Raw genomic sequence first — 57,671 nt, 5'->3', positions numbered from 1 at the left:
AATGAATAATTCGACCTTTAATCCGTTAAGGAAGTTTGATAAAAACAGAATTCCTCCAAGCGAAATAGATACTTATTTCCGTCGTCAAATTTTGCAGGGTTATGTCAATGATTTGTCGGCAGCTTTAGAAGGCGGTGTTTCCGGTCATGCAGGTATTTTTTCGAATGCAATGGACGTTGCCAAAATAATGCAATTGTATTTACAAAAAGGAAATTATGGCAACCACCAATATTTTTCTGAAAAAACATTTAGTGATTTTAATACCTGCTATTTTTGTGCTCAAGGAAATAGGAGAGGCGTTGGTTTCGATAAACCTCAATTAGGAAGTAGCGGGCCAACTTGCGGTTGTGCTTCAATGACTAGTTTTGGACATACTGGTTTTACTGGAACTATGGCTTGGGCTGATCCTGAAACAGAAATAGTATATATTTTTCTATCCAATAGAACTTTTCCAATGGCTACTGAAAATAAATTATCCAAACAAAATATTCGAGAGGATATTCAGGAAATAATTTACGATGCGATTGTGAGGTAATTTAAAATAAATTTACAAAACATAAAAGATAACTTTAAATTTCATAGGGATTTTGTTGGTAGTTCTTATTTCTAATTTTTTAGTAGGAAATGAGTATATTGAAAAATTTCACATTGAATTATAGTATATTTGATTTTAAAATTGGAGATAATGGAAAATAAGAAAGGCTTTTTAAAATATTTTTATTCAATAATATTACTTTTTTTCCTAACCGTTATTAATGCACAAAATCTTGATATTTCTGTTTTAAGGGATATCAATATTAATAGAAATAAAGATTTGGATCCCACTTTTAAAACATTAACGAATAGCGCGATAATTATCAGCAATGCTACTCCTATTTTCATTTATGCTGTAGGACTAATAAAAAAAGATTCTTTGATTAAAAAAAAAGGGCTATTGATTGGCGAAACATTTATAGCTTCTGCTTTCATTACTATAGCACTAAAAAACGCTATTAAGCGCGACAGACCATTTGTAACTTATCCTGAAATTGAACAACAAACTTCAGCAGGACCACTTTCTTTTCCTTCTGGGCACACTTCTTCTGCATTTGCAACTGCAACTTCGCTTAGTCTTGCTTATCCCAAATGGTATGTTATTGCACCATCATTTTTATGGGCTGGTACGGTGGGATATTCACGAATGCATTTAGGGGTTCATTATCCGAGTGATGTGTTAGCCGGTGCGCTTATAGGGATTGGTTCGGCCTATCTTGGTAATGAAATGAATAAATGGATCAATAAGCGAAAAAAAGCCACAAAGATTGTCATTATTAAAGGACTATAAAGTGAAAATATTAAATTACATCTCAAGAACGGTCTGGATCGTATCATTAGTAAGTTTATTTACTGATACGGCAAGTGAGATGCTTTATCCAATAATGCCAATTTATCTAAAAACAATTGGTTTCTCGATTGTTTTAATTGGAGTTTTAGAGGGTTTTGCTGAGGCTTTGGCAGGCTTAAGCAAAGGCTATTTTGGAAAATTATCTGATAATTCCGGAAAACGCGTTCCTTTTGTTCAACTGGGTTATACTTTAAGTGCCATTTCTAAGCCGATGATGGCAGTATTTATTTTTCCAGTTTGGATTTTCTTTGCAAGATCAATTGATCGCTTTGGGAAAGGATTGCGAACAGGTGCGAGAGACGCTATTTTGTCCGATGAGGCAACATCTGAAACCAAAGGGAAAATCTTTGGATTTCATCGCTCAATGGATACTTTTGGTGCCGTTTTAGGGCCTTTGATTGCGTTGATTTATCTTTATTATTACCCACAGCAATATAAAACTCTTTTTTATGTAGCTTTCATTCCAGGATTGTTGGCCGTATTTGCCTCGTTTTTTCTGAAAGACAAAATTAGGACTAAAAGAATTGAGAACAAAGCAACTTCTTTTTTCTCTTTTCTCCATTATTGGAAAACTAGTCCAGCAAAATATAGAAAAATAGTACTAGGATTGTTAGCATTTGCATTATTTAATAGCTCCGATATTTTTTTGCTGTTAAAAGCGAAACAAGCAGGGCTTACTGATACTTCCGTGATAGGAGTTTATATTTTTTACAATTTGGTTTACGCGCTTAGTGCTTTTCCATTAGGTATTTTGGCGGATAAAATCGGTTTAAAGAAAATGTTTATTTTCGGGCTTGCTTTATTTGCAATCGTCTATTTTGGAATGGCTTTCAGTAAAAGTATGTATGTTATTGCTGGACTATTTTTGATTTACGGAGTTTATGCCGCGGCAACTGAAGGGGTTTCAAAAGCTTGGATTAGTAATGTTTCTGATAAAAAAGACACTGCCACCGCTATAGGAACGTATTCTGGATTTCAAAGTATTTGCACTCTTTTAGCAAGTTCTTTGGCTGGACTTCTTTGGTATCAATTTGGAGCCAATGCTACATTTTTAATTACAGGTATAACTACCGTTCTAATTATTATTTACTTTTCTTTTTTCATTAATTATAAATAAATTCAAAATGCTTCATCAACACCAATATGATGCAAACGGTAAACAGCTTTGTTGCACATTAGAACAAAAAATACATAAAAAAACTAATGAACAAACTGGATGTTGTTCAACTCATGATCAGCATGGACACTCAAATGATGAGGGTCACGACCACAATCACGACCATTCGGGAGGCGGCCAAACGACATTTCAACTATTTTTTCCGGCTTTCCTAAGTTTTATCTTATTGGGTATCGCAATCGCATTTGATAATTATTATCCTCAAACTTGGTTTACTGGTTGGAGCCGAATTGTCTGGTATGTTATAGCCTATATTCCTGTGGGTTTTCCAGTATTGAAAGAAGCGGTTGAAAGTATTCGAAAAGGAGGAGTCTTTTCAGAATTTTTTCTAATGTGCATCGCTACAATTGGCGCATTTGCTATTGGTCAATATGCTGAAGGGGTTGCCGTGATGTTATTTTATGCTATTGGTGAAATTTTTCAAACATTGGCAGTACAAAAAGCAAAATCTAACATTAAAACTTTATTAGACCAAAGACCAGATACTGCAACAGTAATTGAGGAGGGAAATGCCATTTCCAAAAAAGCTTCTGAAATTAGCATTGGGGAAATTATTCAATTAAAACCGGGAGAAAAATTAGCATTAGATGGAAAGCTTTTGTCAGAGCATGGTTCTTTTAATACCGCAGCATTAACAGGTGAAAGTAAACCAGATACCAAACAAAAAAATGATAGCGTTCTTGCGGGAATGATTAATCTCAATTCAGTTGTTTTAGTTGAAGTAACCACTGCTTATTCCGATAGTAAATTATCGAAAATTCTCGAGATGGTTCAAGAAGCTACAGCTAAAAAAGCTCCAACTGAATTATTTATTCGGAAATTTGCTAAAATATACACGCCAATTGTTGTTTACTTAGCGATTGGGATTTGTTTGCTCCCAATATTGTTTGTTGATAATTATATTTTTAAAGATTGGTTGTATCGATCTTTAATTTTCTTGGTTATTTCGTGTCCTTGTGCATTAGTAATCTCCATTCCTTTGGGCTATTTTGGTGGAATTGGCGCAGCAAGCAGAAATGGAATTTTAATTAAAGGTTCTGTATTTCTGGATGTATTAGCAGAAGTTAAAATGGTAGTTTTTGATAAAACAGGAACTTTAACGAAAGGAGTTTTTAAGGTTAAAAAAGTAGTTGCAGTTGGCATTTCTGAATCTGATTTAATTAAATATACGTCCGCCATAGAAGCTAAATCTTCACATCCAGTGGGTTCTGCTGTTATTGAATATGCAAATGGAACAGGAAATGGGATTAGTGTTACCAATGTGAAGGAAATAGCTGGTCATGGATTAGAAGGAATTGTAGATGGAAAAGAAATTTTGGTTGGAAGCATTAAATTAATGAAGAAATATAATATTGCGTTTGATGCTGAAATTGAAAAGATTCCATTTACAATAATAGTTGCAGCAATCAATCATAAATATGCGGGTTACTTTATAATTGCCGATGAACTTAAAGTTGATTCAAGTGAAGCAATTCAAAGTTTGCACCAATTGAATATTAAAACGGTTATGTTATCAGGTGATAAGCGAGAAGTCGTTGCAGTAGTTGCCGCGGGATTAAATATAGATCAGGCTTTTGGCGATTTATTACCAGAAAATAAAGTAGAAAAAGTAGAAGTTTTAAAAAAGCAATATGGCAAAATTGCTTTTGTTGGTGATGGTGTAAATGACGCACCAGTGATTGCACTTGCCGATGTAGGAATAGCAATGGGCGGATTAGGCAGTGATGCGGCGATTGATATTGCGGACGTAGTAATTCAAAATGACCAGCCGACCAAAGTTTTTAAGGCAATATTAATTGGAAAGCGAACCAAACAAATTGTTTGGCAAAATATCGGGCTGGCATTCGTGGTCAAACTTGTTGTTCTAATTATGGGAGCAGGAGGATATGCGACAATGTGGGAAGCTGTTTTTGCAGATGTTGGCGTCGCTTTATTGGCGATTTTGAATGCTGTAAGAATTCAACGAATGAAATTTTAAGTAAAAGCGTTTTTAACTTAAAATTCTCTAAAAATCCACTCTATTTTTATTAATTTCGTTTCTTTAAAATAAATACATGAAAATTGCAATAGTTTGTTATCCTACCTTTGGAGGAAGTGGAGTTGTCGCCACAGAATTAGGTCTTGAATTAGCACGACGTGGTCATGAAATTCATTTTATAACCTATAGTCAACCAGTTCGTTTGGCACTTTTAAATCAAAATGTGCACTACCATGAAGTTAATGTACCTGAATATCCGTTGTTTCATTACCAGCCCTATGAATTAGCTTTATCGAGCAAATTAGTAGATATGGTAAAATTGTATAAAATCGAATTGCTTCACGTTCATTATGCCATTCCTCATGCTTATGCAGGTTATATGGCAAAACAAATGCTAAAAGATGAAGGTATTAATATCCCAATGGTGACCACACTTCACGGGACAGATATTACTTTGGTTGGAAATCACCCATTTTATAAACCCGCAGTAACTTTCAGCATCAACAAATCTGATTTTGTGACTTCGGTTTCCCAAAGTTTGAAAGACGATACCCTTAAATTATTTAATATTAAGAATGAAATACAAGTCATTCCTAACTTCATTGAATTAGATAAAAACACTAATGATCCTAATACCAAATGTCATCGATCTGTAATGGCTAAGGAAAGCGAACGTATCATTACACATATCAGTAATTTTAGAAAAGTGAAACGAATTCCAGATATTATTAAAATATTTTATAATATTCAAAAAGAAATTCCTGCTAAACTTATGATGGTAGGGGATGGGCCGGAAAAAGAAAAAGCAGAATACTTGTGCCAAGAATTAGGTATTTCTGACAGAGTAATCTTTTTTGGGAACAGTAATGAAATTGATAAAATATTAAGTTATACTGATTTGTTCTTGTTACCATCGGAAACGGAAAGTTTTGGTCTTGCGGCTTTAGAAGCCATGGCGTGGAGTGTTCCCGTGATTTCGAGTAATTCGGGAGGATTACCAGAAGTTAATTTTGATGGAATTTCAGGTTATTTGAGTGATGTGGGTAATACAGATGAAATGGCTGAGAACGCATTAAAAATATTAAAAGATGATGCAACTTTAAGAAAATTTAAAAAAAATGCATTGTCAGTTGCTAAAAGATTTGACATCAAAAACATTTTACCATTGTACGAAGATTTATATAAAAAAGCAATAAATCAATATGTATAACTCCTCATCTTTACTAAGTTCTTATCGTTAATTAAAAAAAAAATGAAAAAAATAGCTATACTGTCGCTTTCTATATTATTATATTCATGTGGTGCTTCTTCTACGAAAAGCGCAGCAAAAAGACCGTTATATGAAGTCTTAACTCAACAAAATGATGGTGGTGCGAGTATTCATTTTTTTGAGATTCTTTCGGAACCAAACGAGATTAAAATGCTACAAAGCGATGAAAATTTAAAAAATAAAATCAGCGCAAATGATATTCAAACTTCTAATTTTGTAATTTTAAATATGGGAGAAAAAAATACTGCAGGATATAAAATAGGAATTGAAGATGTTGTTGAAACCGATAAAAATATAATTATTACTGTCAAAGAAACTATTCCTAAACCTGGAGGAATGGTTACTCAAGTCTTTACAAATCCTTTTTGCGTAGTGAGAATAAACTCCAAAAAAGACATAATTATTAAATAAAAAAAAACTCCGAAGGTTTTAGACTTTCGGAGTTTTTAAATGAATTTTCTTATCTAATATTGATTTTTCAGGATTAACTTGATCAAAAATTAATGTTTACCATTTCCATGACCCTTGTTTCCTTTTTCTTGCTTTTGACCATTATTACCAGTATTTCCGTTTTCTTTGTAATTGTTTTTACGATTGGACCCTATTGATTTTTGTGGTTTACCATGATAACCTTTGTAATATTTTACTTTATGACTTTTAAAGTTACTATAAGGTGTCTTACCATGATAATCGTTTAATACCACTTTGTATCCGTTATACAAATTATAATTTCTATACGGTCCTTGTAAATATCTAGATCTCGTCCATCTTCCTCCATTTAAGTAGATGAATTGTGAAGCTCTGATGTCATAGTAAGCTTCAACATCAGGTAAATAATAATAATCTACATTAGAATATCCTGAAGGTCCCCAAGCTGGCGGTGTACCAAGATTTACATTTACTGAAACTTGTGCCTGAATTGTGCTTGAGACAAAAAGTATTATTCCTAGGGCAATTAGTTTTAATGTTTTCATATTTCAAATATTTAATTAGTAATAATATAATTATAACTTAACCAGTATGTTTTTAAGACAAGCCAATATTGTGCCAAATGGATGAATTAAAATTAAATCGAGTTTAGTTTACAAAAAAAAAGAGAAGTTTATTAACTTCTCTCTCTTTTCAAATTTTAAAAATTGATTATAATAAAAGAATCAATAAAAGGATAATGATGATAATTGCACCAACTGAAAAATAAACACCATTTCCTGATGCTTTCAACTCAGATTTAATAGCACGAACTTCTTTGCGAAGCTCTTTTTTCTCAGAAGAATTCAAAGAAGATTTGTCCATTGCTTTAATTTCGTCTAAACGAGATAGCATTGCTTTAACTTCTGCAGGCATTTCTTTTGTAGTATTTGTTACTGTTACAGGTGTTTTTTCAGCAGCAAAACTTGTTGTTGGGAATGCACTTAATGAGAATACCATCATCATTAAATAGAATGTAAACTTTTTCATTTTCTTTGGGTTTTAGTTAAATTATTTTTGATACAGTAAATCTATAAAAAAATATCGATATAAACTTATGAAATTTTTTGTAAGAATTATATAATTCACAGTTTGCAAGAAATTAAAAAATATGATTTTAGTGTTCATTTATTTAAACGACACCTTATTTAAAAATTACCGTTCGTGGTTTGGCTAGCTCAAAATCCTGAAAACCAAAATCGGTTGTTTCAAAAGAATTTGTTTTGAATACATTTTCGCCAATATTAGGAATGGAAGGATAATAGGAAAGTGATATTTGGAAAGAGCTAAAGACTAAGTAATCATTATTAATAATAAATCCAACGCTAATTTTTGAATATGCCTTACTATTAGTCAATCCTTTTTCAGCATTTCCAAGCATAGCAATTGAATAGTTAAAATACGGATTTAATCTAAATCCCCAAAGATCCCATGGCGAATAGGCTTGAGTTTGTAAAGTCAGCATTACTTTTTCAGTACCATATTGAGCACTTGTAAAACCATTAATTCCATCTCTATCGTTAATGGTGAGTTGATCACCAATAGAATTTACACGGTTTATTCCTAATATGAATTGTGGCTTAATGAATTGTCTTAATTTCCATCTTCCCATATCAATTAAATTAGTAAAATAATTGGCTTGGAATGAAAAAGCAGTTTGGTTGGTTTTCGATTTGTCAAAAAAACTACCCAATTCAAAATTGGCACTTAAAAACCCCCATTTATAAAAATTTCCAAAGGAAGCTTGACCACCTAAATAATAGCGACCTATTTCATTTTTGTATTGATATCCTCCAGTTATTCCAAATGTTTTTCCAATGGGAACATCCTCAATGACCCCATTTTTAAAAATGTATTTATCCTCAACGAATTTTCGTGAAGTGATTCCAATTCCCGAAAGATAAAACTTTTCTCCAGCGTAGAAATCGATAGGATCATATACGATGGTGGGACTTTCAATATATTTTACATTCAAAAATCGTCCAGATAAAATAAGATTAGTGGTTCGGTCGCTTTCGGTATTTCCTTTGAAAAGTTTAAATGCGTGTCCGATCCAAAGATCTTGTGAATTGTACTTGAAATTTTGTTTTGCATATATCAAATTAGAATCTTGAAGCGTATCTTTTCTAAATTGTTGATCTACATATATTCCACCAGCCCACTTTGCCAAAGGAGAATAAAAAGGCCTTTCAATATTGATGCTTTTCCCATAATAATTGTCTAAATCCACAAAATAGCTTACCGCCGTCTTTATAAAAGTATTTTTAATATTTGGGATGCTATACACAAGACCGTAAGCGGTTTTTCCATCGCTGAAGCGGTTTCTGATTTTATTTTCAAATTGATGACCAGATCCTAAAAAGTTACGTTCATTTACTTCAAAAGTTACTCTGGAGCTTGAAATAGAGCCTCTTGGAATCATACTCCAAGAATCTAAAACGCGAACTGAAACATCTACAGAATCTGAATTATTTTTAATTAATTGTGGAGTGATACTAACTCTGTTAACATATCTTTGAGTACGTATTAAACGCTCGGATTCTTTTAATAGTAGAGAATCTAATGGGTGGTTCCTTTTGATCAATAATAAATTCAGAATAGCAAGTCTGTTGGTTTTAATATGTATTCTGTTTCCTTCTCTTTCAGCCCAATTTTTGGGTCTTCTTGTTGAATCGATTTCTGAATATCCAAAAGGGTCTAGAGTAATGATATTTATTTTTCTAATTATTCTGCCTTCAAAAGCCTGGTACTTTTTTTTGACTACTTTTTTCTTTTCAACTTTTATATTAACGGGTCTGAAAACTAATTTATGAACGAATCTGGTAAATTTATTTTTTTTTGAATAGGTTTGAATGCTTTTATATACTTGAGTAGAATCTTTTTTTGGTTTATCTATTTGTGAAAAAGAAACTTGCGAGTAACAAAGCATCAACAGTAATAAAATCAGTTTTTTTATTTTATACATCAAAAAAAATTTCTTTAAAAGTAGGTTTAAAATTAAAATAAAAGCAATCCTTAAATCAAATTTAAATTTGAGTGACTTGATTATTTAACTTAAAATTTTAGAATTTATACGTTCGTTTTATTTACCTCATCTTCGGTAGTTGTTTCGGTAGTTGTTTCGGTAGCTTGTACGGTGGTCGTTTCGGTAAACATCGGAACAATAATGTCCGTTTTAATTATCACTTTTTTTGTTGATGCTTCTGAATCAAAAAGTGGTAATTTAATATTGCGCCAAGTATATGTTTTTGGTAAATCATCTCCCATTAAATACCCCCAAGGTTCTAAATATTCTATTCTGTCAAAAATCACTTTAAGAATGGCAATTATTGGAATAGCCAAAAACATGCCGGAAATTCCTGAAATTGCTCCGCCTATAATGATCCCAACAATGGAAACAAATGCATTTATTTGGACTTTTGAACTCACAACCAATGGGACTAAAACATTGTTGTCAATTAATTGCACTACTATGTTGACTACAATTACACCAACAATTATGGATAAGTCGGGAGATCCGGTTAGCGATGCTACGATACTTAAAACACCTGCAAACAATATTCCTACATAAGGGATTAGATTTAGAATTCCCGTAATAATTCCCAATAAGATAGCATATTTAACACCTATTATCATAAATCCTACCGTTGTTAATATAGAAACCATAATCATTTCTATGATTAAACCAACAATATAACTTTTTACGGCTACTTTTATTTGAGATAAAATATCTTGCAATTTTGGGTGGTACTCTTTTTTTACCAATTTGGAAAAGAACAACATAAAATGAGTTCTGTACAAAAGGATTAAAAAAGTGTAAATAGGAATTAAAATGAGGTTTAGTAGCGTATCCGTAAAGGACATTAAGGTCGTTCCTATTATTTCTTTTCCTTTTTCCATTGAATCTTCAGTGGCAGTGTCCAAATATTGTTTTTGCTCTCTGGAACTTATATTGAAATGCTCTCGGATATATTGCTGAATATTATGAATATGAATGTTAATGTTTCTTTCGATTTTATTAAAATCATTAGCCATTTCACTAATCTGAATTGATAAAAATGCAAAAATGCTAATGAAGAATAAAATAAATAGCAAAACGGTTATCATAACCGCTATAACATGGGGGAAATGGAGTTTATGTCTTATAAAATGAGCGATTGGTCTTAGTAATATGGCAAAAATAAAGGACAACAGAACTGGGATCAAGATTTCCTGACCGATATAAAAAATATAGCCAAAACTAATCAGGCATACTAAAGTCAGTGCCAGTTTTGCGTAGAATGGAAGTTTTATAATGTCATTCATATTTTTGTTGTATTTATAATGTATTAAAATTCAATTATGAATAATTTAAAATCTAACAAGCAAATATGATGTTATAAAAACTCTAATGGTTATAGATTTTTTTAAAATAGTTATATAATTTCCACATAAACAGTAGAGTGATGTTATAACTTGAATCAAAGTAAATTATATTTTTACAAAATTGCAATTAATCTATAAATTCTTTATCATCAAAATGATTTTTCAATATCGAAATTCCTTTTTGTAAAAGCAAATTGTTAGGATAGATAACCTTTTCTCCATCAAGGGTTTTTAAGTACACATGAAAAGCACCGATATCTTCGATTTCAGCTTCAAAAGGGAAATCCTTGTCATGGATTTTTATTATATCACCAATTTTAAACGGAAAAGAAAAAAACAATATAATGCCAGATGTGATGTTACTCAAAATAGACCATTGCGCAAACATGGCAACGCCCACAACAGTTGTAATAGAGGAAAGTGCAATAAAAATATCTTTGGTCTGAACTCCCCATATTAATACTAAAGAGATGAAAGCCAATATATTAGTGAATAAATGAATGTATTTGATGACTAAATTAGTTCGATGCTCAAGAGTATGACTTGATTTAGCGTAACGTTTTACAAGTTTTGTTGTTATCAATCGCAATGAAATCAATACAATCAAAAGTATTCCTGTACCAATTAGTTCTTTAGTATAATCGAAAATTAGATTCATATCCATGATTAATTATACTAATTTACTTAAATATTCATAAACTTTATCCGTTGGCATTCCCATCACATTAGCGTAAGAACCTTCAATTTTTGAAACCCCAATAAAGCCAATCCATTCCTGGATTCCATAGGCTCCCGCTTTATCATACGGTTTGTAATTGTCTAAATAATACTGAATTGCCTCATCGGTTAATTCGTTGAAAGTCACTTTGGTTATTTCGTATATTACCGAAGTTTTTTCATTGGTTTTAAAACAAACGGAAGTGATTACTTCATGAGTAGCATTCGATAATGATTTTAAAATTGCAAAAGCATCAGCTGCATCTTTTGGTTTACCCAAAGCTTTATGATTATGCCAAACGATGGTGTCGCTTGTAATCAAAATATCATTAGGTTGCAATTCTCCTTCAAATGCGCTTGCTTTTAATTCCGCAAGATAGTTTGTGATTTCGGCAGCTTCTAATTCTGCAGGGTATATTTCTTCGATTTCTTTTACTCTAATTTCAAAATCCAAATCTAAATCTTTAAAGAATTGTTGACGTCTTGGAGAACCTGAAGCAAGTATCAGATTGTATTTTTTTAATTTATTTTTAAGCATTGTATTTCATATTTATAGTAATTACAAGAACGGATATAATTCCGAAAAATAGAATCCATTTAAGAAGCAGGCTCAAAAGGTGAAAGTCGTTTTTTGTTTTTGCATTCCAAATTTTTATAGTAAAATAAAACAATGGTCCCACTACAAAAATCAATAAGTAAAAGGTCGTGTAAGTTAGAAGGAATAAATAATTATAGATATAAAAAAGAAGCGCTATTAAGGGGATAAAACTGAGTACAAAAACGATTTTGGTAGTTCTGTGGATTCCTATAGCTACCGGTAAAGTATTGATTCCGTGATTGTAATCTCCAGTTGTGTCTTCTAAATCTTTAACTATTTCCCTGATGAAATTAACGAAGAAAGTAAAAACGGCATAATCTAAAAGTATCGAGAAAATAACAGCCATTTGTGTCTGATTTCCTTCATAGGTAGCAGGATAGAGATCAAAAATCCCCAATATAATAACGCTGAAAGAAAGCAATAAAGCCACAATTACATTTCCAATCAGAATCATTTGCTTTAAGCTTGTAGCGTAAAGATACAGTGTCGCAGCTATCAAAATAAAAATAGAGGCGAAGCCAGGTTTCAATATTACATTTGACAGATAAAAACCAATTCCAACACCAACACAATTAAGCGCAATATATATGTTGTATGCTTTTGCCTCAGAAATTGTTTTACCTACAATTACATCATTTGGCTTATTATCGTTATCCGTATTTTGGTCAAATATATTATTGATTACGTAGCCACCTGCTGCTAATAAAACGGTGGATAAAACTAATAGTAAGTATTGCCAATCCGCTAAGGACAATGGAATATTTTGAAATTTAAAAAATCCATATCTGAAAACGAGTTGCATAAATGCAAGCATCAGTAAGTTTTGGTAACGGATTAGTTTTAGAAAATTCATTATGGAGTTATGGATTAAAAGTTTTGAGTTTTTTCGAAATTTGAAATCAAAAATCGCATGTCTAATCGTGTTTCCCGTCAAAATGAGCCATCCATTTTCCTTGGACTTTCATCACTTGTTCAATCACGTCGCGAGCGGCTCCTTTTCCGCCGTTTTTATGCGAAATATAAGCGCAAATTTCCTTGATTTCAGGACTTGCATCTTGCGGACAAGTGGCTAAGCCAACTAATTTCATTACATGATAATCGGGAATATCATCTCCCATGTATAAAACCTGTTCCGGATTTATATTGTAAACATCGGTGTATTCGTCAAATGTTTCCACTTTGTTTGGCGTCCCTAAATAGATGTCAGTTATCCCAAGATTTCTAAGTCGAATACGGACACCTTCATTGCTTCCTCCTGAAATAATACATACATTATAACCGCTTTCTACAGCTGCTTTCATTGCATAACCGTCACGAATATTCATGGTACGCAAAATTTCGCCTTCATTGGTTACAAAAACCGAACTATCGGTTAGTACTCCATCGACATCAAAAATAAAAGTGGTGATATCGTTCATTATTTGTTTATAACTTCTTGCCATTGTGCTGTATAGATTGGGTTAATGTTTTATAAATAGTTGCATGATTTTCATTGGATAAAAAAGCTTCATGCGCTTCAATTGTATTGGTGTCATTGCGTTCAGCAGGTCCCGTTTGTGCATCTTCAGGTGAAAGAATCATTACTTTTTGAGCAGTTTCTGAAATTAGCGGTTTCAAAATTTCAAATGGAACCTGATGCTCTTGACAAATTTCCTGACCTATTTGGTACAGATGATTCACAAAATTATTGACAAATACTGCCGCAACATGCAATGCTTTTCGTTGTTCTGAATTGATTACAAAAACTTTATCAGAAATCGTTTTTGCTACTTTTTCCAATAATTGAAAATCGGTAGCATTTTCGCTTTCTAAACAAATTGGGATAATTCTAAAATCAACATCTTTGTTTTTAGTAAATGTTTGCAAGGGATAGAACACACCTTTTCTATTGTTTTCATTTAGAGAATCCAAAGGAATGCTTCCCGAAGTATGAACCACCAAACGATTTTTGAATGGAAGTTGGGAAGAAACATCGGCAATGGCATCATCAGAAACAGCAATGATATACAAATCAGCTTCTAGCAAAGTATCGAAGTCATCTGTGATTTTATCCAAATCGAGTAGGTGAGAGACACTCTCTTTTTGTCTTGAAAAAACTTGAATCAATTCGATTTCTGTTCCCGAATTTTGAGAATTTTGAAAAGCAACAATTAAATGTTGTGCGACATTTCCGGAACCGATAATTATTACTTTAGTCATAGCACAAAATTAGCAAAAAAATATTAAGCTTTTTTTATTGCTTTTCTGGATATTTTGCAAAATAAAATGATGTTCAAATTAACTTTTTTCACCATAAAATTAGAAGACTTAATTTTGGATTAAATTAACAATTGTGCGAATATAGAAGTCAACATTTTTAAGTACTTTTGTGGCACTTTTAAGAAATGAAATCCCTTACAAATGTTAAAAAAAATATTTTCAATTTTGTTCTCCACACGATTAATGGCCATCCTTTTCTTATCTTTTGCAATCGCAATGGCTACTGGAACTTTTATCGAAAGCAAATACAATACTGATACTGCTAAAATTTGGGTTTACAATGCATGGTGGTTTGAAGCCATTATGGTGTTTTTTATGATTAATTTCATAGGCAATATTAAGCGTTATCAATTATTAAAAAAAGAAAAATGGGCGACTTTATTACTCCATTTGTCTTTCATTTTTATTCTTCTTGGTGCTTTCGTAACACGATACATCAGTTACGAAGGAATGATGCCTATTTGCGAAGGTGCTGCAGAAAATCAAGTTTTTTCGGAGAAAACCTTTCTTACTGTTTTTATAGATGGTGAATACAAAGGCGAAATGAAACGTAGAGTTTTTGAAAAATCTTTATTGCTATCTCCTGTTACCAATAATAGTTTTTCGATTTCAGATAAATTTGCTGATACGCCATTTAAAGTAGAATATAAAAATTTTATTTTGGGCGCAAAAGAAGTTATCAAGCCGGATAATAAAGGAGTTGTTTACATGAAAGTGGTAGAAGCCGGTGATGGAAGCCGTCACGAACATATGCTTAAAGCGGGTGAAATACAAAATATACATAATGTATTGTTTTCATTAAACAAATATGCCGAAGGGGCGATAAACATCACGACAACGGGAGCGGCTTATACAATCCAAACTCCTTTTGAAGGTAATTTTATGCGCATGGCAGATAAATTGCAAGGAAAAGTGACTAAAGATAATGTTCAGCCATTAATGATGCGTTCCTTGTACAGCATTGGCGAAATGCGTTTTGTATTTCCTGATCCTGCAGTAAAAGGAGTAATTGCTTATGATTCAAGTAATGACTTTAAGGCAAAGAATCATGAAGATGCTTTAGTTTTAAATGTAAGTGCTGAAGGACAACAAAATGAGGTTACGATTCTGGGTTCCAAAGGTAAAATAGGAGAATCTAAAACTGTGAAAATAGGAAAAATTGATTATACTTTTTTCTACGGAAGCAAAGCCTATGTCTTGCCTTTCAAGATAAAATTGAATGATTTTATTGCTAAAAAATATCCTGGAACCGAGAAAAGTTATTCTTCTTTTGAAAGCCAGGTTACGGTTCAAGATTCCACTAAATCATTTGATGCCAGAATTTTTATGAATAATGTTTTAGATTACAAACAATTTCGCTTTTTTCAATCTTCTTTTGATCCTGACGAAAAAGGAACAGTATTATCTGTAAATCACGATTTTTGGGGAACTTGCATAACATACAGCGGCTATTTTATGTTGTTTTTTGCAATGATGTCAATTATGTTTACTAAGTATTCTCGTTTTGCTGATTTGAAAAGAAAACTGGAAGTGGTAAAAAATAAAAAAGCAAAGTTGACTACGATTTTAGTTTTGATGCTAAGTTTTAATGGATTTGCTCAAAAACAAGACGATCATCAGCACAAGGCGCCCAATGAAAAACAAATGGATTCTTTATTGGTAAAATATAAAGTTCCGGAAGACCATGCAGCTAAATTTGGAAGATTAATAATCCAAGATGCTGGCGGAAGAATGAAGCCTATCAATACTTTTTCGTCTGAATTATTGCGAAAAGTGAGCCATATGGAAACGTATAAAGGCATGAACTCTGATCAGGTTTTGTTGTCTATGACGGAATATGCAAAATTATGGATTGAAGTTCCATTAATTTATATCAAAGCGGGAAATGATAGTATCCGAAAAATTATTGGTATTGACAAAGAAGCAAAATACGCTCCCTTTATTGCTTTTTTTGATGAAAAAGGGAACTATAAATTGTCTCCATATTTAGATGACGCTTTTAAAGCAGGAAATCCAAACCAGTTTGAAAAAGACTTTATTGAAACCGATAAAAAAGTAAATCTGATGGAATCAGCCTTGAGTGGCCGAATATTAAAGATTTTCCCTATTCCAAATAATGAAAATAATAAATGGATTTCCTATTTAGAATTGAATGAATCAGGGATGAAAGGAATGGATTCCACTTATACTAAAAGTGTGTTGCCATTATATTTTGGGACTTTAACTAATGCAGCCGATACTAAAGATTATAAAACAGCAAACGAATTATTAGAAAGCATAAATGGTTTTCAGAAAAAGTTTGGAAGCAAAGTGAGACCAACCGAAGAGAAAATCACATTGGAGATATTGTACAATAAATACGATGTGTTCAAAGTATTGCCCTATTGGTATTTGATAGCCGCTATTTTGATGCTTTTATTTACGATTCTACAAATAGTGAAAGAGCGAAAAGTATTGAATATTTTGGTCAATTCTATGCATGTTATTGTTGGATTGTTATTCGGTTTACATACTATAGGTTTAATCGCCCGTTGGTATATTTCAGGGCATGCGCCTTGGAGTAATGCTTATGAATCGATCATTTATGTAGCTTGGGCTACCATGTTTTTTGGATTGGCTTTCGATATAAAATCGAAACTTACTGTGGCTTCTTCTGCTTTTGTTACAGCAATGATTTTAGCAGCAGCCTACATGAATTGGATTGACCCGGAAATTGCTAATTTACAGCCGGTTCTTAATTCGTATTGGTTAATGATTCACGTAGCAGTGATTGTAGCCAGTTACGGTCCATTTGCATTAGGAATGATATTAGGTTTTGTTTCTCTGTTGTTGATATTTTTTACCAATGAAAAAAACAAAGCCAAAATGGATTTGAATATTCAAGAAATCACCTACATCAATGAAATGGCATTGACAATTGGTTTAATCATGCTTACCATTGGAAACTTCCTTGGAGGACAGTGGGCCAATGAAAGTTGGGGACGTTACTGGGGTTGGGATCCAAAAGAAACTTGGGCATTAATCAGTATAATGGTTTACGCTTTTGTTATTCATGCTCGATTCGTTCCATCCTTACGAGGAAAATGGATTTTTAACCTGATGAGTATGTTTGCTTTTGTATCGATTTTGTTTACGTATTATGGCGTGAATTTCCATTTAGTTGGACTTCATTCGTATGCGAGTGGTGAAGCCCATTCATTAAACTGGATTTGGTATTCATTAGGAGGAATTGCTGCGATAGGAGCTGTTACCTATCCAAAATATAGAAAATATTATAAGAAATAATTCTTGAATTATTTCCATAAAAAAAGGTTCAACTTTTCGGTTGAACCTTTTTTTGTATTTAATATTTTTTACTTTTTAATGAATATTTGATCTTCTTAATTTTGAACATGGAACATGGAATTTTCAATGTTGAAATTCTGAAAAGTGCTGACCAATACTATTTTTTTATTTCAAAATTCAACATTCCAAGTTGGCTATTCAGCTTTTTTAATTGGGAACTAGAAATGTTGAAATATGATATTATTTATACTTTTCCTAAGGTATATAATTGTTCCATTGTAGGACTTAAACTTCCTCCTGCAGGCTCCAAAGTTATACCAAAAGCTTCTGCTTCATTCGCATTATCAACAGCAAACATCTTTTGATCATTAACCTTGAAATTTTCTAGTAGTCCAATGCTTGTAGGTGTCAACGGATTCAATTTTAATGCCCAGACTTGGTATACCATTCCTTCTGGTGGTTCAGGTAATCCTGCCGCATCTACATAAACCACTTTAGTTTCTTTGTTCCAATACACTTTTGCTGAAGATTGTGGCGCAACCGCTTGTCCGCCAAGTGCGACAACGGTATTTTTAGCGTCTCGTACAACGGCTAAACTGGTTTCACTTGCCGAATTTTTCAGTTCCAAAGTTTTAATATCCTTTTCAAGTTTTGATTTTTCGGAAGTAGCATTTACCACTTGGTTATCGGTTTGCTCCATTAGATTGTATTGATAGCCAATGCCAACCAATAAAAGAACCGCAGCGGCCCAACCAATGTATTGAGACCAATTTCTGCTTGGTTCGAATTCAATTACTCTGGCGGGTTTAAGTTCTAATTTTTCTTTTATTTTTTCGAAATTTTCCGCAGAAATAAATGGTGAAAAACTGGAAGATAAAGCTACAATTGCCTTTTCTATCGCAATGATTTCTTCATTGATTTCGGGGTTGTTTTTTGCCATAATAGTAACCTCTTCATTTTCGGTTTCCGTGAGTAAACCATAAACGTAAAGTTCTAAAATACCTGATTCTATATATTCTTTTGTTTCCATTATACTTTCAAATAATTTCTTAAGTCATTAATACAGTTTCGATTATGAGTTTTAACAGTACCCAAAGGAATTTCTAATTCATCAGAAGCTTCTTGTTGGGTATATCCTTTAAAAAACAGTAAATCTATTATTTGAATACATTTCGGTTTTAGTTTTTTTATAAACTCTTGTATACCTATAGTATCAATTTTATTGACGAGTTTATTACTGTCGTCTAACAGATGTACGAAATTATCTGAGGAAAGGTTTTTTTGACTGTTATTAAAATTTTTGGAACGCAATTTATCGATGGAGGTATTTCTGGCGATATTTAAAATCCAAGTATAGAATCGACCTTTACTTTCATGGTAGGAATCAATGTTTTTCCAGATTTTTACAAATACATCTTGAAGAACATCTTCGGCTTCTTCTCTGTTTTTTACCAGAACGGTAATTACTGCAAAAAGGCTTTTGGAATACATATCATATAGATGTGTAAATGCCTTATCGTCTTTCTTATATATCAACACTAATAATTCGTCTTGGGTCATATCCTTTATGTTTTGCAATTGCAAACTTATACATTCTTATCTACAATTGGTAAATTATATCAATTTCTGCTTTAATTTTTTTTAAAAAATAAAAAAATTATGTTTTTATTTTACATTTAAAATATTGATTATCAACTATTTAAAATATTAATTAATTTTTTTTTATGATTTTTAAAACCAAATCGGAAACAATGCCGTAAATGCTTTTATAACCTTTTAAATTATAACAAAATGAAAAAAACAAAAATGTTATTAGGTCTATCGCTAGTGGCGATTTCGGGCTTAATTTTAGTAGCAGCGGATCACGTAGATGCTCCATCAGTAACCGGTAATGCAGCAGATATTACCGATGTGTACACTTTTCAAGGACAAGACACGAACAACTTAGTATTTGCAGTAAATACGCAAGGTTTGTTAAGTCCTAATGCAACAGCTGCAGCGGCATTTAATGAAAATGTAATGATTGAAATTAATATTGATAACACAGGTGATAATGTGGAGGATTTAGTAATTCAAGCGATTAAAAGAGGAGACAAAATGTATTTCTTTGGTCCTTATGCTCCTGGAACAACGGGAACATCCAGTACAATTAAATCTAGCGCTGCTTCAGGAACCGTTGCGATTTCTACTTACGGTGCTGCTCCTATATTAGGAACACAAAACGGAATGAAATTTTTCGCAGGACCAAGAGACGATCCTTTCTTTTTTGACTTAGGACAATTCAAAGCAATCCTTGGCGGAACAGCTTCAGGATTCAAAAACCCAGGTACAGATACTTTTGCAGGAACAAATGTACTTTCAATAGTAGTGGAAGTTCCAAAAGCAATGTTAGGTACTGCGAGTACTTTGAATGTATGGGCAGAAACTAAGAAAAAACAATAATCAATTATTGTTTATTAAACTTTAAAATTATGAAACGTCAAGTTCACGAATTAAGAAAAAATTTAAATAAAAATATCATGAGTAAATCAAATAAATTCAAAATCATAGCTGTAGCAGTGGTTTGCGCAATAGGCGCCGTAAGCTGTAATAATGACGATAATAGTACAGATCCAATGGCAAGTGCCGATTTTTCAGGAACGTTTGTACAACAAGATCAAATGGCAAGACCGGCTATAAATACCGTGTTCATTGCTGCGGGCCAACCTAAAGATGATTTCAATGCTGCAATTCCATCAATGATGGGTGCAAAATACCAATCTATTTTTGAATCTAGATTGCTAGCTTTAAATGCTGGATATACAAAAAATGCTTTAGGTTTAACGTCTTCTCAATTTACAGGGATATTGGCAACTGACGTATTGAATGTGAAAACTTCAGGAAAAACAACGTTTTTTGATGGAACAAATGTCTTAACAGGTAGAGCTTTGGCTGATGATGTTATTGATACGGAGCTAATATTAATCTTTGGTGGCCCAACAGGTGCTTCTAATGCTGGTCTTACTTCTGATCACGTAGATTCAAATGATAAAACATTTACAACTTCATTCCCTTATTTGGCAACAGCCTGGTAATATTTTCAAAAAAAACAGGGTACTTTCATTTTAATTGTGCTCTGTTTTTTTTTTTTCAAAACAAACAAACAAACAAACAAACAACATTTGATTATGAAACCTTCAAAAATAATTCCATTATTGGTTTTTGCAATCATAGCACTTTATAGCTGTAGTAACAAACCAACTCAAATTACAAAAACATCAGATTACAATAAATATTTGCATCTAAAAGATAATAAATCAATGGCTTTTGCTAATAATGAAATTGATTTCTGGCAAAAGAAATTCGATGAAGCTCCTAATCAAATCAGTTACTTAAGTCTAATTGCGTCTAATTATGCAACGCTTTTTGAATATACTGGAAACATCAAATATTTATATAAAACGGAAGCTTTACTAACGCAATCAAATGCAACTTATAAATATTCGAAGGTATCCACTATCCGATCTTTGGCAAGAAATTATATTGCTCAGCATCGATTTAAAGAAGCTTTGGGTTTAGCGAATAAAGCACTGGCAATAGGCGAAGGGAAGAAAGAAACTCAAAAATTATTATTTGATGTTCAAATGGAATTAGGTAATTATCCGGAAGCCGTAAAGAATTTGAACGCACTGCGTGATATGAGAGATTATGATTATCTGATTCGTTTGGCTAAATGGAATGACCATAAAGGTGATTTGAAAACGGCCATTACTTTCATGGAAAAAGCCAGAGATATTGCTGAAAAAGAAGATAATAAAGTCCTTAAAATCTGGTCTTACTCAAATCTTGGAGATTTTTACGGTCATGCCGGCAGAATTCAGGAATCCTATGACAGCTACATAAAAACTTTGACAATCGATCCCAATTATTCGTATGCTTTAAAAGGAATAGCCTGGATTGTATTTTCACATGAAAGAAATACAGAAGAGGCAAAAAGAATTGTTGAAGCCATTGAAGTGACTCACAATACGCCTGATTTTTATTTATTGAAATCTCAAATTGCCCAATTCGAAGGAGATAAAGCAAAAGAATTAGAAAACAGAAATGCTTATTTCGAAATGCTAAAAGCCAACAATTATGGCGCAATGTATAACAAATACAATGTTTTAATTTATGCTGACGCAAAAGAAACGGCTTCGAAAGCACTTGAAATTGCAAAAGTCGAAGTGGATCACCGTCCAACTCCTGATTCTTATGATTTATTGGCGTGGTCTTATTTAAATCTTGGCCAAAATAAAAAAGCATTAGAAATTGCTCAAAAATATGTAGTTGGGAAATCATTCGAACCAAAAGTGCAATATCATTTAGCGATGATTTATAAATCTAATAAAGAAGCCGTAAAAGTACAACCAATTAAGGAAGAATTGCTTTCCAGTATTTATGAATTAGGACCCAATTTAGACAAAAAGGTAAAACAATTATAGCCATTAGATGAAAAATGTTTTTATAATCCTGATTACTTTCTTCGGGATGGCTTCTTATGGTCAAATTCAAAAAGGTAAAGTAGTGGATATGGATGGAAAACCAATAGAAAATGCCTATCTGATTAATACAACTACCGAAACTCATGCACATACGGACGAATTTGGAATGTTTTCGATAGACAAGACTGTTGTAGGAAGTGCGTTAAAAGTAACTGCTTTGGGTTATAAAAAAATGAATTTTTCTGTCACTTCATCCGAAAGTATAATTAATCTGGAAGACGATAGTTTTCGTTTGAATGAAGTCGTTATTCAGGCAAAGCTTTCGGCAATGAATGTGATTTCAAAAATAGATTTGCAGGCGACTCCGGTAAATTCTTCTCAAGAAATTTTGCGAAAAGTACCCGGATTATTCATTGGTCAACATGCCGGTGGAGGTAAAGCGGAGCAAATTTTCTTGAGAGGTTTTGATATCGATCACGGTACTGATATTGCGATTTCAGTGGATGGAATGCCGGTAAATATGGTTTCTCACGCACATGGTCAAGGTTACGCCGATTTGCATTTTGTAATTCCAGAAACGGTAGAGAAAATAGATTTCGGGAAAGGAACCTATTATGCCAATAAAGGGGATTTTGCAACCGCAGGTTATGTTGCTTTCCAAACGAAAGATAAACTAGAAAAAAGTAGTATCGGACTTGAAATTGGACAATTTAATACGTTGAGAACGGTAGGGTTATTTAATCTTTTGGGTAACCAAAAAAAGCAGAGCGCTTATATTGCCACTGAATATATTTTGACAGACGGGCCATTTGATTCGCCTCAAAATTTTAATCGAATCAATTTATTGGGAAAATATTCAGCGATATTGGATGATAATTCCAAATTTTCAATTTCAGCCTCTCGTTTTTCCAGTAAGTGGGATGCTTCTGGACAAATACCACAACGATTGGTTGATAATGGAACGATTTCACGATTTGGATCTGTCGATGATACTGAAGGAGGGAAAACCTCTAGAACTAATTTTAATGCGAGTATGAGTAAACCAATTAACGAAAACACATTCTTGAAAGTCAACGCTTTTTACTCTAAATATGAATTTGAATTGTATTCTAATTTTACTTTTTTTCTAAATGATCCTATCAATGGCGACCAAATTAGACAAAAAGAAAATAGAAATATTTATGGAATGAATGCCGAGTTGAATAAAAAAATGAAGCTGAATGATTTAGATATAACGTTTCAATATGGTGTTGGTTTTCGGGCTGATGCCACTACAGATACAGAGCTTTCGCATACTTTAAACAGAAGAACGGTTCTTGAGCATATAAAATTAGGTGATATTGATCAATCTAATTTGTTCAGTTATATAAATTCCGAAATAAACCTTGGAAAACTAATAATCAATCCTGCCGTTCGCTTGGATTATTTCAAATTCAATTACCAAGATAAATTGACAACTGATTATAAAACACAGTCGGAAAGCAAAGTCAAAATTTCTCCAAAGTTGAATTTTATATATACCGAAAATAACAATTTACAGTTTTTTATAAAATCAGGGATGGGTTTTCATTCTAATGACACTAGAGTTGTAGTTCAAAACAGCGGTAAGCAGGTTTTACCCACGGCAATAGGAACGGATATTGGAACTATTTGGAAGCCATTTCCTAAGTTAATTGTGAATTCCGCTTTATGGTATTTGTATTTGGAACAAGAGTTTGTGTATGTAGGCGATGCCGGAATTATTGAGCCAAGCGGGAAATCAAAACGTATGGGTGTTGATTTAGGGTTGCGTTATCAATTGAATGATTGGTTTTATTTAGATACTGATGCAAATTATACGTATGCCAGAAGCATGGATGCTCCAGAAGGTCAGGATTACATACCACTAGCACCGGATTTTACATCAACAGGCGGTTTAAGTTTCCAGAAATTAAATGGTTTTTCAGGCGGAATTCATTATCGCTATTTAAAAAGTCGTCCGGCTAATGAGGATAATTCTATAGTTGCAAAAGGCTATTTTGTATCAGATTTTAATATCAATTATCAATATAAAAAAATAACGATTGGAATGTCTATCGATAATTTGTTTAATACCAAATGGAACGAAACTCAATTTGCGACTGAATCAAGATTGCAAAATGAAACTTCAAGCGTGGAAGAAATTCATTTTACACCGGGAACTCCATTTTTTATGAAAGGAAAAATTACGTATACGTTTTAATTACAGAATTAGTTTGTTGTTTATTTGTTTGGAAGCTTAGCGTTGATGTTTGTCGCTAAGCTTCCTTTTTTATTTAACTTCTGTTTAACCAAAATAAATTTTAATGAGACAAATAAATGTTTAATTTTATAAAAAATATAATTATGAAAAATGTATTATTGATTGCCAGCTGTGCTTTATTATTGTTCAGCTGTAAAAATCAGGCAAAACTTCAAAAATCTGAAACCAAAATGAGTACACCACTAGTAGCTAAAGAAACTATTTATCAGTTCAAAGTTGAAGATTTATCAGGAAAAAGTTTTGATTTTGCTTCTTTAAAAGGAAAAAAAATCATGATTGTAAATACCGCTTCAAAATGTGGATTGACGCCACAGTACAAAGATCTTGAAGCAGTTTATAAAGAATACAAAGACAAAGGATTGGTGATTGTGGGTTTTCCGGCGAATAATTTTGCGTCACAAGAGCCAGGAACGAATGAAGAAATTGCTAGTTTTTGTCAATTGAATTATGGAGTGACTTTTCCTATGATGGACAAAGTTTCTGTAAACGGAAATGATATGGCTGCCATCTATCAGTTTTTGACTCAAAAATCTAAAAACGGATTGCAAGATTCAACTGTGGAATGGAATTTTCAAAAATACCTGATTAACGAAAAAGGAGAATTGGAAAAAGTGATTGCACCAAGAACATTAGTAACAGATCCTGAAGTGATAAACTGGATTAAAGCATAATTTACTACCGCTAATTTGCTAATTTTTTGAAAGTAAACAATCTAAATGAGATTCTCAGTCAAATGAGACTCTCATTTTTTTTACAGATTAAGTAAGAATTGAATACATTCCAAATTATAACCAATAAGAAATTAAGTATCCTTGGAACTTATTGCTTAATTATTCTTAATTTCTTAATGGTTTATTTTTCTCTTTAGAATTTTTCGTTTTTGAAAATCTCCACAACTGCCGCTTCATAATTCCGAATACTTTGCGCTTTTTTTATTTTTTTCAAAACCTTATGAGGATTTGAAAATGTAGCCGAAAAGTATTCCCATAAATGATACATTTTTAATAAAATATGTGTCGAACCAGAAAGGGATTCACTATAAATAGCATACAAAGTATCGTGAAACGCACTGAATAATTCCATTTTGTCGGTTGGATATTCCGTTGTGTTATTCTTTATCATACTCGGTAAAAATGGATCCGAAATTAATCCTCGGCCAATCATCCAGTGGTCTATAGAAGGAAAACGTGCTTGCATTTCCTGAAACTTAGCCACTGAAGTGATATCTCCATTGTAATACAGTTTGTGCTTGGTATTATCAATGCATAGTTGGAACGCATCTAAGTTTACACCACCTTTATAAAGTTGTTTCCCAATGCGCGCGTGTATGGCAATATTTTTAATTGGATAGGTATCTAAAATAGGCAAAACATCAAGAATTTCTTCACTGTTTTCATATCCCAAACGCATTTTCATAGACACAATAATATCCGATTCTGTGTGGGCTCTATGAAGGATATGGTTGATTTTTTCCGGATTACTGATCAAGCCGGAACCCATACCAGATTTTGTAACCATAGGATAAGGACACCCTAAATTCCAGTTTAATTCCTTGTAACCCAATTCTCGAACATACTTAGCCACAAATAAAAATTCATCAGCATCATTTGTTATTACTTGTGGAATGATCTCTAAATCAAGATTATTTTCAGGAAGTAGATCTCGTTCATAAGAAGGTTTAATAACCATTTTTCCGTTCAACCGAATGTATGGCGAGTAAAAAGTATCAATTCCGCCAAAAAGTTTGTTTTGCGCATTTCTAAAACGAAAGTCAGTAAATCCCTGTAAAGGCGATGAAAGTAAGGTATAGTCCATGAAATTTTTAGTTGTGCAAATATACTATAAAGTCGCAAGTCTTAAAGTTATAAAGTTTTTAAAGTCAAACATATTATAAAAGACGAACCAAATTGTAGTACAAATTCACTTATTCTAAAATCAACTGCATAAAAACCAAATCAAGCCAATGATCAAATTTGTAGCCTACTTCTCGAATAGTGCCCACCACTTTAAAACCAAATTTTTCATGAAAAGTAATACTTCCTGAATTATCAGCATCAACTGCGCCAATCATAACATGATATCCTTGCTCTTTTGCCAATTGAATGAGTTCGGCTAATAGTAGTTTTCCAATACCTTTTCCTATAAATTCTTGTGCAACATAAACGGAATGTTCGATGGTGTATTGATAACCATTTTTTTCTCTAAAAGTACCATAGGTAGCATATCCAATAGTCCCGTTTTCAAATTCAGCGACAATTACTGGCTGATTTTTCTTCATTTTTTCTTCAAACCACGATTTTTGTGTTTCAAAATCGTGCGGCTCATAATCATAATTAGAGGTGCTGTGAAGTATTTGATGATTCACAATTTCCAATATTGTATCTATATCAGCAAAAACGGCCGGTCTTATTTTAATTTCCATTATAAAAGATTTTACTCCAAAATTAAGAAAAATCAACTGAAACTACCGGAAAAAGAGTTACAACTTTGTAACTTTGTAATCAGAAAAACAGACAAATGATTTACCCCAAAATACCTTTAGCACAAAGCATTATTCAGATTTGTTTAGCCAAAGGAATCACCACCATCATAATTTCTCCGGGTTCACGAAATGCTCCCTTGACAATAGGTTTTGTAAACAATCCCGCTTTTCAATGCTACAGTATTGCCGATGAGCGTTGTGCCGCTTTTTTTGCACTCGGAATTGCACAACAAACCAAACAACCCGTGGCTTTGGTTTGTACATCTGGTTCTGCATTACTGAATTATTATCCTGCTTTTGCAGAAGCATTTTACAGCCAAATCCCTTTGATTGTGATTTCTGCAGATAGACCGCAAAGCAAGATAGATATTGGTGATGGGCAAACGATTCGTCAGGAAGATGTATTTGCCAACCATTCGTTGTATAATGCCAATTTAAACGAAGCCGTCTCCAAAGAAAATGATTATAAAATAAACCAAGCGATTGATATTGCTTTGAATAAAAAGGGACCGGTTCACATCAATGCACCTTTTGAAGAGCCTTTATACGAAACGGTTTCAGAACTTTCTATCGATATAATGGTGAATGCTTTTGCAAATTTAAATCCAATGCCTGCAATTGAAGATTTATCTGAATTTGTCAAAATTTGGAATAATTCAACTCGAAAAATGATTTTAGTTGGCGTGAATGAACCCGATGAAATTAGTGATAAAACACTTAATTTTCTAGCGGAAGACGAGTCAGTGTTGGTGATGACAGAAACCACATCCAATTTACATCATCCTTCTTTTATAAATAATATTGATACGATAATTACGCCTTTCACTAATGATGATTTTGAGACTTTTCGTCCGGAAATACTGGTGACTTTTGGTGGAATGATCGTTTCTAAACGTATCAAAGCTTTTTTGCGAAAGTACAAACCCCAACACCATTGGCACATTGATACTTTGAGAGCATATGACACTTTTGGAGCATTGACAAAGCATTTTAATGTTAATCCGAATTCTTTCTTTGAAGCTTTTTTACCTTTGACAAAAGGAATAAAAAGTGATTATTTCAGTAAAATGGATGCCGTAAATAAGTTGCGTAAAGAGAAACATGAAATTTATTTGTCCAAAATTCCTTTTTCAGATTTTGTGGTTTTTGAAAAGGTAATTAAAAGCTTACCTAAAAATAGTCATTTGCAAATTAGTAACAGCTCTGCCATTCGCTATGCCCAATTAATCGATATTGATCCTTCCATTGAAGTGTATTGCAATCGCGGTACCAGCGGAATAGATGGAAGTACCTCGACCGCTATTGGTGCGGCTGTCGCCAATGAAAAACAAACTATTTTCATCACTGGAGATATTGGTTTTTTATATGACAGCAATGCACTTTGGAACCAATACATTCCAAAGAATTTCAAGATTATTTTGATTAATAATGGGGGCGGCGGAATTTTTAGGATTTTGCCTGGGCATGAAGAAACTCCTGTTTTTAATACTTTTTTCGAAACTTCTCATTGCTTGACTGCCGAACATTTGTCAAAAATGTATGGTTTTGATTATTCTATTGCAAGTAATGAAGCAAGTCTGGCAAAGGGTTTAAATGCTTTGTATAGTCATAATGAGAAACCAAATATTTTGGAGATTTTTACGCCTACATTACAAAACGATAGTATTTTGTTGCAGTATTTTAAAGAATTGGTTTAGTTTTTTTTAAATATTTGTTAAAAGATATGATTAATTGTTTAAATTTGAGAGAGTTATAAAAAAAATAATCAAATATTAAACTTTTATTTATGAGTGCAAGAGATGAATTAATTGTGAAGTATGCTGCCGATTTGAAAGACAAATGCGGTGTTAGTCCAAACATGGATTTATTGACTAAAGTAACTATTGGCTGCGGTCCCTCCATTTACAATGCCGATTCAGCGACTGTTGCCGGAAGCCAACAATCAGAACTGGATACAGTTAAAAATAATTTTCTAATCAAGAAGTTAGGACTTGCTGATGGAACTAATTTAGATGCTGGAATTGATGCTGTGATGGAAAAATATGGTCGTTCCAACAAAAATAAATATAGAGCAGTGATTTATTATTTATTGACAGTTCACTTTAAAAAAGAGAGTGTTTATAATTAATCCCACATCATAAAAATAGAAAAGCGTTCGCCTAGGCGAACGCTTTTTTTATGGACTAGTTTTTTTGTTAGCGAATTGGCAAAGGGAAAACCGGTAAACTGGAATGTCCTAATTCATCAGTTGATTGTATGGCGAAGAAATAATTGTCTTTAGAATAAGGGATTTCGGCTTTTATATCTTTAACAAAAATTGTTTTTTCCCAATGTGAGGCTGCTGTTTCTCTGATAAGAATGTTATAACCATAGACTGCTTTCCCCTCTGGAGCTGTCCAAACTAAAACTGAAGAATTAGTAAGTTCTTTCACTTCGATTCCTGCGTTTGCTGGAGCTTTTGGTGACCACGCTAAATTAGTGAAAGTAGCCAAGTTCGAACATGTTATTTTTCTCAAATAATCAAAATCCATGAATTCAGGAAGATCACCGTATTTTATGTTATTTTCTGTTCTCAGATTTTGATGTTGTTGATTGTAATTTTCATTCCTTTCACAAAAACGAATAGCAGTAAATCCATTTTGACTAAAAGGAGTGTGATCGCCTCCACGTAAAAATCGGTCATTTCTGTATACTAAATTTATGTCTAATTGGTCCACGTATTGATTGGTAATTGTTTTGATGTAACGGGCTAGTTGTCTTGAAGGACTGTCGTTATCGCGGTTTGTAGCTTTGCGCATTTTAGCTTCGGATTCCGTTTCCAGATAAGGAATTGTTTCGCTGAAAACGCGAACTTTAGTATTGTCTCTTAAATTGGTACCGCTAGATAAGCTATTGCCAATCATATCGTTGTTGATCATCGCAATAACATTCCACTTGGATTCTTTAGCAATATCGGCTAAATGTTTGGCACCATATAATCCTTGTTCTTCTCCTGTTACTGCCACGAAAATTAAGGTAAAAGGAAATTCTCTTTTGCTCATAATTCTTGTTAGTTCCATCATTGCGGCTACTCCTGAAGCATCGTCATTAGCACCGGGAGCATCAGATTTAGCGTCCATAACATCAGTAGCACGGGAATCCAAATGTCCACTTATGATTAATACTCGATCGTCAGTTGGGTCAGTACCTTTTAATGTTGCCATTACATTGCCAAGTTGGCTGTCGATTGCAATTCGCTTTCCGTCGGCTTTAATCATGAAATAATCGATGGTCGAGGAAAGCCTCCCGCCAGATTCTAAAGCATATTTATCAAATTCAGATTTTACCCAGCGTTGTGCCGCGCCAATACCTCTAGTGTTGCTTTTGGTGTCGCTTAAAGTATGTCGGGTTCCAAAAGAAGCTAATTTGCGAATCGTTGCTTCCAGATTTTCCGCTTTTACTTCGGTAACCATTTTTTTTATTACCGGATCATTTAGTGTGATTTGAGCGTAAGTTGTAGCAGATAATAATAAGAGTAGGAATAAATAGAGAATTGAGGTTGGTTTCATTAATAGGTTTTTAGTTTGTTTCAAAGTTAGTAAAAAAGAAAAGAAATTGTGAGCGAATTTGAATTTTAGGATTTGTTCATTCTTAGAAGATTCAATATTTTCAAAGTTCATCATTCTAAAAAAACAAAACGTTCTAATCTAGCCCCGATGGGAGCGAGTATCCTTTTGTGTTTGCCTTTTTGCAAATGCAAAAGATACTGCGGAGAGCGGGACAACTCGTGAAAAATAACGGGAATTTGTGCTCCTAAGAAAGAATAATTAGGCGGATTTAAGCTTTATTTTTTTGTGGAACGTTTCTTAATTTACTATTTTCAAACTTCGTACCTTTGCACCTTAGAAATTAGAAGAAAATGATTGAAATAGGAAAATACAATACATTAACCATATTACGTGACACTAAAGTTGGATTGTTTTTGGGTACACCAGAAACGGATCCTGAAGGAATTCACGACATACTTTTACCCAATAAATACGTGCCAAACGAATTTGAAATAGGCGAGGAGCTTATTGTTTTTGTGTATTTGGATCACGAAGAAAGACCCGTTGCCACTACTTTGGAACCTTATATATTGTTAAATGAATTTGCACTTTTGCGTGTGAATTATATCAATCAAATTGGTGCTTTTATGGATTGGGGAATGGAAAAAGACATTCTGGTTCCGTTTAAAGAGCAGGCACGTCCTATGGAAAAAGGAAAACGTTACTTGGTTTACTTATATATGGACGAAAAAACCAATCGTTTGGTGGCTTCAAGTAAATTGAATCAGTTTTTAAAAAATGATCACTTAACGGTTGAAAAAGGGGAAGAAGTAGATTTAATCGTTTCCCATATCACTGAATTAGGAATTAACGTTATCATCAACGAGAAGCACAAAGGATTGTTGTATAAAGATGAAGTTTATGATGATGCGATTCGTACCGGTGATAGAATGCGAGGTTATATAAAAACGATTCGTCCTGATAATAAAATTGATGTGGCATTGCAGGTTCAGGGGTATCAAAGTATCGAACCCAACGCAGAGAAAATTCTGGATGAATTGCGAGCCAGTAGAGGTTTCTTGCGTTTAACGGATAATTCACATCCTGAAGACATTAAAACGGTTCTCAAAATGAGTAAGAAAACTTTCAAGAAGGCTATAGGCGCTTTGTACAGGGAGAAATTAATCGAGATTAAGGAAGACGGAATCTACTTAATTAAGGAATAAAAAAAAGAAAGACTAATCGAAAACGGTTAGTCTTTCTCTTTTTACTATTGTTTCAAAAATTTTAAATCAATGGTAAAATAATCTAAATTTCATTATTAAAGTATTTATTCACTTGTACTCTTATATAGTATGTTGAGTACTATTTTTTAAAATATTGAATAAAGTTCCATTTGCTTTAATAAATTAGGGTTTGTCTTTAAATGTCCAAACATTTACTTTGTAGCATATATTCAATTTTACATTAAAGCCGTTGGTTTTGTATCTTTCAAAAGATTATTTCTCGTAACAATTTTGTCGGTGCTCAACTTTAGTGATGAGCGAGAAAGGTAATCTGTGTTTTAACCGTAGGAGTAAATTTCTATTTCTTTGCTATTGGGGAAAATGGTTTTCTAAATTGCTCGTTTGTCGAGGTTTTTAAAATATTTTTATAAGTTATTACCGTAGAAAAAGGAGCGACAAAAATTTTAATTGTGTCCAAAAAGTCGTTTTTTAGGTTAATAATTCAGTGAAAAAAAATGCTAAATCAAACTAAAATAATCCGTACAACATTGATTAGCAATGATTAAAATTAATAATTATTTTAATTAGCGACTAATTTGGCTAGCTATTATTTTGATTTTTTAACATTTTAGTCGCTTTTCATCAGAGAATGAGTACCATGACCTTATCCGAAATAGAATAGATATAATGCAAAAAATAATTTAATTTTACGCTAAATAATTTAAATTGCTTGAAATGGATTGGATCACTGTCAAAGAATACGAAGATATCACCTATAAAAAATGCAATGGCGTTGCTAGAATAGCTTTCAACAGGCCAGATGTGCGCAATGCTTTTCGTCCAAAAACAACCGCGGAACTATATAATGCTTTTTACGATGCTCAGGAAGACACTTCAATTGGAGTCGTTTTACTATCTGCCGAAGGACCTTCGTCTAAAGATGGAGTATATTCTTTTTGTAGCGGTGGCGATCAAAACGCACGCGGGCATCAAGGATATGTGGGTGAAGACGGGCAACATCGTTTGAATATTTTAGAAGTACAACGATTGATTCGTTTTATGCCAAAAGTGGTCATTGCCGTTGTTCCAGGTTGGGCTGTGGGTGGCGGACATAGTTTGCACGTAGTATGCGATTTGACTTTGGCGAGTAAAGAACATGCCATTTTCAAACAAACCGATGCAGATGTTACGAGTTTCGATGGAGGTTACGGATCTGCTTATTTAGCCAAAATGGTGGGACAGAAAAAAGCAAGAGAAATTTTCTTCTTGGGACGCAATTATTCGGCTCAAGAGGCGATGGATATGGGAATGGTAAATGCTGTGATTCCGCACGCTGAATTAGAAGATACCGCTTTCGAATGGGCACAGGAAATTTTGCAAAAATCGCCAATGGCTATTAAAATGCTAAAATTCGCAATGAATCTTACCGATGATGGTATGGTGGGTCAACAGGTTTTTGCCGGCGAAGCTACACGATTGGCGTATATGACCGAAGAAGCAAAAGAGGGTAGAAATGCATTTTTGGAGAAAAGAAAACCGAATTTCGAGAAAAAATGGTTGCCTTAAGTACGTGGTCAGTTTTCAGGTTCAAAAAAATCAAATAAAAACCTTGTCCCTTAGTGCCTACGTGGCATAAAAAAAATTAAATGGAAAATTTTACAAACGAAACCATAGATACGAGTGAGCTACCAAAATTTGAGGAAGTTCAGTTTACGGCTTTACATCCAAATTATTGGAAAGTGACTATGATAAATTGTATCATTTTAATTTTGTTTTTATCTTTCGGAGTAACTTCTGGGTTAATTTTTATCGAAGAATTATCAGGTTTTGAATTGCCATTTATCATTTTGACGATTGTAATAATAGGTTTGATTTTGTTATTTTCCCGTATTGCTTTCCGCAAAAAAGGTTTTGCTTTTAGAAACCACGATGTGCTTTTTAGACATGGTATTATTGCATCAAATACGATTGTAATTCCCTATAATAGAATCCAACACGTGGCTTTGCATGAAGGATTGGTTTCGCGCTATTTTGGCTTAGCCAAAATTGAAATCTTTACCGCCGGAGGAAGTTCCAGTGACATTGAAATCCCAGGAATCGAAAAAGAACAAGCTGAAAAAATCAAACAGTTATTGATGGGTAAAATACAAAAGCAACTTCAATGAGTACCGATTTTAGTCAGCCACAAAGACAATCTGTTGTTGGGATTTTGGTCATGTTTTTTTATACACTTCAGCAATACGCACGAGCGCTATGGCCCATTATTGTAATTTGGCTATTCAAGTTTGATGAAGTTAACAAAGTGTATCTATCGCTAGGTACGATAATCCTTTTTATTAGTATCGCAGTTGTTTCTTATTTGAAATATTTGAATTTCACTTTCTTTTTAGATACCGAAAACGAAGAGTTTGTAATCACCGAAGGTGTGTTCAATAAAACTAAAACGGCAATCCAACTTCATAAAATCCAACAAGTAAATATAAATCAGTCTTTTATCCAACGGTTAATTGGTGTTTACGAGCTCGATGTAGATACAGCCGGAACCAATAAAAAAGAAGGCGCAATTAAAGCGATTTCTCATGAATTGGCTTTGGAGCTAAAATCTCGTTTATTAGAAAATGAAGTAAAAAAGGTTGATAGTGAAACTACAGAATTAGAATTAGAAACATCAAAAGAACAGCCACTCGAAGCGGAACATCCTTTTATAAAAATAAGCTTTTTAAGCTTGTTGAAAGTTGGAATTACTTCTAATTACGGACGAAGTATTTCGTTATTACTGGTATTTTTTATCACAGTTTCGGATTATATTCAAAAAATTACTGGAAGAGATGTTTGGCAAGACGAAAATATTGATAATTATATTGATAAGAATTTTATCATTCAAACGGTTCTAATTCTTATTCTATTGTTGCTTGCGACTGTTTTAATCATAAATTTGGTTCGGATTATTTTTAGATATTTTGATTATAAAATCACCAGACAAAAAGGGTCACTGCTGCTTTCTTTTGGATTATTAAATACAAAAAGTACTATTATAAAACCGGAAAAAGTCCAGATTACTACAGTTACGAGAAATTATTTCCAAAAGAAAATGAATATTTTGGAATTAAAAATCAGGCAGGCTACAAGTGGCGAAAAGGAAGAACGCAAATCAGCAATTGAAATTCCTGGTTGTAGTGAATCCGAAAGTAACGCAATACTAAAGTTGTTGTTTCAAAAAATACCGACAAAAGGAGTGATGTTAAAACCTAATTTTCGTAAGCTTGGCTTTGCTCTTTTTTTGTCAATAGGATTACCTTTGATTGGATTTTATTTTTTGCGGGATTATGTTATTTTGCAGGCGCCTTCAATAGATTATTTGGTACTGGTTTATGTTGTATTGGCAGGATTAGTTCAGTTCTTTAGATTCAAAAATAGCAGACTGTTTATCAATAATCATTTTATAATCAAGCAAAGTGGCGCGTGGGACATTAGTGATGAAATTATAGAACCAAGTAAAATTCAGGCGATTACGACGTCGCAACTTTTTTGGCATAAAAATTTAAACATAGGCTCCCTAACTTTACATACTGCAGGTGGTACAATTGCTTTTCAATTGGGTAATTTTGCAACAATTAAAAAATATGTCAACCTTTGGTTGTACGAAATAGAAACGTCCAATAGCAACTGGATGTAATTTTTTTAAAACAGTTTATAGTCGCAGTTTACAGTCTTGCAGACATCAAAGAGAAACTCTGTGCCTTAGCGCCTTCGTGGCAAAACAAAACGTATAAAAACTTAGCGCCCTCGTGGTAAAAAACATATTTTAAAACAAAATAAAATGAAACACTGGATTCAAGCCGCACGATTGCGAACATTACCATTATCAGTATCCGGAATTATAGTAGGAAGTATGTATGCATTGGCAAACCCAACAGATATTATACTCACTCCGACAGAAGTCTTCAATTGGAGGATCTTTGGTTTTGCCATTTTGACTACTCTAGGACTGCAAATACTGTCTAATTTTGCCAATGATTATGGCGATGGTATGAAAGGAACTGATAATGAAGATCGAGTAGGGCCAAAACGCGCCATACAAAGCGGTGTAATTTCGCCTGAAGCCATGAAACGTGCTATAATAATCACCTCATTATTGACGTTACTCGCTGCCATTTTATTGATTTATTATGCGTTTGCAGACACCAACATCTGGTATTCTTTATTTTTTTTAGCATTAGGAATTTTATCTATTGTTTCGGCAATTAGATATACGGTTGGGAATACGGCTTATGGATATCGTGGGTTTGGAGATCTGTTTGTCTTTGTGTTTTTTGGTTTAGTGAGTACTTTAGGCGTGAATTTTCTATATTCAAAACAACTGGATTTTGTGTTGTTTTTACCCGCAAGCGCCATCGGATTATTGAGTACGGGAGTTTTGAATTTGAACAATATGAGAGATGAAGCTTCGGACAGGAAATCAAATAAAAACACAATCGTCGTAAAAGTTGGCGGAGCCAAAGCTAAAAAATACCATTATTTCCTGATAATAACCGCAATGGTTTTGATAGTTGTTTTCTCATTACTAAGTCATTTTCATTTTGATCAATATATATATTTATTGGCATACATTCCTTTAACTAAGCATTTAATTACGGTTTATAAAAAGCAAGATTCTAGAGCATTAGATCCTGAATTAAAAAAATTAGCGTTAAGCACTTTTGCACTTTCGGTGTTGTTGGCCTTGTGTATGATTTTCTTTTTTTCGGATTTGATTGTTAATAATTCTTAGTCAAAAGTTAATTTCAATTGCAAAAGTCAATTTCAATTTCAAAAATTTATATTCATGAAAATAACATTCTACGGTCATGCCTCTTTGGGAATCGAAGTAAGTGGGAAACACATTTTGGTCGATCCTTATATTTCTGCTAATCCAAAAGCAGCACATATTGATATCAACACCTTAAAAGCCGATTTTATTTTGCTAACGCATGCACACGGCGACCATATTCTGGATGTCCAAGCCATTGCCCGCAGAACAAATGCGGTAATTGTATCCAATGCCGAGATAGCAGGACATTATTCCAAAAAAGGATTTCAATCCCATCCCATGAATCATGGAGGAAGCTGGAATTTCGACTTTGGAAAAGTAAAATATGTAAATGCAATTCATTCCAGTTCATTTCCTGATGGCAGTTATGGCGGAAATCCTGGCGGTTTTGTAATTGAAGGTGAACATAAAAATATCTATATTGCTGGGGATACAGCGCTGACTATGGATATGAAACTCATTCCAATGCGTACCAAACTTGATTTGGCTATTCTGCCTATCGGTGATAATTTTACGATGAATGTTGAAGACGCTATTATTGCTTCTGATTTTGTGATTTGTGACAAGATTTTAGGCTACCATTACGACACTTTTGGTTATATAGAAATCGATCATGAGGCTGCGATTCGTAAATTCTTCGATAAAGGAAAAGATTTAATGTTATTGGAGATAGGAAGTTCCATAGACTTGTAATTTTATTTTCGACAACAATTTAATAATATGGAGCTATTCCAGCTATCCGTTGCAATCTTTTTATTTTTAAAGAAAAAATAAAAAGGATTTCCACTGCTATCTGGGCTATGAAACCACGTTAATCAAGAACATGAATATTAAAAAAGTTTTTTTTCTACTATTTACAACGTTTGTATTTCAATCCGCTTTTTCACAAAAAGACGGCTATTGGGATAAAGATCGTGCCACTACCGAAGAAATTTCCGTTTCGGCAAGAGACAGAATTGTGATTAAAACCCAAGATTTCCCTGTTGGAACTACAGAAGTGGTGTACAGAATCACACTCTTGGATCAGAACCAACAAATGGCGGGTAGTTTGGTTTCGGTATTAAAAGCTATTCCGGATCCAACAGGTATCAGCCAAGGTTCTGCCGGAGCCGTTTTTATACTATCTAAAATTTCAGGAGATGATAAATGTAAATATGCAATTTTTTCAAAAGAAGAATTAGCTTCCAAATATAAAAAAGACGGAAAAACGGATGATGCGTGTTTAGTTCAGGATACACCAGTTAGTAAAGATGCTAAACGACTTTCTACAGAGAAATCGGCCTGTATGACATCGAATTCTGGAAATTTATGGTTTGGTTTCGAAAGCAAGAATTGGATCATGAATCAGAAAATCATTCTTGAAGTAGTGCCGTGGGTTGACCTTAAACTCAGCCGAGGTTGGAGTGCTGAAAACAGAAAGACTATTATTGATCAATGTAAGACATCAAATTTGGCTCAAAAAATGACCAATTCAGATGATTTCTGTGTTTGTATTTTGGATAAAATACAGACAAAATATAAGTTTAAGGAATTTCAAAAATTATTGGCCATCGAGCGTTCCAAAGCTTTTAAAGATTTTGGAAAAAAATGTTTTGATGAAACAGGAGCTTCTAAAATTGTTTACAGCAGTTTGCGTAAACAAGCTACTGATTTGGCAAAACAAGAGTTGTATGGAGCTGCTATAGCGAAATTAAACACAATAATTAATGATGGCAAAGCAACTGCTTTGGATTATAATGCAATAGGAAACAGTTACATTCTAACGAAACAATACGGGAAAGCCATTAAATTCCTCAAAGAAGGTGAGAAACTTGATGATTCGGAATTATTGATAAAACTGAATCTCGCGCATGCTTATTTATTAAACAAAAACTATTCATCTGCCAAAGCGATTTACAAAGAATATCAAGCGCAAAACGTAACGGATAGTTTGAGCTGGGCTGAAAAAGTAAGACAAGACTTTGAGACATTCAAAAAATCAGGAATTCAGAATGATGATTTTAAAAGAGTTTTGAAGTTGATGGAAAAGTAGTTTGACTTTTTTTAAAACTTATAGCTCTTCTATGTTTAAAAGAAGCGGTTAATTTGTTTTACCTTTTAAGTAATTTAAGGGCATTTAATTTTTGAAAAAATTAATTAGATACAAGTTTACCAGATTAAAAGAATTCATAATTTATAATTCATAACTTTTTGAAAGCAACTTATCACAAATACATTCTTAATTTCAAACGACCTTCGGGAACTTCTCGCGGTGTGATGAATGAAAAAGAAACTTGGTTTATTATTTTGGAACAACAGGATAAAAAAGGGATAGGCGAGTGCGGAATTCTTCGTGGATTGAGTATCGATGACCGACCGGATTATGAAGAAAAATTGCAGTGGACTTGCGCTAATATTCACTTAGGAAAAGACGTGCTTTGGGAGTCTTTATTGGAGTTTCCATCGATACAATTTGGCATCGAAATGGCCTTTCAATCTTTGGCAAGTGAAACTCCTTTTTTGTTGTTTCCTTCGGACTTTACGAATGGCATAAAATCAATCCCAATTAATGGTTTGGTTTGGATGGGAACTGAGGCTTTTATGAAGCAACAAATCGAGGAAAAACTAGCGGATGGTTTTCATTGCATTAAACTTAAAATAGGAGCGATAGATTTTGATAAAGAATTACAATTATTACGATTTATTCGGGAACATTTCACTCCCGAACAAGTCGAAATAAGGGTCGATGCGAATGGTGCTTTTGATTTAAATTCAGCTTTAGATAAATTGAATCAATTGTCTGAATTTAAAATGCATAGCATTGAACAACCGATACAAAAAAACCATACTGACAGGATGGCAGAGCTGTGCAAAACCACTCCTTTTCCAATTGCATTGGACGAAGAGCTGATTGGTGTGTTTACAGTGTCAGAAAAAGAGGAATTGCTAGTCAAAATAAAGCCCCAATACATCATTTTAAAGCCTAGTTTTGTGGGCGGTTTTCGTGGTACTCAGGAATGGATTTCATTGGCTGAAAAGCATAAAATCGGTTGGTGGATTACGTCTGCTTTGGAGAGTAATGTTGGTCTTAATGCTATTGCACAGTGGACCTTTTTACAGCACAATTTGATGCCTCAAGGATTAGGGACAGGAGCACTTTATACTAATAATTTTGACTGCCCATTAGCAGTTTCAAAGGGGCAATTGTGGTATGAAAAAGAGGTGAATTGGTCGTTTGATTTCAATTTGTAAAAAGTGTATTAAATTAGATTTTTGTATCTTCTCCATCACCCAGTAGTACCGATAGCGTTTTTAAACTAGGGGTACGATCCGCAATCAATTTTACGATGCTTATGAACGGAATGAAAAGAATCATTCCTGCTGCACCCCATAAAATGCCTCCTACAAGTATCATAATTATAATGACAAGTGTATTTATTTTTAACCGGCTTCCAACGGCAAAAGGGAATATTATGTAGGCTTCGAGTACTTGTGCAATAGAAAATACAAGTATAACTCCTAGAGGATACCAAATAGAATTGTAGGTTATCCAAGAAACTGTGATTGGTAAAAGTGACGATATCATAATCCCTACATAGGGTATAAATGTCAGTATCGAAGCGATAAAACCGAATAGAAAAGGATGTGGGATACCAATGATTGCCAATCCTACACTGTTTAAAATTCCAACTATTAGATACACTACTAACATCCCTTTGATAAAATTATAATAAGCGTGAATAGTTTCAACCAAAATTTCATGTATAACATTTTTTTTCTCCTTTGGGAAAATATGATATAGCGCTTTCGATAGAAGTTTACGGTGATATAGTATAAGAGCTGAAAAAACAGGAATCATTAAAAGATAAAAAAAGGATTCAGATAGGGAATAGGCGGTATTTCTTAGCAATGAAAAAGCTTCGGATCCGGAATTATCGATGGTAGTTTTAAGAAATCCTGCTTGTTTTTCGTCGCTTATACCAAAGCGTTCCGTTATAAAAATACTAATTTGAGTTACCGCATCTATAAGTTTACTTTTTAATAATTGCCATTCATTGAAGAATTCCATCAATTGTGCCACAAGTAGATAAATGATTGCACCAGCAAGAATTGTCACAAAAAACAAGGAAATACTAATAGATAATCCTTTATTTATTCCTTTTGTTTCCATCCATTTGCAAACTGGATAAAGAATAAAGCTAATAAGCAATGAAAAACTTAAAGGGATAAAAAGTGTTTTTCCAAAGTAAAGGAGCATAGACGCAAATACAATTAACTGAAGAATCTCTAAAACAGAAAATGTTTTTTTGGAAGTAATTAGAGTTGGTATATTTGGAAACGGTATCATACTTTTATCGTATATAACTTTTATTTCGTACCTATCAATTAATGCATTGCAGTATAAATGACAATGAGTATTAAAAGTACTAATAATTAATTATATCGACGTATTTATCCTTAGATATATAGTTGGGATATATTAAGACGTCAACAATCGTCGGTGATAATTTATTTGCCCTAAATGATAGGCTAGGTGTGTAGTTAAATGAATCAAAAAGAATTCAGTTGTCATTTTTGTTTCAAAGACTAAAAGCGGATATTCATTTTGTAGCATTTCATCCGTTAAAGAACGTAGTGCGTTGTCAATAATAGTTTTAGTTTCTTCAATTTTATTAAGTAATTCAGCTTTTGGAACATCGTTAAGCGAAAATTCAAGTGCTCTGTTTCTGACATAGTTTGTTTTTCCAAATTCAGCTCCAATATAGGTATTCAGATTTCCTATTAAGTGCAAACACAAATTTCCGGCTGAATTTGAAATTCCTTTTTGGACGCACCAAATGTCAGTTTCATTCTGATACAACTCAATTTCCTTTTTTAACTGATTTAAGTCTCTGTTAAAAAGGGTTCTTACTGTTTCAATGAGCATCTTTAGTTTCTTTATATTTCTTCAAAGACAATAGAGCTCGTTCTTGTATCTTTTTTTGAAAATAACCTGTCCATCCAAATAAATAACCGGTACTTCCTAATGCTTGCTTGGACCATTTCCATATGTCAAAATTATCAGTATGTTTAATAATTAAACCATCTTTAAATTGAAATTCGGACTTAATTAAATTCACAACTTTTCGATTCGTTTTGCTGAAGTTGTAAGTTGCAACCCACTTTGCGGAACCAAGATATTCAGTTGCTTTTACTTCATCAAATTCGATTTTTATTTCTCCTTTATTATTCTTAATTAACATTTTCCACATGTCGCATACATCATTTCCCTTTAATAAACCAAATGCAGGGTCTCGAAACTTTATATCATGATGGTAGCAGGTGCACATCGATTTAGCATCTGCATTTGCAAAAGCAGTATAAAATTTAATTAAAATTTTCTCGTTAGCGTTCATATTTGAATAAAAGTGAAGAGTAAAAATAGTAATTTTTTTGTTAAATTTTATCTTTTCAAATTTTATTCAATAAATTTTACTGTTTTAATTTATTGTTTTTTTACCAGTAATAGATTTAGTAGCGCTTTTAATCTACCTAATAGTAACTAGTTATGATTTTATATTGCATAAAAAAAGGATAGAATTTTGAGTTTCTATCCTTTTTTGCATTCTGAAAAATATGTACTGTAAAAAATAGTTAAACTGTTATTTTACAGGGATTATATCAATAACTACTGTACGGTTATAAAAACGCTCTTCTGGAGTTTTGTTTTCAAAAGGAGATTTATTTTCATCTTCTCCAAATCCGTTCACTTCAAATTTCACATCATTTCTGCCAGCTTTAGATAAAGCGCTTTCAATTATGGTTTTAACATCATTTGCACGAGCTGCAGATAAATTTAGGTTATATGCTTCTCCACCAATAATATCAGTATGACCATGAATGATAACCATTCCTCCAACTGGGATTTTAGGTGTCACCACATCAGTAAGGTATTTTTCATAGATAGTGATTGCTTTTGCTTTATTAAATTCATAAAGAATACTATATCTAATTCCTTGTTCAATTGTAGCGGGTTTCCAAAGAACTACATGAACTGGAGTTTCTTTTTCTATCACTTTACCACTTTTGGTTTGACCTACCATTTTCATAGTGAAATCACCTTCTGCTCTGTTTCCTAAAATTGATTTTCCAGGAATAGTTACCACGTCTTCTGTATAAGGTCCAAAAGATTGTACTTTTCCTTGTTCATCAGTCATTTGAATAGAGTAGGTAGACAATGCATCTTTAGCTCCCTTATTGTTGATTGTAACGTAACTTTCAACTGGCGCTTCTTGAAGAGGCATAATTACTACTGGTTTCAATTGTGCATCAGGACCACTTTGAAATTCCATCAATAAATTTGAAGAATTACTTTCAATGGTAACTCTGCGATCTCCTTCACGAAGTAGTTCAAGTTCTAATGTTGCGCCTGGCTGTTCTGATGGAACAGCTGGTTTGCTTTGACCTTTAGTGCTTATTCTAGATGGGTTTATTTCAAATACATTTACCAAATAGGTTTTGATTGATTCTGACATCGCTAGACCATCTTCAGTACCTTTTTCAGATGAACCAACTAAAGTTATAGTTGCTGAAGGATTTTTTTGCATACGATCACCAAGTATATTTAATACATTATAATAAACAACCATCTGACGCTTTGAGCGATCTGATAGATTTTTTGGTGCAAAAACTTCCAATTGGTCTTCTTTAAAATCTTTAACCTGATTTTTATTTAATAAAACGTAACGACTTGGTATTTCAGTTGATCCGATATTAAAAAACACGTAGTTTCTAAGTGGCAATATTTCACTCATTCTTTGTTCTCCTGCAACATTTTTTGGAGAATCAACAGAAAATTGAACTTCACGATCCTTTACTAAATCTGTAGATTCTTGAATATTTGTTCCTTGTCCAAATTTAAGTGCAACACCTGCTCTCACAGTAGTTATATTCCATGTTTCAGTTGAACGTGGATTTTGACCAAAATAAGGTTGGAAAGAAACAAAAGGAGACAATACAAATTGAGTCTTGTTGTTATCTGATGAAAGTGGAATATCATATCCTGCTCCAATTTGCATTGAAATAAGAGTTTTGTCAATATTATCAAAATCGCCTTTTACTGCAGGACTTGCTGCTTGAGTAGGGATAGCTGGATTAACACCTAACTGATAAGTAAATGATTTATCCATGTTGAAAGCCAAACGCGGACCTCCATATAAATAAAAATTATTTTTGAATGGCGCAAAACGCAAACTAGGCTCTACGGTAACGTAGCTCAGTTTAGTTGATAAATCTGCTGGGCAGTCACATGGAGTAACAACTTGGTCAAACTTGCCTTTACGGCTATCATATCCTGCTTGCAACATAAAACCCCATCTTGATTCAGGACGGTGAAATTCTAAAAGAGGTGCAATATAAAGTCCAGTACCAAAACCATCGTGAAACGCAACTGGCGATTTAAAATCAGCATTCATTTGTTGAGTGGAACCGCGATAGAAATTAAAATTAGCACCACCAGCTACTCCAAAAAACCAAGAAGGTTTTGTGTATTTAATTGCTTGTGCTTCCTGCGCTTGAACTGCAGTTTGAAAACTTAACCATGATAAAGCAATTATTGCAACACTTTTGATAGTTAGTTTATTAGGAGAATATGCTAAGCATAATCCCACGTTACTATTATTTTTTGCTTTCATTTTTATATTTTAATTATTTCATTTTTTAGATAAATCCCGCCCGAAGACGGGATGTAATTATTTGGTTTTACAACTATCCCGTACTTAATTATTGTACGTTAATAATTGTATTTACCATAGTAACTGAAGAAACTAAGGATATCGCTTTACCGTTTAACACAGTTTGAAGAACAGCGTTAGTACTGTTTGCAGGATTAGACAATGTCACTCCAGAATTAGCGATAATAGTTCCAACCATAACTCCACCACCTGCGTAGTTAATTACTGCTGTACTACCTACATACCAATATACATTTTTAGCTTGAGCTCCGTTTAACAGTTTTACACTGCTTGGTGCTGCATCTCCAACTGTTAATGCTGCAGCCGTTTGGAAAATCCAAACTGCATCAGGATCACCTTGAGCATCTAAAGTAAGATCCCCATTTGTAATTTTAAAAGTACCACTGGCAGCTTTATAAATACCTGGGGCTAAAGTTAACCTACCTAGTTCACCTGCACCCGGATCAATACCACCTGGTTTTGAAGCTGGAGAAATACTATTATAAGCTGCATTAGCTTTAACTAATTCAGGAGCTGCTGCTGAACCAACTGTAATTCCACCTTGTACGAGTCCATTATTTAAAGGTGTAACAGTATAAACAGCACCATTAGTTAGATCTGTGAAACCTGTTATTAAAGATGCGGCAGCGGTAGTACCAATTCCTCCATTGTTAATTCTTGTAAATAAACCTTGATTGGTAATTCCGGCATTTCCTCCGAAAGCTCCCATAGTTACACCAGATGCGGCTGGCGGAATTGTACCACCAGAAACTGGTAGGGCTGTAGAAAAGGTCCATACATAATTAGTTGCCATTGGTATACCTGATGTACTTTTAGCTGCAGTAGTTATCGTGCAAGTATATGTTCTCGCAGATAATAAAGGCAGATTTGGATTAAATGAAGCCGTTAATCCAGAATAAGTAACAACACCCACAATGTTATTATTTAATTGATCTTTTACAGAGAATGTTGTAGCAGGATCTACTAATGTTGCAGGGTCCATCGCTATATTAAACGTAGCTGTAATCGTTTTATTTAATTGAACATCAATTGCAAGTGGCGCAGGATCAGTAGATACTACAAAAGGTACAATTGGTGTTGAAAATGTCCAGGTATAATTGCTTGCCATTGGTACACCTGCAACATTTTTAGCTGCGGTTGATATAGTAGCTGTATATGTTTTTCCAGGTAATAATAAAAGCGTTGGTTTAAATGAAACCATTGTTCCTGAATAAGTAACTACACCTGCAATTGAATTTAAACCTTCTTTTACTGTGAATGTTGTCGCCGGATCAACCAAGGTTGCCGGATCCATAGCCGTGTTAAAAGTTGCAGTAATTATTTTATTTAAAGGAACATTAGTAGCTAGTGGTGCTGGATCAGTTAGCGTAACAAAAGGTGCTACACCAGTAGAAAATTTCCAAACATACTCAACTTGTAACGCATTTCCATTGATATCTTTAGCAGAAGTTTTTACTCTTCCTGTATACACTGTATTTGCTGCAAGCAAAGCACCTGGAGTAAATGTTGCGACATTACCGGAATAGGTAATTTTTCCACTAATAGGTGTTCCGTTCTCAACCGTAAAGGAGGTCTGAATCGTTTCTGGATTCATCGCTTCATTGAAGGTCACTGAAATTATTTGGTTCAAAGGAACTCCAATTGCTCCAGGAGCCGGAATCGTTGAAACCACTACAGGACACACGCCAACTGTTTCAACGAAATCATCGGTTGCGCAACCTGAAATCAAAGCAAATAATGCGATGGCAAATGTTAATAATAACTTTTTAGTTTTCATTTTTATTTATGTGTTAATTTTTATAATTACGGTTTTGTAATAATATTTGTATCAGTCATTACTACTGCACCATTTCTGGCAAGCATTCTTCCTGTTGCAGTTGCATGGCTACCCATTGTTATAGATTGTAAAGCCAATACGTTTCCTTGAAAATTTGTATAGTTTCCAATTGTCGCTGAACTTCCAGTTTGCCAATACACATTTTTAGCTAAAGCTCCTCCTGCAAGAACAATATTTCCACCGGCACCACCTACAGTTGTAAAAGCAGATGCGATTTGGAAAATCCAAACATCAGTTGCACTACCGCTAAGTGTTAAATTACCATTTTGTACTAAAAGTGTAGAGGTTGATTTATAGATACCAGCAACTAAAGTTTTTCCTCCTTGATCGCCTGCTATTCCAATAGGTGCAGAGTAAGAAGCTCCTTCAACGAAAAGATAGGCATCAGTAAGATCTTTTTTTGCTTGAGTTAACATAGCAGCTGTTCCAGCTGGAGCAATATCATCAGAAGCATAGATTGCACCGTTTACAATTGTTGCAGGTGGAAAACCTGTAATTGAAGAACGAACACCTGGGCTAATACCTACATCCATGTTACGTATTTGACTGAAGCCAGCGTTATTACTAACTCCAACTCCTGAAATAATTCCAAATCTTGCAACCGATTTAAGATCTACAAGTGAACCAGTTACAGGTACGTTTGTATTAAAACTCCAAATATAATTATTAGCTAATGGAACACCAGCTGCATTTTTTACGGCAGTTGTTACAGTAGCTGTATAAGTAGTATTCAATAAAAGATTAGATGAAGGCGTAAAGTAAGCCACGTCTTTCGTAAGATTGTAGGTTAAATTACCTAAAATTGTTGTAGTACCTGATTTTAAGGTAATGTTTGCACTAGTAAATGTCGATACATCCATTGGCATACTGAAGTTTATAGTAATTACCTTGTTGGCAGCAACATTTGTAGCATTGTTTAAAGGATCAGTTGATAAAACTTTAGCAGCTAAAACGCTACCAGTTGTAAATTTCCATACGTAGTTTTTGGCAATTGTAGTACCTTGAATATTTTTTGCTCCAGTTGTAATAGTAGCAGTATATTGGGTATTAATTGCAAAATCAACGTTAGGATTAAAAATTGCATTTGTTCCGTCATAAGATACATTTCCTGCAACTGGTGTAGTTCCTTGCATTACAGTAAATGTTGTTCCATTTATTGTTGAAGCATTCATTGGCATATTAAATGTTGCAGATACGTTTTTATTAATAAAAACTCCTGTAGCATTAGGTGCTGGGTCAGTAGAGCTCACAGATGGAGTTACAAATCCACCAGTACTAAACGTCCATGTGTTCGTTGATTGTAAAGTCGCATGACCTAATAAATCTACAGACGACACTGTTACTGTAGCGGTGTAAGTAGTGTTTGGCGCTAGCGGTGAAGCAGGCGTAAAAGTTATGGTTGCACCATTAGTAGAAACTGTTCCCGGAACCACTGTAGTCCCTTGCTGTAACGTAAAAACTGTTTGAGTAGTACTTGGGTTGATCGCTTCATTGAAGGTCACCGCAATTACCTGGTCTAAAGGTGTGTTAATAGCGCTGTTTAAAGGGCTAGTAACATTCACAACTGGAACTGTTGCCGTAGTATCCATGGATTGATCTGAGGAACATCCAGAAATTAAAGCAATAAGTACGATTGCTAGAGTTAATAGTAAATTTTTAGCTTTCATTTTATCTTTGATTATAGGTTAAGAATTATGTGCACCAAAGGTGGCCCTGTTAAGAGAATAATCTATTATAGTATTCAAAAATTAACTTGTAAAATTCACTTATTAATATTTTGTTAAAATACTACAAATCAGTTGTTTAGTTTAATTGATAGGTTTTGAAGGTATTTGAACCCTAAAAATCATTGAAAAAAAACCTAAAAAAAGCCTAACATTTAAACCAAAATAATTGTAATCTTTTATTTGCGAAAAGCATTTGGAGTAGTGAACAGGAATATTCTGCAATTATTTAAGAACCAAATTAAAAAATGCAAAAAGAATAAAGTCTATTAAACAGGAAGAGTAAATATATTAACCGAGAATATATTTTTTTGGACATAAACCTTTACAAGATTATTCCTAAAATTGTTGAAGATGCTCAAAAAGCCTCGGTTTTGAAAATTATTTAAATTCGTAGATGTGAAATAAAAAGAAAGTGCCTATAATTAAGGAGTAAAGCAAAAAAAAAACAACTCCTAATTTTTAAAATTGGAATTTCACAACTCGAGAATTTGTGAATATAAATGCAGTTTTCTATAAATTTTGTTTTCCTTTTTTTCCTAGTTCGAAAATAAATAAGGTAAGGTCTTTGGTAAAGGTATCAAGAGATAAAGCAGATTGTTTTATATAATCTAAATACTCTAGATGTTCTTCTGGTGAATTAGTATTTTTATTTAGGATTTGAGATAGTCCTAAAATATTAGCAATAGGTTGTCGAACTCTATGTGAAGTCATAAACATCATTTCTTCAAGTCCTTTTATATACTCTTTTTGATATCCTTGAACTTTTTTAAGTTCTTTATTTGCAGTCATTAACTCTTTAGCTCTTTTTTCTTTTTCTGTATTTTGAAAAGCAAGCTCACGATTCGCAATAATTAACTCAGCCGCACGTTTTTCTTTTTCTTGATTTTGGAAAAGAAGTTTCCTATTAGCAATGTTAAGTTGTGCAGTTTGAAATGCTCTTTCTTTATTTTTGAAATCAAGTTTTTCATTAGCAATTATTAACTCGGCAGCTCTTTTTTCTTTTTCTTGGTTTTGAAACACGAGTTCTTTGTTTGCCACAATAAAGTCAGCATAACTTTTTTCTTTTTCTTCATTTAGAAAGGTAAGCTTTCGATTAGCAATATTTAGTTCTGCCGTTTTAATGGCCAGTTCTCTATTTTTGAAGGCAATTTTTTTATTGATAAGTACTAGCACTGCCGCTCTCTTTTCTTTTTCTTCGCTCTGAAGCGCAAGTTCCTCCTTTGCAATGACAAGTTCAGATGTTCGCTTAACTATTTCTTGGTTTTGATTCGCCAATTCTTGATTAGTTATAATTAATGGTATAGCTGGTTTTTCTTTTTCCTTATTTTGAAAAGAAAAGTTTTTACTATAATTAGTTAAGTCAATTTTTTTTGGTGTAATCACTATTTTTCTATTAAAAGTTTTTAAGAAAAAAAATCATTAGTAAATAATCGATCAAACTGTTGTTTGACTTAATTTTTTAGGGAAGCATTTGAAACCATTGCACTTGCTAAATCTACAAAAAATAAAATACTTAACAATTTAAGTATTTTTAATTAATCAAAAAATAAATATGTGTTTTATTCTTCAATTTCTCTCAATTTTGAATGCTCTTTATTTTTTGTAACCAGATTGGTTATCGCAAATTGTATTGCGGTTCCTAAGATTCTTTTGAATGGATTATGTGTTGATCCAACCAAAAGTTTTTTAGTCAAATATCCGGTGGATATACCAATGACATTATTAATTAAATTACCTTTTAATTCTGACGAAGTTGTCATTTCACTGAAGGCACTTTTTATCAAGTTTAAAGGTTTCAAACTATCATAAGTTAGTTCAAACTGTTCTTTAAGTATTCTTAATTCATAAGCTTGTCTATATTCTAATAAAGAAATAGTTTCATTCAAAGTATCAGTTTCGTTTGTCTTTTTCATATTATTTCTTTTTTAACATTTTTATAATTATGAAATTACTCACAGGTAGCTTAATCCATTCATCTTTAAAGCTGTTGATGACAATCGCTAAAATAAAGTATGCGCCGGCAACTGCAAAATACCCATAATATGTTTTACCAAGTAATTCGCCAATCCATAAAGAAAGACCAATATTTAGCAACAGGGCAAACATAGCAACAACAATAATAACGGTTAACCTTGAGAGAAGTGAGGATAAAACATCCGCAGATTTATCAATAGCGTTCATCTTTGCTAATTCTACAGTTGTTCTAGTGTAAACCTCTGCTTTTTCAAAAAGCATTTCTATTGTTGTTGCTCTATTGTCCATGATTTTAATTTTAAGCTTATTTTTATAATGAATTTTTTGACTCAAATATTTTTAAATATTTGAATTTTTTATATCACTTTTAAAATCTTCAAATTTTGATTTCCCTTCAGATTTTACCTCTTCATATTTTGATTTTCCTTCTGCTTTCGCATCATCAAATCTAGAAGTTCCTTCTGATTTTAAATCTTGAAATTTTGATTTTCCTTCAGCGATTAAATTTTCGCCTTCTTTCCAAATTTTCTCATATTTATCAGTCATGGTTCCTAGCAATGTATCTAATTTGTCTTTCAACTCGTCAGCATAATCATTACTTTTATCCATAATTCTTCTTCTAGTTTTGTCTCCTTTTTCAGGAGCAAATAAGATTCCTAATAATGCTCCGGCAGCAACACCACCTAATATCCCTAATACTACTTTATCTGTTTTCATAATTGTGTTTTTTTAATGTTTAAATTTGATTTGATTATAATCTTCGTCCTTGAATAAGTCTTAAAATTATTGCTATAACTGCAATAACAAGTAGGATATGTATAATTGATCCAGCACTGTATGCGAAGAATCCAATTGCCCAAAAAATAATTAAAATGACTGCGATGGTGTAAAGTAAATTGCTCATGATTTTTGTTTTTTAATTGTTAATTATTAATTATTACTTAAATTTAAAAAAATTAATTGACTGTATGCTAGTATTTTATGTTTTTTTTTACTTGCAATGTTTTTTTGTGCTAATTAAATGAAAATGCACCGTAGAAGCTTAAGACACTATTTTTTCCGTCAGGAAAAGTATAATTTGTTCCACTGTAGCTTCTTTCTTTTCCTACTTTCGTAAGACCGTAATTGTAACGGACTCCAAAACTTACAGTTTCCAAATCGATCCCAAGACCCGCAGCAACTCCAGCATCAATTTTATTAAAATCGTCTTTGTTTATATTATTTTCGAAATTAAAAGTACCGTTGTTAGATTCATTAGTAGTTTTACCACTAATTAAATATCCTGCATAAGGACCTACTTGCACGTTGAAATTTTTTGTAACATTCGCAACTAACATAACTGGAACTTCAATATAGTTTAGTTTGAATTTCGCAGTTCCATTGGCAAGTGCATTGTTGTAAACTACTTCAGCACCCTTTCCAGTATAATATACTTCAGGTTGAATGGAAATGGAGTTTGTTACAGGTACTTTGGCATATAAACCAATATTAAAGCCTGTTAATACATTTTCGTCATCTGCATTATCTGTATAAAGATTAGAGAAGTTTACGCCTCCTTTAACACCAAATTTTGTTACATTGTCCTGTGCTTTAACATTATTGAATGCCATAAAAGTTAATACCAAAGAAGCAAAAATCAGTTTGTTCGAGTTTTTCATTTTCATTTGTTTTTGTTATAATACAAAGGTGGTTATGTTTAGGGCGAAAAGTGTTACAAAACTTTTTGGAAAACTTATATTATTCACATGTAGTGGATTTTGATCTTGTGTAGAATAAATTATTAATTTCGTTTAATTCTGAAACAAAAAAAAGGCGAGTTAAAAAACTCGCCTTTAGAAATATATTTTTTATTTACCAATATCCATTTTTATTATTTCATCACTTGATTTAAACTATATAATAACCAGTCTCAAGTTTATAAATATTTAACTTATTAGATCTTTAAAATCTAGATAATGAATTGAATTAAAGCTCGGCAATAATCTTTAGTAATTCTTCTTTGGTTTTACCCAATTTTAATTGCAGCCTTGCAATCATTTCTTCTTTTTGTCCTTCCTTAAACAATACGTCATTATCAGTCAAAGCAGCGAACTTTTGTTTTAATTTACCTTTTTGTTCATCCCAATTTCCTTTTAATTCTTCAGTGTTCATTTTGCTTTATTTATACCATGAGAAAGTTATCATGATTCTACAAAGGTGGTTGAATATCTAATAAAACGAGTTATACAATTAAACTAATAACTTATATCATTCACTTATTTTTTTTAAATTAACAGGAAATCAAGGCGCTATTTTTCTTCAATTTTCTCGTCAACCTGATCAATTTCATCCTCCATTTCCATAATTTGATCAGCCAGTTCGCTATATTCTTTTGAAAGTTCTGTAATTTCCCGTTCAGTTTTTGCTTCGACATTCAATACGGCATTTCTAGCTGTGTCATGAGACGAAACCAGTTCATTTATTTTTAAATGTAATGAAGCTGAAAATTTATTAAACGACTTTTGAATAATAAATAAACTTAAAAAAGTAGTCCCAAAAATAATATCACCTATAATTTGATGTCTATCTTGAGTAGAGAAAAAACTATTCGTCCACCAATATAATACTAAGGCGAAAGCAATAATAAAGGTGATTGAATTACCCAATATAGATGTTGCTACGGAAGTTAATTTTTCGAAAAGAACTTCTAGTTGACTATAAAATTTACCCATGTCTTTAGACCTTTAATTTTAAAGTAAAATTAATTAAATATCTTTTCAATCCGTATGATTTGTAGAATATTTTTTTACCATAGACTCCAATGAATCATAATACTCTTGTAATGCTTTAACGTTCATTTCAGGGTTTTTAATATCCGGAATTGTAACAGGCATTTCCGTCAAGTATTTGGATAGTTCAGGATATTCCGAATTAATTTTTAATGTAATATTCAAAATAGCTTCGTCGAGTTCTTTTTCTGTTTTCATAATAAATGATTTTTTGTTTTTTAAATGTAAATATTAAACAATAAATTAAAACATATTTTAAACATAAAAGCATCATAAAAATTTACGATGCTTTTATAACTTTAAATGGTATGTATTATTTAAATATCACTCCCTTTTTTACAATAATAAATGAAGTGTTTTAATATTTTTTTAAATAATTTTAAAATGCTATTGTTCCTAAATTAGTTGTTAAACCTGTAGTTACCACAATAGTAGTTTTAGTCACAGGTAACAATGGTAATACAGGAGTAATTGTTACACTATACGTCCCAGAAGGAAGTCCCATAACTAAAAAGTCTCCACTTGCATTTACATTAGTTGAATACGATAAATTTGTCAGAATATCCACTGCCGTAACAACAGCCAAACTACCTGCAGGTGTAATTTTACCTTTTATATTTCCACTTATGGCAGTTTCAATTGTTCTAATAACCGGTTTCAATTTGTAAGTACCATTTCCTGTATTAACAATAGATTTGTTAGCATCAAAATCAAGAAGAACACTGTATAAAATACCTTGTTCAAGTGTTTGGTGGACTTGAAGTTTCAATCCTGATTGTTCAGCACTTGGAGTGCTTAACGGATAAGTTACATTATCAACCACTACCGTATTGTTGGTTCCAAGGATAAGTCTAATTTGTTGTACTTTAGAAATTTCTAATGAGTCTGTAGCGATAAGTGTACTTGCTCCGTTAGAAAAATCAAGCAGGTTATAAATCCCCTTACGTACATTTAATGTCACTGTTTGTCCCGCATCACCAGTTACTTCTACACCTTGTAGGTCAATATTTACTTTAGTATACGGTCCTGGTGCATCTGTCATTTTCACTGCATAAGGATAACTTGCTGTATTTCCATCATTATTACATGAAATCATTACAATTCCAAGAACTAAGAAAGAAAAAATAATTTTCATTTTTTTCATTTTCATTTTTTTATTAGTTATAAAATACCTTATAGTATTGCGTAAAGGTAATAGCAACTATAATAGGATATGTTATATAACTTTCGGTTTAAGTTATAGGATTCACACATCGAAAATAACATGAATAAGGAGTTTTATGTTAATTTACATTTTTTCCTTCACGATATTTTCTTTTTTGACATTTAACGAGATTAATTGACTTTCTATAGCTTCCATCATTGGTGGAGGTCCGCATAAATAAAAAATTTCATCATTTCCTTCCTTAGAATTTTTTATAAAATCAGCGGTGATTTGTCCATTTGCATAGCCATCTAGTTTTTCTTGAGATAGAATATTGATAAAATTATTGCCTAATAATTTTTTAAATTCGTCTTCTAATATTATATCTTCTTTAGTTTTATTTGCAAAAATAAGTTTGTTATGACCTATTTTGTCTACTTTTTTAAGATGCCTGAAAATAGAAATAAAAGGTGTTACTCCGGCTCCTCCAGCGATAAAAATACCTTCGCCTTTATATGTAATGTAACCAAAGACTTCATGAAGAATTAGCTCATCATTTTCTTTTAATTTTAAAAGTTCATTAGTTACGCCTTTGTGAGATGGATAGGTTTTTATAGTAAACTCGAGATAATCGTTTTCTGGCAAACTAGTGAAAGTAAAAGGATTTTTTTTACTTTCCCAGCCTGTTTTGTTTATAGATATCTCTGTAGCTTGTCCTGGAGAAAAGTTATAATTATCAGGTTTTGTTGTCACAATTTGTAACACATCATGTGTGATATTTACTAGAGATTTAATTTTTACTATATATTTTTCCATGACAGTCTTATTTATAAAATTCAACACTACGTTTTTGGTAATCCTTTTTTTTCTCTATTTAATTTATTTTTTAGGAATGCTATCTTCACTAGCCTTCATAGCTTTTTTCATTTCCATTTCATCTTGATTATCTAACTCTTCCTGTTTCTTTTCTTCTTCTTTTTTCTTTTTATTAAAGTAACCTCTTAATAAGAAATTATGTTTAGCTGCTTCAGTAATTTCAGTTAAGCTTTTAGTAGTAACTTTTATATTATTCATGGTTGAATCAACCATTTTCCCCATCTTTTCATCAGTCACTAATTTGGATAAGGCACCTTTTCCATTATTCATTTTACTTGTAAATTTGGAAAATTCATTAGAACTAGTTTCCAGATTTGCCATAGTATTAGTTATATTATTAGCAAATGCATTGTCTGTCATCACTCTAGATAATGTTCCATTTTTATTGTTCATACTCACAGAAAATTCGGCAAGTTGTGCCGTTATGATTCCTGCATTATCAACACTCTTTTTTACGCTTTTCATAAGATCATCCATGTCTATAGGCTGACTAGAAGCAATTACATCATTGTCATTCACAATCTTGTTCGAAAATTTTCCAGGGGATATAGTCAAAACTTTATCACCCATTAATCCATCTGAACCAATACTTACTGTAGCATCAGTTTTAATATACTTTCGCACTTCATCTTTTAGCAAAAAAACTACAACCACAGATGAATCGGTCGTTAATTCAATCTCACTTACTGTACCAATATTAATTCCCGAAAAACGCACATTATTTCCCACTTGGAGACCACTCACATTTTTAAAGTTTGATTTTAAATTAAAAGTGGAGCCAAACATATTTTTTTGTTTTCCAATAAAATAGATAGTACCAATAAAAAGGACTAATCCAATTATAACAAACATTCCCAATTTCCATTGGAACCCAGATTCTTTATTCATAATTTATATTTTTATTATTATTTACTGTTTAAATGAAGAAGGAACGGACCCATTCGTCCTCACTTTTTTCTAATTCTTCGTATGTGCCCTCCGCATGGATTACACCATCTTTTAAAATCATCAATCGATCCGCTGTATGTTTTGCACAAGCCATATCGTGCGTAATAATTATGGAAGAAGTATTGTTTTTTTTCTGAATGTCCAGTATTAATTCGCTTATTTCCCTTGAAGTTATTGTATCCAGTCCAGTTGTAGGTTCATCATATAATATTATTTCAGGTTTGAGTATAAGTGTACGTGCCAATCCAATTCTTTTACGCATACCTCCTGACAATTCAGATGGCATTTTATCTATAGCTTCAGCGAGTCCAACACTTTCTAATACTTCCACTATTTCAGTTTCTAATTCTTCTGAAGATAAATTAGGTACATGTCGTTCTAATGTAAAACCAAGATTCTCTCTTACGCTCATTGAATCATACAAAGCAGCATTTTGAAAAAGAAATCCAATTCTACCTCTTATTTCGTTAAGTTCATTATTGTTCAATTTGGTAATATCCGTATCAAATACTTTTATTTCACCTTTATCTGCAACAACTAATCCCACCAAGCATTTAATAGTGATTGATTTTCCAGATCCGGATTTTCCTAAAACTACCAAGTTTTCCCCTTTATTGACGGTCAAATTAACTCCTTTTAAGACATCGTTTTTTCCAAAGGATTTATGTAAGTCGACGATTTCTATTATGGCATTTTTCTTGTCCGGTGGAGTAGGAGTATCCATATATGTTTGTTCTTGTATCATTATTAAAAGAATAAATCAGTTATTTGTACTGCCAGCATATCAATAATGAAGATGGTCAAGGAAGCAGTTACTACTGCTGAATTAGCTGCTTTACCAACACTTTCTGTACCGTTAGCAGCAGTAAACCCTTTGTAACAACCAATCATTCCAATAAAAAATCCAAAGAAAAAAGTTTTAATTGTTGCCGGAACAATATCTATGAAGGCTAATGACTCGAATACTTTAGCGAGATATCGCGGCGCGTTTACATCACTGTGCATATTAACACCGATCCATCCACCAACCATACCAATACCATCGGCATAAATAACTAGAAGGGGAACCATCAATGTGGTGGCCAAAATTCTTGTAATTACTAAGTATTTAAAAGGATTAATAGCAGCTACTTCCATCGCATCAATTTGTTCAGTCACTTTCATGGAACCTAATTCTGCTCCAATACCGGATGAAACTTTTCCTGCACAAATTAAGGCTGTAATCACAGGGGCAATTTCTCTTATCAGTGAAAGTGCAACCATTCCTGGCAACCAAGATTCTGCACCAAATTTAGCTAACGTGGGCCTTGATTGAAGTGTAAGTACTAATCCCATGATAAAACCAGTAATGGTTACTAATGGTAAGGATTTATATCCAATGGTGTAACATTGCTTGATGAACTCTTTAAATTCATAAGGAGGTTTAAAAACTTCTTTGAAAAACCGAATTACAAATAGCGATACTTTACCTAGATCGTTAAAAATATTCTTTAAATAAATAGTCAAAATTGTATATTTATTGGGGTTAATGAATTGTTATTGTTGATATATTTTCTTTAGAATTGTTTCTTTTTCTAAATTATATATTTATGTTTTTAAAATAAATTAGATTTTCTAAAAATTAAAATACTTTGCGTAAAGCTTAAAATGAAATGTTAATTAAGAACGTGTATTGACAAACATAATACTAATAATTAAAGTTAATAAAAGTTAATTGTAATTTGCTTTATTGCCCTCGCAACTTTCACTATGCCGCAATAGTTTCGCCTACATAAAAATCAAAATAAAATTAAATAAATGAGTCTAACAATTCCAATTACTTCGCAAATTAATAGTGAGATAATTATTTTAGTAATTGAAGATGTATTATTTAGCATTCCCATGACTTAAATGTATTATTACTCGCAATTATTTTTTATATAGTTATTAACGGAAATATTTATTTTGAGATAAAACATCTCTCAAAGCTTTAACTTTATCATTATCAACATTTAGTAAAATATATTGATTTCTTAACATGATTTCTTGGTCGAAATTTAAATCTTTAATATGGTGAAGTAATACATCATTGTAATACCTAACGGCTTTGTATTCAACGCGTTCACATGAATGGATAATGTCTTTACTATCTTTGCAAATAAATGCTACTTTAAAATCTGACCAAAATTTTAAAAATTTATTTTTAATCTTAGTTTCTTTTTTTGGAATTCCCCCCAATTTTTTAACTTCTTCAATGAGTTCCGATTTGCATTTTCTACTGGTTTGTTGAAATTCAAAAAACAAGCTTTTCAAACTGTATTTTTCGGTTCCTTTTGAAGCAACTTTGTAACCTTCAATTCTATCGTTATTAATTTCGATGAATGTATTCAATACTTCAATTGTTTTATCTGCATTC

The 57,671-nt window shown here is 32.7% G+C and carries 57 protein-coding genes (2 of these 57 only partly in view); 22 read left to right on the top strand and 35 right to left on the bottom strand.

Annotated elements, in window-relative coordinates:
- From H4V97_RS03315 to H4V97_RS03290, 6 genes are all read left to right on the top strand, one after another.
- Positions 1-535, top strand: partial view of a glycoside hydrolase family 3 N-terminal domain-containing protein gene (locus H4V97_RS03315; protein ID WP_209548902.1) — the final stretch only. The gene continues 2,462 nt to the left of window position 1, outside the view; only the last 535 of its 2,997 coding nucleotides appear in the window; the start codon falls outside the window, past its left edge; the stop codon is at positions 533-535.
- Between the two features lie 150 nt (positions 536-685).
- Positions 686-1,324: a phosphatase PAP2 family protein gene (locus tag H4V97_RS03310; protein ID WP_209548901.1), complete on the top strand. Its 639-nt coding sequence runs from the start codon at positions 686-688 to the stop codon at positions 1,322-1,324.
- A 1-nt stretch (position 1,325) separates the two neighbouring features.
- Entirely contained in the window at positions 1,326-2,501 is a 1,176-nt protein-coding gene (locus tag H4V97_RS03305; RefSeq protein WP_317196488.1) for an MFS transporter, read from the top strand.
- A 7-nt stretch (positions 2,502-2,508) separates the two neighbouring features.
- Positions 2,509-4,539 (top strand): heavy metal translocating P-type ATPase, encoded by a 2,031-nt coding sequence (locus H4V97_RS03300; RefSeq protein ID WP_209548900.1) that lies wholly within the window; start codon positions 2,509-2,511, stop codon positions 4,537-4,539.
- A 76-nt stretch (positions 4,540-4,615) separates the two neighbouring features.
- Positions 4,616-5,749, top strand: coding sequence for an N-acetyl-alpha-D-glucosaminyl L-malate synthase BshA (gene bshA / locus H4V97_RS03295; protein WP_209548899.1), 1,134 nt, complete (start codon positions 4,616-4,618; stop codon positions 5,747-5,749).
- 42 nt (positions 5,750-5,791) lie between these two features.
- A complete protein-coding gene (locus H4V97_RS03290) occupies positions 5,792-6,220 on the top strand; it encodes a protease complex subunit PrcB family protein (protein ID WP_209548898.1) in 429 nt (142 codons plus the stop codon).
- Between the two features lie 89 nt (positions 6,221-6,309).
- Here the strand turns inward: H4V97_RS03290 and H4V97_RS03285 are convergent, their stop codons facing one another.
- The 9 genes from H4V97_RS03285 to H4V97_RS03245 form a co-directional block, all read right to left on the bottom strand.
- Positions 6,310-6,783, bottom strand: coding sequence for a hypothetical protein (locus H4V97_RS03285; RefSeq protein ID WP_196850967.1), 474 nt, complete (start codon positions 6,781-6,783; stop codon positions 6,310-6,312).
- A gap of 166 nt (positions 6,784-6,949) precedes the next feature.
- Positions 6,950-7,267, bottom strand: coding sequence for a hypothetical protein (locus H4V97_RS03280; protein ID WP_196850968.1), 318 nt, complete (start codon positions 7,265-7,267; stop codon positions 6,950-6,952).
- A gap of 154 nt (positions 7,268-7,421) precedes the next feature.
- Complete coding sequence (locus H4V97_RS03275) at positions 7,422-9,242, bottom strand: hypothetical protein (protein WP_196850969.1); 1,821 nt, start codon at positions 9,240-9,242, stop codon at positions 7,422-7,424.
- 104 nt (positions 9,243-9,346) lie between these two features.
- Positions 9,347-10,582 carry an AI-2E family transporter gene (locus tag H4V97_RS03270; RefSeq protein WP_209548897.1) on the bottom strand — a complete coding sequence of 412 codons (1,236 nt, stop codon included), beginning with the start codon at positions 10,580-10,582 and terminating at the stop codon, positions 9,347-9,349.
- A gap of 187 nt (positions 10,583-10,769) precedes the next feature.
- Complete coding sequence (locus H4V97_RS03265) at positions 10,770-11,300, bottom strand: mechanosensitive ion channel family protein (RefSeq protein ID WP_209548896.1); 531 nt, start codon at positions 11,298-11,300, stop codon at positions 10,770-10,772.
- A gap of 12 nt (positions 11,301-11,312) precedes the next feature.
- Positions 11,313-11,897, bottom strand: a complete 585-nt coding sequence (locus H4V97_RS03260) for a Maf-like protein (protein ID WP_209548895.1) — start codon at positions 11,895-11,897, stop codon at positions 11,313-11,315.
- Positions 11,890-12,810, bottom strand: coding sequence for a geranylgeranylglycerol-phosphate geranylgeranyltransferase (locus H4V97_RS03255; protein ID WP_209548894.1), 921 nt, complete (start codon positions 12,808-12,810; stop codon positions 11,890-11,892). Before H4V97_RS03255 ends, H4V97_RS03260 begins: the two co-directional genes overlap by 8 nt.
- 61 nt (positions 12,811-12,871) lie before the next feature.
- A complete protein-coding gene (locus H4V97_RS03250) occupies positions 12,872-13,399 on the bottom strand; it encodes a KdsC family phosphatase (RefSeq protein ID WP_209548893.1) in 528 nt (175 codons plus the stop codon).
- A complete protein-coding gene (locus tag H4V97_RS03245; protein ID WP_209548892.1) occupies positions 13,383-14,156 on the bottom strand; it encodes a Rossmann-like and DUF2520 domain-containing protein in 774 nt (257 codons plus the stop codon). The genes H4V97_RS03250 and H4V97_RS03245 overlap by 17 nt, the downstream gene beginning before the upstream one ends.
- Before the next feature lie 201 nt (positions 14,157-14,357).
- Here H4V97_RS03245 and ccsA point away from each other — a divergent pair, with 201 nt between their 5' ends.
- Entirely contained in the window at positions 14,358-17,501 is a 3,144-nt protein-coding gene (gene ccsA, locus H4V97_RS03240) for a cytochrome c biogenesis protein CcsA (RefSeq protein WP_209548891.1), read from the top strand.
- Positions 17,502-17,745: 244 nt separating this feature from the next.
- Here ccsA and H4V97_RS03235 read toward each other — a convergent pair whose 3' ends face one another.
- Positions 17,746-18,531 carry an anti-sigma factor domain-containing protein gene (locus H4V97_RS03235; protein WP_209548890.1) on the bottom strand — a complete coding sequence of 262 codons (786 nt, stop codon included), beginning with the start codon at positions 18,529-18,531 and terminating at the stop codon, positions 17,746-17,748.
- A complete protein-coding gene (locus H4V97_RS03230; RefSeq protein WP_196850978.1) occupies positions 18,531-19,061 on the bottom strand; it encodes an RNA polymerase sigma factor in 531 nt (176 codons plus the stop codon). The genes H4V97_RS03235 and H4V97_RS03230 overlap by 1 nt, the downstream gene beginning before the upstream one ends.
- A gap of 231 nt (positions 19,062-19,292) precedes the next feature.
- On the opposite strand from H4V97_RS03230, the gene H4V97_RS03225 reads away from it, so the two are divergent.
- The 5 genes from H4V97_RS03225 to H4V97_RS03205 all read left to right on the top strand — a co-directional run bounded on the left by H4V97_RS03225 (position 19,293) and on the right by H4V97_RS03205 (position 24,916).
- Positions 19,293-19,943: a DUF4331 family protein gene (locus tag H4V97_RS03225; protein WP_209548889.1), complete on the top strand. Its 651-nt coding sequence runs from the start codon at positions 19,293-19,295 to the stop codon at positions 19,941-19,943.
- A 29-nt stretch (positions 19,944-19,972) separates the two neighbouring features.
- Entirely contained in the window at positions 19,973-20,575 is a 603-nt protein-coding gene (locus H4V97_RS03220; protein ID WP_196850980.1) for a DUF4331 family protein, read from the top strand.
- Positions 20,576-20,668: 93 nt separating this feature from the next.
- Complete coding sequence (locus H4V97_RS03215; RefSeq protein WP_209548888.1) at positions 20,669-21,964, top strand: tetratricopeptide repeat protein; 1,296 nt, start codon at positions 20,669-20,671, stop codon at positions 21,962-21,964.
- A 7-nt stretch (positions 21,965-21,971) separates the two neighbouring features.
- Complete coding sequence (locus H4V97_RS03210; protein WP_209548887.1) at positions 21,972-24,185, top strand: TonB-dependent receptor; 2,214 nt, start codon at positions 21,972-21,974, stop codon at positions 24,183-24,185.
- A 143-nt stretch (positions 24,186-24,328) separates the two neighbouring features.
- Positions 24,329-24,916, top strand: coding sequence for a glutathione peroxidase (locus H4V97_RS03205; protein WP_209548886.1), 588 nt, complete (start codon positions 24,329-24,331; stop codon positions 24,914-24,916).
- A gap of 193 nt (positions 24,917-25,109) precedes the next feature.
- Here the strand turns inward: H4V97_RS03205 and H4V97_RS03200 are convergent, their stop codons facing one another.
- Together H4V97_RS03200 and H4V97_RS03195 are read right to left on the bottom strand one after the other, a co-directional pair.
- Complete coding sequence (locus tag H4V97_RS03200; protein WP_209548885.1) at positions 25,110-26,060, bottom strand: tRNA dihydrouridine synthase; 951 nt, start codon at positions 26,058-26,060, stop codon at positions 25,110-25,112.
- Between the two features lie 109 nt (positions 26,061-26,169).
- The gene (locus H4V97_RS03195; protein ID WP_209548884.1) at positions 26,170-26,667 is read right to left on the bottom strand and encodes a GNAT family N-acetyltransferase; all 498 of its coding nucleotides are present in this window, start codon (positions 26,665-26,667) and stop codon (positions 26,170-26,172) included.
- 95 nt (positions 26,668-26,762) lie between these two features.
- On the opposite strand from H4V97_RS03195, the gene menD reads away from it, so the two are divergent.
- Together menD and H4V97_RS03185 are read left to right on the top strand one after the other, a co-directional pair.
- Complete coding sequence (gene menD / locus H4V97_RS03190; RefSeq protein WP_209548883.1) at positions 26,763-28,424, top strand: 2-succinyl-5-enolpyruvyl-6-hydroxy-3-cyclohexene-1-carboxylic-acid synthase; 1,662 nt, start codon at positions 26,763-26,765, stop codon at positions 28,422-28,424.
- A gap of 89 nt (positions 28,425-28,513) precedes the next feature.
- Positions 28,514-28,855: a DUF2853 family protein gene (locus H4V97_RS03185; protein ID WP_209548882.1), complete on the top strand. Its 342-nt coding sequence runs from the start codon at positions 28,514-28,516 to the stop codon at positions 28,853-28,855.
- A 67-nt stretch (positions 28,856-28,922) separates the two neighbouring features.
- Here H4V97_RS03185 and H4V97_RS03180 read toward each other — a convergent pair whose 3' ends face one another.
- Positions 28,923-30,275 carry a M20/M25/M40 family metallo-hydrolase gene (locus tag H4V97_RS03180; protein ID WP_196850988.1) on the bottom strand — a complete coding sequence of 451 codons (1,353 nt, stop codon included), beginning with the start codon at positions 30,273-30,275 and terminating at the stop codon, positions 28,923-28,925.
- Positions 30,276-30,625: 350 nt separating this feature from the next.
- Between H4V97_RS03180 and H4V97_RS03175 the strand changes: the two genes are divergently transcribed.
- From H4V97_RS03175 to H4V97_RS03140, 8 genes are all read left to right on the top strand, one after another.
- Positions 30,626-31,480: a S1 RNA-binding domain-containing protein gene (locus H4V97_RS03175; protein ID WP_209548881.1), complete on the top strand. Its 855-nt coding sequence runs from the start codon at positions 30,626-30,628 to the stop codon at positions 31,478-31,480.
- Positions 31,481-32,215: 735 nt separating this feature from the next.
- Positions 32,216-33,046 (top strand): 1,4-dihydroxy-2-naphthoyl-CoA synthase, encoded by an 831-nt coding sequence (locus H4V97_RS03170; protein ID WP_209548880.1) that lies wholly within the window; start codon positions 32,216-32,218, stop codon positions 33,044-33,046.
- Positions 33,047-33,126: 80 nt separating this feature from the next.
- Entirely contained in the window at positions 33,127-33,645 is a 519-nt protein-coding gene (locus tag H4V97_RS03165) for a PH domain-containing protein (RefSeq protein ID WP_209548879.1), read from the top strand.
- On the top strand, positions 33,642-35,156 hold the full coding sequence (locus tag H4V97_RS03160) for a PH domain-containing protein (RefSeq protein WP_209548878.1): 1,515 nt from the start codon (positions 33,642-33,644) through the stop codon (positions 35,154-35,156). Before H4V97_RS03165 ends, H4V97_RS03160 begins: the two co-directional genes overlap by 4 nt.
- Before the next feature lie 144 nt (positions 35,157-35,300).
- Positions 35,301-36,251 carry a 1,4-dihydroxy-2-naphthoate octaprenyltransferase gene (gene menA / locus H4V97_RS03155; RefSeq protein ID WP_209548877.1) on the top strand — a complete coding sequence of 317 codons (951 nt, stop codon included), beginning with the start codon at positions 35,301-35,303 and terminating at the stop codon, positions 36,249-36,251.
- Between the two features lie 54 nt (positions 36,252-36,305).
- Positions 36,306-36,983, top strand: a complete 678-nt coding sequence (locus tag H4V97_RS03150; RefSeq protein WP_209548876.1) for a metal-dependent hydrolase — start codon at positions 36,306-36,308, stop codon at positions 36,981-36,983.
- Between the two features lie 130 nt (positions 36,984-37,113).
- On the top strand, positions 37,114-38,322 hold the full coding sequence (locus H4V97_RS03145; RefSeq protein WP_209548875.1) for a tetratricopeptide repeat protein: 1,209 nt from the start codon (positions 37,114-37,116) through the stop codon (positions 38,320-38,322).
- A gap of 158 nt (positions 38,323-38,480) precedes the next feature.
- On the top strand, positions 38,481-39,521 hold the full coding sequence (locus H4V97_RS03140) for an o-succinylbenzoate synthase (RefSeq protein ID WP_196850996.1): 1,041 nt from the start codon (positions 38,481-38,483) through the stop codon (positions 39,519-39,521).
- 13 nt (positions 39,522-39,534) lie between these two features.
- Here the strand turns inward: H4V97_RS03140 and H4V97_RS03135 are convergent, their stop codons facing one another.
- The 21 genes from H4V97_RS03135 to H4V97_RS03035 all read right to left on the bottom strand — a co-directional run.
- Positions 39,535-40,617 (bottom strand): AI-2E family transporter, encoded by a 1,083-nt coding sequence (locus H4V97_RS03135; protein WP_209548874.1) that lies wholly within the window; start codon positions 40,615-40,617, stop codon positions 39,535-39,537.
- Positions 40,618-40,749: 132 nt separating this feature from the next.
- Positions 40,750-41,196, bottom strand: coding sequence for a DinB family protein (locus H4V97_RS03130; protein WP_209548873.1), 447 nt, complete (start codon positions 41,194-41,196; stop codon positions 40,750-40,752).
- Positions 41,186-41,665 (bottom strand): nuclear transport factor 2 family protein, encoded by a 480-nt coding sequence (locus H4V97_RS03125; protein ID WP_209548872.1) that lies wholly within the window; start codon positions 41,663-41,665, stop codon positions 41,186-41,188. The genes H4V97_RS03130 and H4V97_RS03125 overlap by 11 nt, the downstream gene beginning before the upstream one ends.
- A gap of 246 nt (positions 41,666-41,911) precedes the next feature.
- A complete protein-coding gene (locus H4V97_RS03120) occupies positions 41,912-43,942 on the bottom strand; it encodes an OmpA family protein (RefSeq protein WP_196851000.1) in 2,031 nt (676 codons plus the stop codon).
- A gap of 88 nt (positions 43,943-44,030) precedes the next feature.
- Positions 44,031-45,779 carry an Ig-like domain-containing protein gene (locus H4V97_RS03115; protein WP_196851001.1) on the bottom strand — a complete coding sequence of 583 codons (1,749 nt, stop codon included), beginning with the start codon at positions 45,777-45,779 and terminating at the stop codon, positions 44,031-44,033.
- Between the two features lie 26 nt (positions 45,780-45,805).
- Positions 45,806-47,506 carry an Ig-like domain-containing protein gene (locus tag H4V97_RS03110; RefSeq protein ID WP_196851002.1) on the bottom strand — a complete coding sequence of 567 codons (1,701 nt, stop codon included), beginning with the start codon at positions 47,504-47,506 and terminating at the stop codon, positions 45,806-45,808.
- Positions 47,507-48,076: 570 nt separating this feature from the next.
- Positions 48,077-48,949: a histidine kinase dimerization/phospho-acceptor domain-containing protein gene (locus tag H4V97_RS15965; RefSeq protein ID WP_209548871.1), complete on the bottom strand. Its 873-nt coding sequence runs from the start codon at positions 48,947-48,949 to the stop codon at positions 48,077-48,079.
- A gap of 176 nt (positions 48,950-49,125) precedes the next feature.
- Positions 49,126-49,479: a hypothetical protein gene (locus H4V97_RS03100; protein WP_196851004.1), complete on the bottom strand. Its 354-nt coding sequence runs from the start codon at positions 49,477-49,479 to the stop codon at positions 49,126-49,128.
- 1 nt (position 49,480) lies between these two features.
- The gene (locus tag H4V97_RS03095; protein WP_196851005.1) at positions 49,481-49,828 is read right to left on the bottom strand and encodes a hypothetical protein; all 348 of its coding nucleotides are present in this window, start codon (positions 49,826-49,828) and stop codon (positions 49,481-49,483) included.
- 51 nt (positions 49,829-49,879) lie between these two features.
- The gene (locus tag H4V97_RS03090; protein WP_196851006.1) at positions 49,880-50,257 is read right to left on the bottom strand and encodes a YtxH domain-containing protein; all 378 of its coding nucleotides are present in this window, start codon (positions 50,255-50,257) and stop codon (positions 49,880-49,882) included.
- Positions 50,258-50,291: 34 nt separating this feature from the next.
- The gene (locus H4V97_RS03085) at positions 50,292-50,444 is read right to left on the bottom strand and encodes a lmo0937 family membrane protein (RefSeq protein WP_196851007.1); all 153 of its coding nucleotides are present in this window, start codon (positions 50,442-50,444) and stop codon (positions 50,292-50,294) included.
- 109 nt (positions 50,445-50,553) lie between these two features.
- A complete protein-coding gene (locus H4V97_RS03080; RefSeq protein WP_231385481.1) occupies positions 50,554-51,198 on the bottom strand; it encodes a porin family protein in 645 nt (214 codons plus the stop codon).
- Between the two features lie 307 nt (positions 51,199-51,505).
- Positions 51,506-51,691, bottom strand: a complete 186-nt coding sequence (locus tag H4V97_RS03075) for a CsbD family protein (protein WP_196851009.1) — start codon at positions 51,689-51,691, stop codon at positions 51,506-51,508.
- Positions 51,692-51,828: 137 nt separating this feature from the next.
- Positions 51,829-52,251 carry a low affinity iron permease family protein gene (locus H4V97_RS03070; protein WP_209548870.1) on the bottom strand — a complete coding sequence of 141 codons (423 nt, stop codon included), beginning with the start codon at positions 52,249-52,251 and terminating at the stop codon, positions 51,829-51,831.
- Between the two features lie 45 nt (positions 52,252-52,296).
- Positions 52,297-52,506 (bottom strand): hypothetical protein, encoded by a 210-nt coding sequence (locus H4V97_RS03065; protein WP_209548869.1) that lies wholly within the window; start codon positions 52,504-52,506, stop codon positions 52,297-52,299.
- A gap of 181 nt (positions 52,507-52,687) precedes the next feature.
- Positions 52,688-53,458, bottom strand: coding sequence for a DUF4382 domain-containing protein (locus H4V97_RS03060; protein WP_209548868.1), 771 nt, complete (start codon positions 53,456-53,458; stop codon positions 52,688-52,690).
- A gap of 138 nt (positions 53,459-53,596) precedes the next feature.
- On the bottom strand, positions 53,597-54,268 hold the full coding sequence (locus tag H4V97_RS03055; protein ID WP_209548867.1) for a flavodoxin reductase: 672 nt from the start codon (positions 54,266-54,268) through the stop codon (positions 53,597-53,599).
- A 63-nt stretch (positions 54,269-54,331) separates the two neighbouring features.
- Positions 54,332-55,216, bottom strand: coding sequence for an MlaD family protein (locus tag H4V97_RS03050; protein WP_196851014.1), 885 nt, complete (start codon positions 55,214-55,216; stop codon positions 54,332-54,334).
- Positions 55,217-55,244: 28 nt separating this feature from the next.
- Positions 55,245-56,021 (bottom strand): ABC transporter ATP-binding protein, encoded by a 777-nt coding sequence (locus H4V97_RS03045; protein ID WP_245345181.1) that lies wholly within the window; start codon positions 56,019-56,021, stop codon positions 55,245-55,247.
- Between the two features lie 2 nt (positions 56,022-56,023).
- A complete protein-coding gene (locus H4V97_RS03040) occupies positions 56,024-56,782 on the bottom strand; it encodes an MlaE family ABC transporter permease (protein ID WP_196851015.1) in 759 nt (252 codons plus the stop codon).
- Positions 56,783-57,202: 420 nt separating this feature from the next.
- On the bottom strand, positions 57,203-57,671 hold the 3' portion of the coding sequence (locus H4V97_RS03035; RefSeq protein WP_196851016.1) for a PA2169 family four-helix-bundle protein. 2 nt of this gene lie beyond the right edge of the window; 469 of the gene's 471 nt are visible here — the last part of the coding sequence; only part of the start codon is in view: it crosses the right edge, with 1 base visible at position 57,671; it ends in the stop codon at positions 57,203-57,205.

The sequence above is a fragment of the Flavobacterium sp. CG_23.5 genome (assembly GCF_017875765.1).
Lineage (GTDB): Bacteria > Bacteroidota > Bacteroidia > Flavobacteriales > Flavobacteriaceae > Flavobacterium.
This window is presented reverse-complemented; position numbering and strand designations above follow the sequence as displayed.

Coding starts and splice junctions, on each gene's coding strand:
- H4V97_RS03145 (WP_209548875.1), top strand. CDS start 37,114: ATGAATATTAAAAAAGTTTTTTTTCTACTATTTACAACGTTTGTATTT.
- H4V97_RS03110 (WP_196851002.1), bottom strand. CDS start 47,506: ATGAAAGCTAAAAATTTACTATTAACTCTAGCAATCGTACTTATTGCT.
- H4V97_RS03170 (WP_209548880.1), top strand. CDS start 32,216: ATGGATTGGATCACTGTCAAAGAATACGAAGATATCACCTATAAAAAA.
- H4V97_RS03225 (WP_209548889.1), top strand. CDS start 19,293: ATGAAAAAAACAAAAATGTTATTAGGTCTATCGCTAGTGGCGATTTCG.
- H4V97_RS03120 (WP_196851000.1), bottom strand. CDS start 43,942: ATGAAAGCAAAAAATAATAGTAACGTGGGATTATGCTTAGCATATTCT.
- H4V97_RS03075 (WP_196851009.1), bottom strand. CDS start 51,691: ATGAACACTGAAGAATTAAAAGGAAATTGGGATGAACAAAAAGGTAAA.
- H4V97_RS03250 (WP_209548893.1), bottom strand. CDS start 13,399: ATGGCAAGAAGTTATAAACAAATAATGAACGATATCACCACTTTTATT.
- H4V97_RS03050 (WP_196851014.1), bottom strand. CDS start 55,216: ATGAATAAAGAATCTGGGTTCCAATGGAAATTGGGAATGTTTGTTATA.
- H4V97_RS03245 (WP_209548892.1), bottom strand. CDS start 14,156: ATGACTAAAGTAATAATTATCGGTTCCGGAAATGTCGCACAACATTTA.
- H4V97_RS03095 (WP_196851005.1), bottom strand. CDS start 49,828: ATGGACAATAGAGCAACAACAATAGAAATGCTTTTTGAAAAAGCAGAG.
- H4V97_RS03255 (WP_209548894.1), bottom strand. CDS start 12,810: ATGAATTTTCTAAAACTAATCCGTTACCAAAACTTACTGATGCTTGCA.
- H4V97_RS03130 (WP_209548873.1), bottom strand. CDS start 41,196: ATGCTCATTGAAACAGTAAGAACCCTTTTTAACAGAGACTTAAATCAG.
- H4V97_RS03055 (WP_209548867.1), bottom strand. CDS start 54,268: ATGGAAAAATATATAGTAAAAATTAAATCTCTAGTAAATATCACACAT.
- menD (WP_209548883.1), top strand. CDS start 26,763: ATGATTTACCCCAAAATACCTTTAGCACAAAGCATTATTCAGATTTGT.
- H4V97_RS03065 (WP_209548869.1), bottom strand. CDS start 52,506: ATGAAAACAGAAAAAGAACTCGACGAAGCTATTTTGAATATTACATTA.
- H4V97_RS03165 (WP_209548879.1), top strand. CDS start 33,127: ATGGAAAATTTTACAAACGAAACCATAGATACGAGTGAGCTACCAAAA.
- H4V97_RS03115 (WP_196851001.1), bottom strand. CDS start 45,779: ATGAAAACTAAAAAGTTATTATTAACATTTGCCATCGCATTATTTGCT.
- H4V97_RS03200 (WP_209548885.1), bottom strand. CDS start 26,060: ATGGACTATACCTTACTTTCATCGCCTTTACAGGGATTTACTGACTTT.
- H4V97_RS03210 (WP_209548887.1), top strand. CDS start 21,972: ATGAAAAATGTTTTTATAATCCTGATTACTTTCTTCGGGATGGCTTCT.
- H4V97_RS03135 (WP_209548874.1), bottom strand. CDS start 40,617: ATGATACCGTTTCCAAATATACCAACTCTAATTACTTCCAAAAAAACA.
- H4V97_RS03080 (WP_231385481.1), bottom strand. CDS start 51,198: ATGAAAAACTCGAACAAACTGATTTTTGCTTCTTTGGTATTAACTTTT.
- H4V97_RS03085 (WP_196851007.1), bottom strand. CDS start 50,444: ATGAGCAATTTACTTTACACCATCGCAGTCATTTTAATTATTTTTTGG.
- H4V97_RS03125 (WP_209548872.1), bottom strand. CDS start 41,665: ATGAACGCTAACGAGAAAATTTTAATTAAATTTTATACTGCTTTTGCA.
- H4V97_RS03300 (WP_209548900.1), top strand. CDS start 2,509: ATGCTTCATCAACACCAATATGATGCAAACGGTAAACAGCTTTGTTGC.
- H4V97_RS03100 (WP_196851004.1), bottom strand. CDS start 49,479: ATGAAAAAGACAAACGAAACTGATACTTTGAATGAAACTATTTCTTTA.
- H4V97_RS03270 (WP_209548897.1), bottom strand. CDS start 10,582: ATGAATGACATTATAAAACTTCCATTCTACGCAAAACTGGCACTGACT.
- H4V97_RS03290 (WP_209548898.1), top strand. CDS start 5,792: ATGAAAAAAATAGCTATACTGTCGCTTTCTATATTATTATATTCATGT.
- H4V97_RS03175 (WP_209548881.1), top strand. CDS start 30,626: ATGATTGAAATAGGAAAATACAATACATTAACCATATTACGTGACACT.
- H4V97_RS03045 (WP_245345181.1), bottom strand. CDS start 56,021: ATGATACAAGAACAAACATATATGGATACTCCTACTCCACCGGACAAG.
- H4V97_RS03070 (WP_209548870.1), bottom strand. CDS start 52,251: ATGGGTAAATTTTATAGTCAACTAGAAGTTCTTTTCGAAAAATTAACT.
- H4V97_RS03090 (WP_196851006.1), bottom strand. CDS start 50,257: ATGAAAACAGATAAAGTAGTATTAGGGATATTAGGTGGTGTTGCTGCC.
- bshA (WP_209548899.1), top strand. CDS start 4,616: ATGAAAATTGCAATAGTTTGTTATCCTACCTTTGGAGGAAGTGGAGTT.
- H4V97_RS03185 (WP_209548882.1), top strand. CDS start 28,514: ATGAGTGCAAGAGATGAATTAATTGTGAAGTATGCTGCCGATTTGAAA.
- H4V97_RS03265 (WP_209548896.1), bottom strand. CDS start 11,300: ATGAATCTAATTTTCGATTATACTAAAGAACTAATTGGTACAGGAATA.
- H4V97_RS03220 (WP_196850980.1), top strand. CDS start 19,973: ATGAAACGTCAAGTTCACGAATTAAGAAAAAATTTAAATAAAAATATC.
- H4V97_RS03235 (WP_209548890.1), bottom strand. CDS start 18,531: ATGGAAACAAAAGAATATATAGAATCAGGTATTTTAGAACTTTACGTT.
- H4V97_RS03180 (WP_196850988.1), bottom strand. CDS start 30,275: ATGAAACCAACCTCAATTCTCTATTTATTCCTACTCTTATTATTATCT.
- H4V97_RS03060 (WP_209548868.1), bottom strand. CDS start 53,458: ATGAAAATGAAAAAAATGAAAATTATTTTTTCTTTCTTAGTTCTTGGA.
- H4V97_RS03275 (WP_196850969.1), bottom strand. CDS start 9,242: ATGTATAAAATAAAAAAACTGATTTTATTACTGTTGATGCTTTGTTAC.
- H4V97_RS03195 (WP_209548884.1), bottom strand. CDS start 26,667: ATGGAAATTAAAATAAGACCGGCCGTTTTTGCTGATATAGATACAATA.
- H4V97_RS03215 (WP_209548888.1), top strand. CDS start 20,669: ATGAAACCTTCAAAAATAATTCCATTATTGGTTTTTGCAATCATAGCA.
- H4V97_RS03150 (WP_209548876.1), top strand. CDS start 36,306: ATGAAAATAACATTCTACGGTCATGCCTCTTTGGGAATCGAAGTAAGT.
- H4V97_RS03285 (WP_196850967.1), bottom strand. CDS start 6,783: ATGAAAACATTAAAACTAATTGCCCTAGGAATAATACTTTTTGTCTCA.
- H4V97_RS03230 (WP_196850978.1), bottom strand. CDS start 19,061: ATGACCCAAGACGAATTATTAGTGTTGATATATAAGAAAGACGATAAG.
- H4V97_RS03280 (WP_196850968.1), bottom strand. CDS start 7,267: ATGAAAAAGTTTACATTCTATTTAATGATGATGGTATTCTCATTAAGT.
- H4V97_RS03205 (WP_209548886.1), top strand. CDS start 24,329: ATGAAAAATGTATTATTGATTGCCAGCTGTGCTTTATTATTGTTCAGC.
- H4V97_RS03310 (WP_209548901.1), top strand. CDS start 686: ATGGAAAATAAGAAAGGCTTTTTAAAATATTTTTATTCAATAATATTA.
- H4V97_RS03160 (WP_209548878.1), top strand. CDS start 33,642: ATGAGTACCGATTTTAGTCAGCCACAAAGACAATCTGTTGTTGGGATT.
- menA (WP_209548877.1), top strand. CDS start 35,301: ATGAAACACTGGATTCAAGCCGCACGATTGCGAACATTACCATTATCA.
- H4V97_RS03260 (WP_209548895.1), bottom strand. CDS start 11,897: ATGCTTAAAAATAAATTAAAAAAATACAATCTGATACTTGCTTCAGGT.
- ccsA (WP_209548891.1), top strand. CDS start 14,358: ATGTTAAAAAAAATATTTTCAATTTTGTTCTCCACACGATTAATGGCC.